This window comes from Bacillus sp. FJAT-29937 (genome assembly GCF_001509555.1).
Classification (GTDB): domain Bacteria; phylum Bacillota; class Bacilli; order Bacillales; family Cytobacillaceae; genus Cytobacillus.
This window is the reverse complement of sequence record NZ_LMAS01000009.1, coordinates 84114-134317: the sequence shown is the minus strand read 5'-3', so window position 1 is coordinate 134317 and position 50204 is coordinate 84114. Positions and strand designations below refer to the sequence as shown.

The window sequence follows — 50204 nt, the reverse complement described above, 5'->3', positions numbered from 1 at the left end:
GAAGAATATACACGCCAAAATAGAGAAAGGTGAATTTGAGTACGCTCAAATTCACCTTTCTCATTATTTGAAGCTAGTTATGTCCCAGCCTCTTCTTTTATTTAGCATCCGTATCCCGCTAGTGTTCTTTTGCACCAGGGTCGGTCCACTGGAATTATTTCAACGTACGTTTTAAGAATGCTTTCGTACGTTCTTGTGTTGGCTGATTAAAGATTTGCTCTGGCGTTCCTTCCTCCGCAATAACCCCTTTATCCATAAAGACGATGCGGTCTGAAACTTCCCGGGCAAACTCCATTTCATGCGTAACAATTAACATTGTAAGACCTGTTTCAGCTAATTCCTTCATAACTTTAAGAACTTCTCCAACCATCTCAGGATCAAGGGCTGAAGTCGGTTCATCAAATAACATTACATCCGGCTCCATGGAAAGGGCTCTGGCGATCGCCACACGCTGTTTTTGCCCGCCTGATAGCTGCTTAGATTTCGCATTTACATATTGGTCCATCCCAACAACCTTTAAATATTTCATGGCGATTTTTTCCGCTTCTTCTTTTGAGCGCTTTAACACCTTCACCTGGCCGACAACACAATTGCTGAGAACCGTGTGATTATTAAATAGATTAAACTGCTGAAAAACCATTCCTAGCTTCGTGCGATAAGCATGAATATCATGTTTGTCATCTAAAATATTTTCTCCATGATAAATAATTTGGCCGCCACTTGGCTTTTCTAGAAGGTTTATACAACGAAGAAGTGTTGATTTACCGGAACCGGAGGAACCGATAATACAAACAACTTCTCCTTTATTTACGGAAAAATCGATATCTTTTAATACTTCATGAGATCCAAAGGATTTGCTTAAATGCTGTACTTCAATTACTTTTTCCAAAAGTGCTCCTCCTTCGTTATTGTCTAGCTCCAGCGGCTAGCCCCGACGTACAGGACGTACTAGTGTCGACAGTGCGACAGGACGTCGCGTTTTTGTCGACCTCGAGGTCATAAGCCAATTCTCCCAGAAAGGTAAAGTACACCTTTCCGGGAGAATTGGCTTATGCTTGTCGGGGCTGGGCGAGCCGCTTCCGCTTTTCGTTTTAATTCGCTTTTGTTTCAATCATGCTGTAATTTTCCGGTCCATCCAATTTTCTTTCCCAGTAGCGTAGAATTAGTGTTACCGTAAAAGTCATGACGAAATACAGAACACACGCAACAAAGAATGGTTCGAAATATTTGAAGCTGATTCCAGCCACTGTTTTTGTTTGGAAATACAATTCCGTTACGCCAATTACGTTCAGTACGGACGTATCTTTAATATTAATGATAAATTGATTGCCGGTTGCCGGTAAAATATTGCGAATAACTTGCGGCAGTACGACATTGAGCATTGTTTGCACATGATTCATCCCAACCGCTTGAGCCGCTTCAAACTGCCCTCGATCGATCGAAATAACACCACCGCGCACAATTTCCGCCATATACGCCCCCGTATTGATCGAGACAATTACGATAGCAGCAACGGTTACATTCATATCGAGCCCAAATGCTAAAGCAGAACCATAAAAAATAACCATGGCCTGTACAATCATCGGTGTTCCTCGGAAAAATTCAATATAAGCAGAAAGAATAGCATTAATCACTTTTAAGAAGATTCGTTTACCTTTTTTCTCCGGCACAGGAATTGTACGAATGACACCTGCCAATAAACCGATAATACCGCCAATAACCGTACCAATAATGGAAACAAAGAGTGTCATCCCTGCCCCACGAAGGAACATCGGCCAGTTGTTTTGTATCATTGTTAAAATCCACTCTAAGCTCATATATTTCCTCCCCCTTAAATCTAAATACCGGCTGCAATGGGATGCAGCCGGTATTCACTTCTACTTATTCTGCTGCTGGTTGTTTTTTAACCGCAGTATCCATAATATTTTGGCGCTCTTCTTCAGAGATGCCTGCGAGAATTTCATTGATTTTCGCTGTTAAGTCGCTGCCTTTTTTCAGACCAACTGCTACGGCTGTATCTGCCTCATCTGCCTCAAATCCATCTGTAAATTCTACCATTGCAAAGTTTGCATTCGCTGAAGAAGCACTGATTCCTTCCGGACGTTCTGATACATATCCATCAATAATGCCTGATTCTAAAGCTACACGCATCGCAGGGAAATTGTCCATAGCCGGTTTTTTCTGTACGCCTTCAATTTGATCAATGACTGCGTAGTGAGACGTATTTAACTGACCAGTAATCTTTGCCCCTTTGAAATCATTAATAGATGTTGCCCCTTCGAAAGGCCCGCCTTTTTTCACAACCATAATAAAATGTGATGTGTAATAGTTTTCAGAGAAATCAATTGTCTGTTTACGTTCTTCTGTCGGTGACATTCCAGCAACAATAGCATCTAACTTGCCTGATTGTAATGCTGGTACAAGTCCGTCCCATTCTGTTTTCACAATGACTAATTCTTTACCTAAGCCTTCAGCAATCTTTTTGGCAATTTCAACATCATATCCGCCTGCATACTCAGCATTGCCATCGATTTTCACTCCACCGTTGGAATCATCCATTTGTGTCCAGTTGAATGGTGCATAGCCTGCTTCCATCCCTACCTTAAATGTTTCCTTAGAATCACTTCCTGTGCTGCCTGATTCTCTTGTTTTTTCAGCATCGCCGCTCGTACCGCATCCTGCTAAAAGCAAAATCATAGATAAAGACATAACTAAAAATAATGATAATTTTTTCCTCATGATTATACTCTCCTTCACTATAATAGTTTAGTATATTTTTCCTCTTAACTACGTATGATCTCAATAATGGCAATATTTCATTTATTTTGGAAATTCACAAAATAAAAGAGACCTAAGATACACTTAGGTCTCGTTACATACATATGCCCTTAAGTCCTCTTCTTTCCCTTAATGAGATAGCACCCCTCAATAAACTGGGAAGTTTATTGAGACAGTCCTGCAGCTCTTAACTGCAGACCCAACCAGTAATATTGAGAATATTACAGGCTTCGGCGACATTTCCTTCTCTCTAGCATCATTGCTTCTCAAGCTCCACTAAAGACTGTTAAACATCGCGCCTCTACCCCACTCTAGTAAAAGTGAGGCCTTATTAAATTGTTACATGTAGTCTACAATAATCGATAAAATATGTCAAGTTGCCTAGATTCATTGGAAAGAAACACCTAATCAATCTTCTAAATCATAATAATCCTGGGAGTGATACGCCCTAAACCCGCATGATTCATATAGTCGCAGTGCATGTGCGTTTTTCGCCTCTACCTCTAGGAATATAGGGAAGCCTCCCTCATGTTCCTTAATGACAATATTTGTTAAGGTTTTTCGCCCAATTCCTTTTCCCTGAAACTCTGGAAGAACCGCAAATCCGAATATCCAAGCTTCACCATCAAGATGAGAAACCCGAATTTTTCCTACCGCCTCACCGTTAAATAAAATGATTAAATATTGATCATCAGCAAATCTTTCATTATTGTAGGCTCTCGCTTCCTCTTCATCAAACCCGAAGCATTGGACCTCCAATTGAACTTCTAATTCAAAATCGACTGCAGCAGATAGTCTAACAGTCACATCCTCGGATCTATCCAACTCTGTTTCTTCCCACTTCATTTGATATTCTGAAAAAGAATATTTGCAGGAAATTGTCGCCAGAAAGCCTTTTGCAGATTTTGAATTAGCAGGCGCATTTAAAAGAACTTTCTTATAGCCTTTTTCACTTACTTCATGAAGGGCTTCCCGAAAAAGCCTAGTAAAGATTCCTTTTCGGCGGAAATCCGGATGAACCATTCCACATATTTCAACCTTATTTCCAAAGCCATATAGACCGATAAAACCTACTAATTTTCCATCCTCGTAATAGAAAAAGTCCTCTTTATCTTTTCCTGCCCGAGTTTTCAGCATATCCCAATTCAGCTTTAGTTCAAATGATTCTGAAGCTTCACATGCTTGTTGAAGTTCCTTAATGTCTGTTAATTGTTTACTAGTTAACAAAGGGGTTCCTCCCAAAATAAATATATGATTTAGCCATTTCAACTCAGTTAGTAAATATCGTTGGCTTCAGATTACTCCGTACTCCAAGGACAAGTTCTACTGAAACCAACGACAATTTATTTTCACTTTGAAACATGCACTGTAAAGTCTGCTAGCAATCTTGCACCGAAACCTGTTGCGGTTTTCGGATAATATCCGTTTTCTTCACTTTCCATGACGCCTGCCATATCCACATGAAGCCATTTGCATGATTCAGGCACAAAACGGCGGAGGAATAAACCTGCAGTTATGGACCCGGCCTCTCCTTTATAAGAAATATTGCTAAAATCGGCATAATCGCTTCTTAAATAGCTGTCATATTCATCGAGTAATGGCATCGGCCAAACGAAGTCGCCATTTTCTTTGCCAAGCACCTTCATTTCGTTAGAGAGCTGTTCATCCCCAAAGACCCCTGCTATTTTCGTTCCAAGTGCGTTCACAATCGCCCCAGTTAAAGTTGCGATATTCACAACATGATCAGCTCCCCATTCACCCGCACGAATAAGGCCGTCAGCTAAGATGAGGCGTCCTTCTGCATCCGTATTCCCTACTTGAACTGTATGACCGTTCTTATAACGGATAATTTCTCCTGGAAGCACGGACGTATTATCTGGTGAGTTTTCAACGATTGGAATTAATGCCACTACATTGACCTTTGCGTTTGATGCAGCCAATAGCTTCATGGCTCCTGCAACAGCAGCGGCGCCACCCATATCCATTCGCATATCGCTTAAATCCCGGCCGCTCTTCAGGCTAATTCCTCCTGTATCAAACGTGACTCCCTTACCAACAAGAGCGACGAGCGGCTTTGATTCATCTCCCTTATAAACGAGCTCCACAAAGGAAGGCTTATATTTACTTCCGCGTCCAACGGTTAAAACACCGTTCATTTCCATTTCCTCAAGCTTTTCTTTATGGAATACATTTATTTGAACGTCCGTTCCAGCAAACTCATCTTGCAGGATGATAGGAAATGTTTCTGGGTTTAACACATTGGGAACCTCATTCATTAAATCACGGGAAAAGTTTGCTGCAGCGGCACGAATTTTTCCCATTTCACTATATGGCTCTAGTTCTGCTGATCCGGCTACTACTAATTCAGTCTGGAATTGATCTTCCTTAGACTTGTAAATAACAAATTTATATGAGCCTAAATGCCAGCCTTCCACAAAAGCAGTGACTAGCTCATCCAACTGCAAGCTTGGCAATGCCTCTTTCATTGAATCTGCTTGAATAACTGCCTTTAAAACTTTGCGGTTGCTTAGTTCACGTGCAACAGCCCCTGCAACCATCCGGATCTTTTCAAAATTCCGCTTCTCTTTCTCAATTTCTTTTATAACAACTGTTAACTCTTCCCCAAGAAACAAAGCTGTGAATGCTGCCTTACTATTTTCAACATATTGCTTAATTTGGTTATTTTCTTGAATGCGCGCATCATTGGAAAATAAAATACTTGCTTGTAATGTCATGTTACTTTCTCCCCTTTTTTAATATCTCATTATTTATTTCGTTATTCGAAAGGAAAATTCCTTTGTCCTACTACTCTCTTTTTCAAAGATTCTATGAAAAAGACTCCGCACGATTCTTAGCTTCTTCAACTCCCTTTAACTCTGGATGCACTTGGCGAATGACAGAAGGTCTCGCAAGAATAAGGACAACTCCAATTAGTAAAGCCGAAGACAAAATCAAAATCCATTGTGCTGGAAAAATATCATACAGAAATCCGTAAATGACCATTCCGAGCGGCATAAGCGCCATCGCCATTGTTTCAAGAATGGAAAAAACCCTTCCCTTAAAATCATCATCAATCAATTTTTGCATCATTACTTGCAGTGGGGTATTGACGAGAATAACTAATAAGCCAAATCCAAACATAATGATCATGTAATAAGAAAATACGATATTATAGGAAAATGAAACGAGCAAAGGAAATCCTACTCCCGCCATCGTCATTCCCATCCCAATAATTCCTCTCTTGGATAGGAGAAATGGATACTTCACTTCTTTTCTTACTGATAAATAAATGGACAAGAGCAGCATTCCAAATGCAAAAGCACCTTCTGTTAAGCCAAAATGAATGGATGACATTTTCAATTTTTCAATGAGGATGAAGGAATAGCCTACCTCAAACGCTCCGAATAAGAAATTGACGAGCAGCCCGATCCAGATCATTGACATGATTATTGGCTGCAATTTTAAATATTGGATCCCTGCTCTCATACTTTGCCGCATCGATTCCTTTTCCTCAACTTGGACATCCTTCTTACGATTGGCGAAGAGATTGAAATTCATCGTTGATTCAAGAATAACAGCAATGGAGGAAGCGATCATATACAAAATTAAAAATACTGGCATGGAGACTGTACCGTATAATAATCCGCCAACTGCCGGACTTCCAATCGAAGCGAAAGAAACGGACATCTGGTTGAGCGACATGGCTCTTTGTATTCTTTCTTTGTCAACAAGGCCTGTAATGGATGATGTGAACGTGACTCCGGAAAAGGTTGATGTGATGGACAAGATGCAGGTTGTTGCGTAAATGGCGCCGAGTGATAAACCTGAGGATAAGATGACTAGGAGCAATCCCCCAATGGAAAGTGTTGTACCAATTTGTGCAAGAATGACGATTTTCTTCCTTGAATACCTATCGGCAGCATATCCTGCGAAAGGTGCTATAAGGGTACGCGGCAGTATACTGCAAATTAGGTTTGTTGCAAAACTCGTCGCAGAACCCGTCATTTGTAAAATATAAAAGCTAATGGCAAATGAATATACTTGTGCTCCGAAAGTGGAAATCAGTTTGCTGACGGTAAATGTCCAAAGATGGTACGTTGCTTTTTTGATCTTATAAACTTCTTCCATGTGAATCCTCCACTCTGAAAAGTTTAATTTAATTAAACAAATCTTACCATATCCTCCCATTCCCATTCAAGCAAAAGTTTAATATAATTAAACAAATCGGTAAAAATAGGAGCGTGCCTAATCAACATGTTAGGGGAACGAATTCGGAAATTAAGAAAACAGAAGAAAATGACTCTCGAGGAGCTTGCTGGAGCAGCTCTTACGAAAGGGATGCTCAGTCTGATTGAAAATAATAAGGCAAATCCCTCGATTGAAAGCTTGCACTATATCGCCGAACAGCTAGGTGTTGAAGTATCCGATTTATTGGAGGAATTTAGTTTTTCTGAATTAAGGGAGGTTCTAGAGAAGGCAGAGGAACTATATAGTGAAGTTGGATTAAGGGACTCAGAAAATACAATTATACATTCGGAAAAACTTAATGAAATTATTGCTATTATTGAACCGTATGTCGCAAACCTAACTAACGGCTATGTGTCAGCGAGGTTATTAGACATTTACAGCCGCTGTCTGCACAAAGAAAAGATTAGCGGCTGGGAGAAATTCTCTGAACAGGCGTCAGTTATTTACGATCAAATGAACCTCACATCAAGGCGGGCAGATATTGGCATCTTCCGTGCAATCGTGAAATTCATTGAACTAAACTATGAGCAATCATTAGCCATATTCTTAAGTGAGCGGGCGAAAATCGAAGCCCACCATGCCTATATAGATCCAAAAACCCGGCTTGATCTAGATTATCATGAAGCGGTTTTATATTTTTCAGCAGGTCATTCAGAGGAAGCAGCACAAGTTCTGGAGAACGCCTTCGCCTATTCAAAAAAGCATCGAATTTTCTATCTCATCGACGATTTGTATAGACTGGCAGCAGGATATGCCATGATTACAAAAAATGAAGAAAGAAAATTGTACTACTCTAAGAAGCTTAAGCAATACGGAGAGTTTGCAGATGACATGTTTTCTATTCTGTTTTATGAATTTTTGATGATTGACACTCTCATATCGGAAAAGCAGCAATACGAAGAAGCTATCGAGAAAATCAATCAATGCTTATCAGATCCTAACCTTTCAAATTCATTTAAACATTACTTCTTCCTTGAAGAAGGGAAAGCCCTATATAAACTTAGCCGTAATGAAGAAGCACTTCAAAGCTTTGAAAAAATAGAGATTCCATCTTATATCCATCATCCTTTTGATTTGTCTCTCTTTTATGTGATGGATTCCTACAAAGCTCTATGCCATTTGAATCTAGAAAACTGGGATGATGCCTTTCAATTAGCGAAAAAAGCGGTGAAGAATTTTGACCAGCTCCCTTCTAATTCACTTAAAGAGTTTGCGAATGAAACTTTTGACCTCATCAATGAAAATTCTAAACAATAAATGACCTGACGAAAGCCTTGTAGTCGAATAACTACAAGGCTTTGTTCCTTTGTATTGTATGATGAGAAACAAAAATCACTAAGACTTTTTGACATCTACTAGTGTCTAATGTATAGAAAATAAAAAAGGGGGGAGCTCCTTGGAAGTCATGTCATTAATTAAAAAGGCAAAAAAAGGGGATGATGAAGCATTTTACGAATTGATGCAAATCCATAAAATCCGCTTATTAAAAATTGCCTATTCCTATCTCCGTAATGAAGAGGATGCACTGGAGGCATTACAGGAAGTCACCTTTAGAGCCTACCGCTCCATACATAAAGTAAAGGAACCTGATTATTTCTCCACATGGCTCATTCGGATCATGTTGAACTACTGCCACGATCAAGCCCGGAGGAAAAAAAGAATCGCTGACACTGAATTATTAGATAATCTGGCAGAAACAGTTGATCATTCTCAAACATTAGAAATTCAGGAAGCCTTGCTGAAAATAGATTCGCGCTGCCGAGAAGTAATTATTCTCAAATATTATCACGATCTCAGGATTAAGGATATTGCGGAAATATTAGAGAGCCCAGAAAGCACGATCAAAACATGGTTGTATAAAGGATTAAAAGCGCTGCGAAATCATATGGAGGATAGGAGTGGGCTGAATGTTTGAAAAGGAAGAAAAAGAATTAGAGAGATCAAGAGATTTTTATAATGAGATTGTTTTTTCCGATGATCGGGCTGATTCAGCCATCTTAGAAGGAATGAAACGCGGAAAAGAACTAAAGCTAAGAAAGAAAAAATTACGCCCGTTAAAAATACTTTTAACAGCAAGCATACTCTTTATTTCCTTTTTCACGACATTAAATGTTTCCGAAACAATGGCTACTTATATGAAAATCATTCCCGGAATGGAAAAGGTAATAGAATTTGTCCGAAATGACAAAGGGTTATTGTCAGCAGCAGAAAATGATTACATCCAAAAAGTGAATGCTTCTGTCGAACACGCTGGCATACAACTAACATTAGATTCTGTCGTTCATGATGAAAAAGGTTTAATTTTGTTTTTTAACTACAGCGGTGAAAATGAAGATCTTTTTGTCATGCCAGATAATTTTAAACTTTTAAATCAGAAAGGCGAGGAGATTTCCACTCAAATCAGTGGAGGATATTTGACAGTGGATAAAAATTCCTTATCGGAATTTAGACTCTCTCTTAATGAGGAAGAGCTGCTTCCGAAGAATCTTATTTTATCATCCCAATTTTTCATTGATCAGCAACTTCAAAAAGAACTATGGGAAATTCCGTTTCAGCTAGATGAAAATAAGTTTGTTGAAAAGAAAGTGTTTAAGCTGAATGAAACAGTCGAGATCGAAGGGCAAGAAGTAACAATTAATGATGTCGTCATTTATCCTTCGCAAACGGATGTACATGTTTCATTAAATCCAGAAAATAGTAAACAAATTTTCGGTTTTAATGATCTTCGGTTAGTAGACGAAACGGGAGAAAGTTGGGATTCAACTTTAAGAGGAAACTATCCGACTGATTCGGATGAATTGATTGTACATTTGCAAAGTAACTATTTCTCCAATCCGAAAAAGTTAAATTTACAATTCAGTTCTCTACGGGCACTTAATAAAGATGAACTGTGGCTCGAAATCGATCCAGCAAACAAAAAATTCCTTAAGGCACCTAAAGACAGGAGATTCACAGAAATTGTAGCGGTGGGAAATAGAATTCAAATGAAATTAGACACCAAAACTGGCTTCAATAATAATTTAATATTCTCACATGCTATTGATCAGAATGGTAACATTATTGGTGAAAAGGAAGGAATTTCTGTATCGCCTGATAAAGATTTTAATATATATCAAATTCCATATCCTTTTGAAAATGCTCCACCTGGACCAATTAAATTAAAACTTCTAGACTATCCGGCAACCATTGAAAAAGAAGTGAATATAAAAGTCAAATAACAAAAAAGGGCTCCCCAGAGTCAGGGTAACTGACTTTGGGGGCCCCTCTCGTTTTTACAATAGAGTACAAAAGCCTGATATTCAAAAAATGGCCTCGGAATTTTAACTAAATTCTAATTAAGGTAAACCTAACGTAAAATCGATTTTGTCAGCGTATTGAGGAATATCAATTAGAGGATTTCTATTCTTTTGAATAGTGAAGATCTCTTTGTTGCGATGTTTTTCATAAATGGATATTTTATATTCACGATGCCATTTTAGCAGCATCTCAATGTCCTTACTGCTATATCGGCTAATTTCTCCTGGATATCTTAACAAAAAATACAATGTCGCCCTGGCCGCCTCACCTTTTCCGCTTTCAGGTTCAAACTTACCCTCTTCATATTTCCCGCACTGTGCTCTGATTGCTTCCTTCTCCATTTGAGGGGAATAGTCCACAAAATCAAAATAAGGGTGATTGGACCTTAATGAGTTGCAATCTATTTCGCAAGTAAAAAGATGATGTAAATCTCCTTTCATTGGATCATCCTTACCAAACCATGACTGAGGAACGACGTGTTCACAATTATACATATTTTCTCTTTCAATGGACGCCATCGTCAGCTGTAAATAATCGGTTTTCGAGCTACTTTTTTGTAACTTGGCATAAGCTTCTGTTCTTTTTCTTTCTGCTTCATAATCAGCTCTTATGACTTGTTCAGGATCCCTTTCTTTTCCGGAATAGATGCTCTTCAACTTCCCGTCCATTTGGAGGTCAATTCTTGAATAGAGATAATTTCGGGTTTTAGCGTTATAAGGAAGCTGATTTTCATGTGTAAGTGTAACTAACTGATTAAGTTTCCTATATAACTCTTTTTTGTCCACTTCTTTAAAATCAATTTGATGATAGTAATCTTTTATTGCCTTTTGATCCAGTTCTTCATCATAATACTCTTTACCATTTTTAAACCTCTTTTTGTTAAACTCCAGCTCCAACAATGTAGCACTAAAATCTACATTTTTATGAGATTCTTTATTTTTCAAGTTCAATAATTTTTCCTCCTTTTAATTCCTGAATAAATACACCAGGATCATCCAATCGTATGGCCACCCTCGTATATGTTTTTTCCACTCCAAAAAAAAGAGTCGCTTGCCTTGGGTTCTTTAATTCTAGAATCATATGGGGATGAACCTCTTCAAAATCCCGTGCAATAAAATCCAGCGTGGTTTTACTATTTATCTTTTGTTCTAATACATGTTGGTCCGTTGTAATAGCCGCAATATCTTCGAGTGACAGTACCATTTTCTTAGCTAAGCCAAGGGATAAGTAAATTTTATTGTCTGTTAACTTGACTGGATTTAGGCGGACAGCCTGAATTTCACCAAGAAAAAATATAATAGAATAAATATTTAAGATAAGGAGAACAATCGATAAAACGATGGACTTATCGTGAAGCCACCAATGAAGCCCCAGTGTTTCAATCACAATCGCATGAATCAACATAATGTGAAATGCCAATAAGCTAGATTTTGAGTGAAGAGTGAAAAATCCCTTTCCTTTTGGCGGACTTTTCCTCCATGACGCAAAAGCATAATAAAAAATCAGAAATTCAGAGGAAAAAGCTTTGACAATCGGATGATTCCCCACCTTTTCCCTAACCGTAGCTGGAAAGGAAAATAATAGTGTTTCATCACTGCTCCGCACTTTTTGAATGATGGCAGGCATATATCTAACTAGCATGATAAGTAAGGACAATTCTATTAGAATCAATAGTCCCTCAACACCAAAACCAATATAGGAGATCCAGATAAATGGTTCAAAATATTTCATGGGGATTAAGAATTTTGCTAGTATTAGCCCACCTGCCATCAAAATAATAAAACGCTTAATGAAAGAACCCTTTTTCTTATTTATGGCTAATACTAATAATGGTGAAATAATTGCTAAATCAAGCAGAGACCCAAGAACAACCCATTTCGTTTCATCAGTTAGAACCATTGGTGAAATGGGCGTTCGATACAATATGAAATTCGAAATAAGTATCAATATCAATAACAGCATCCAGACATAGCTTTTCCTAAGAATCTGCTTAACTAGCATAATATCACCTTTTTTATTTTAATTGTAACTTACGCAAGACGATTCCAACACCTATTTTTTGGCATTTTTCTAAATCCCCTGAGACCCTCACTAATATAATGGTACTTAAACTATTGTTGATCATTCCACATTATTTAAAAACTTAATGATACATTCATTCACTTCCTCCGCCTTCTCAATAGAAAGGGCATGCCCAGCATTTTGAATAACCTTATATTCAATATGAGGGATCAACTGCTGGGCATTTTTTAACATTTCCTGATAATTATAGATAACTTCCTTATCCCCAACCATAATCAATGACGGCATACTAATTTTCTTAAAATCATCATTGCTAAAAACAGAGGGAACAATCGTTTTTGTCATTTTATAATGTTTTAAACCTAAGTAAAACTGCTCAAATAATCCTGGCTCCACTTGATTCTCTTTAGCAACAAACCAGCTGCAGAATGAATTAATGACAAAAGATCGTTTAGGTATAATCATGATACTGAATAGCCTTAAAAAGAATTGTTTATAAAAAGGAATAAATGAAGCTGCTGGAGCTAACAGGATGAGCTTATTCACTTTTTCAGGATAAAGAATCGAAAAATTAATGGCCTGCCAGCCGCCAGCTGAGTGCCCGCAAATTGCTGCTTGCTCTATTCCTAATTCGTGAAAAACATCTAAAAGCCATTCGGCACAGTCTTTCTTTTCCTTATAAGGCTTTACTGCTACACTTAAATTAAAATCCGCCAATATGTCGACCGCATATGTTCGGTAATATTGGCTTAGCTCATGAATATTGGGATACCACATAGTCGCTCCAAAGCCAAAGCCGTGCAAAAGAATTAAAGGAGGAGCATCCTTAGGGCCTGTTGCAATAATATGTGTTTCACCGAAACGTGTTGAAACGTAAAAACTCTCGTAATCTATTTTCCATAATGAAAGATTGGCATCATACGCTTGTTTAAACTTTTCGGCACCCACCATACTTTTAAACGCCAAGGAATAATTGGTCAACTTAAAACTCCTCCTATTAATAAATTTAGATGATTTCTGTTTCCAAATAAACTTTACTTATAATGATTGAACAATTTCAATTTCTTAAATACATTATATTAAATTCAAATTCAGTCCTCTACCGCAATAAGCTTGAAAGTTTCTACATCTCAAGTCGTAAAAAAGTGCCTGCTCCCCAGCGTAAGGAAACAGTTACCTAAATGTTGTTTTTTATCGGTACTTTATTAGTCTTCGGGATTTATGCTAACACTTCTGCCAATCCCTCTTGCTAGCCCAAGTTTCATTCCGATAAATCCTTCATATAATGCAATAAAATTATTTTTTCAAAAGGATGATTAAATAAAATGGCATCCATTTTCGGACAAATTCAGGTACAAAAAGTCACCGGGGGCATTGTGAATTTCGGTAATACGAAGTCTATTTCACCTATATCTGCTGTAAAAGATCCATCCGGGAGTGGATCTAATAATGCTGGAGGGTGGATCAATACATCCACTGGCATTTCATTCACAAACTTTATAGACCCTGATGTCAGCGATCAACAATTGGATAAGGAGCCTGGGGATGAGGGCTTGGTTGAGTAATTTATATTTTGAGATTTACTTATAGTTTAAATGAAGAAGGACACAGATAGACTGTGTTCTTCTTCATTGAGTATTTTTTCTATTTTAAGCAATGGATACTTTTAAAGTTTTCATATAGAGAAGAAGTGGAAATTTACCTACACTATTTATTTAATTCCTTTACCTCTTCTAAAGTTAAACCAGTAGCCTCACAAATTGCTTCTATACTTAAATTCATTTTTAAAAGGTTTTTGGCAATCTCAATCGCTTTTTCCTTTACACCTTCTTCCTTTCCTTCCTCAAAGCCTCCCTTTCGAAAATATCTTGCAAATGAAGTGTCCTCCAGTGAAAGCCCCATGTTCTTTCCCTCCGTTTCGATTAATGGTTTTAGTAGCTTTTCGGCTTTTTCATGATATTCCCACCACATTTAAGGTACCCACTTCCTTTTTCTTACATATCATGCAAAAAAGATGTATGAAGAGGGTGCTTCAGATGGGAAATTCAAAGTATTTGGACTTTTTGTCTAAATTTGGTATTGGGGGGGCACACCCCGGGGGGATTCATTTAACGAAGGAAATATTCATGCTAGAGGATCTGAACAACACTTCACAACTATTAGATGTTGGATGTGGTACGGGCCAAACAGCTGCCTACCTTGCTTCTAAATACGGTGCAAACGTAACGGGAATGGATATTAATCCAATCATGGTGAGAAAGGCAAAAAAAAGAATGAAAAAACACGAACTGCCAGTAGAAATTATTCAAGGTTCAATAGAAAAATGTCCATTGGAGAGTCATCAATTTGATTTTATTATTTCCGAATCAGTTCTTGCTTTTGTCAATAAGCCTAGGGCTCTTAAGGAAATATTTCGTTTATTAAAAAATGATGGACGGTTCATTGCAAATGAGCTAACCATTAACCATCCGCTCGAAAAAGATGAAATTGAGGAGATTAAACAATTTTATGGATTGGATCACGTTCTTACGGAGAAGGATTGGATTGCTTTTATGAAATACACAGGTTTTAAGAACATAAAAATAATCAATAATAAATATTCGATCCCTCAAGACAATCCAGCGGTTGAATTTCAGTACTCAAATTATATTGAGCCTGAACTTTACTCGGTCCTCCTTCAGCATTTTAATATATTGACAAAGTATCATGGTACTTTAGACTACAGAATCATTACATGCACAAAGTAAGTGCGCTGTAACTTAGAAAGGCTTGCAGTACATTTTGTACCGCAAGCCTTTTTATCGTGTTGAAATTTAGATAAAGAACGGGAAAAATGGTCCAAATCTTCTTATTCCAAAGAATGGGAAGCCAAATAGACCAAAGGGGCCAAAGAAAGGAAATAAACGACTTTCATCATCATCCATATGAACATTCATGGTCATATGGTGGGATTGATGTGCTCTAGGCATGATCAGATACATTTTGTCATGATCATAGCTGTGAAGTAACCCCTGAAAAACAGAGCCATCGTTTAATTCAATTTGAATAAATTGATACAAATGCTTTTTACACTTTTCATGATGATGATGATGCTGATGCGTATCTCTTAGTGGATAAACAGGATAATGCAAGACAATCGCCTCCTCTTTTTCAATACAGTAATAAACTATTCCTTCATGAGGCTTTATGTTACCAATTTTGACCATATTGGAGGAGGCGCTACTGTGATAAGTTTTATAACGAACTATTTGAAAATAAACAAAGAGGTGGTTCCCACGTCTATACAGACAGAGAACCACCTAAGCTTTTATATCTGTTTTAACAGGTATTCACACACATTACTTGAATAAAGCCTAGCCGCTACATATGGAGGCTCGACTCCCCTAGCGCCTTCAAGTGGAAGTCCGAGCCACAAAACCTTCCCGTCAATGATCAAAAACGGAAAGGGAAAGCTTTCGTCTAGCCAGATATCGGAATTGCTCCAATTTTGATTCGAAATAACGGTTAATTTTACCTGTTTTCTTCTATTTAATAACTGCTTAGTCCATTCCTCAGATAACATACTACCCTCAGACAAGGAGATGGTAATCGATGCCTTTGCTGATCTCAAGTCTTGAAAGACAGCTTCTATTTTTCGCGCATGCATCCAGCTTAATGTTGGGTGTTGATTGCGAATCCAAGAGCCAATATCTTTCGTTGTAACCGTTTTTTTGTTCCTAACTTGATGGTCAACAAGTTGCCGCAGCGTTTTTCTTGGATAAACATGATTTTCGATAAAATTTCTGTTGCTGACATGAAGAAATTTCCCTTTCGTTCTTGTAATGGCCACATTAATCAAACGTTCACTTTCCTTGCCTGTTAAAAGCATTCCAGCCCGTTCTTGCGGGGCGCTATCAACCGTATCAAAGATCATCACATCCCGTTCACTCCCCTGGAAACGGTGGACAGTAGCCGCGATGATATCCGCTTGGCTGCGCTCTTCCTCATATACCTCTTGTAACAGCTGCTCCATTAGATTTGCCTGAGCACGGTATGGGGTCACATACCCGATTGATTTTGCTCCACCTAAGTACGCTTCGTGTATCAATTGAAAAGACAGCAGCAGCTGCCAAAGATTGAACCTGGAATTGGTTGCTTTATCACTGATACAATGCAATCCAGTGAAACTTGTATCGATAAGCACAGCCGCTCGTTCTTTAAAAGGAGCAAGACTTGTGATCCGATTTCTGCTTTTATAAACACTTTCGTGATCGCCAACGAGTGAATGATAGATATAACGATTCGTAAAAGCTGAAATATCCGGGTGCATCCTCCGCTGTTCTTTTAATAAAAATAGCTGCGGATGAAGCTTCTCTTCATTCAACCAATCCACCACTTCCGCCTTATGGAACACATCCTCTTTCAGCCATGTGGCCACAAGCGGATCCCGGCTTGCGGCAATCGGGGGCAATTGCTTGAAGTCGCCGCAAATAATGACACGCTTTCCCAAGGCTGCGGCAAAAGCTGCCTGTGGAACATAGGCCATACTTGCTTCATCGAGGATGACGAGGTCATATTCCGGTTCATAAATAGCGCTGTCACTAGCCGCCTTTGCCAGCGTCGTGCCGACAATGAACGCTTCTTTGACTAATTCAACTTCTTTCCTCCGGACCTTTTCCAGCATCCTGGCAATCTTCGTTTCTAGTTCCAACAGCTGATCCGAATCTCTTTTACTGAAAGAATGAGCCAGGTCTTGCTTTAAGTGGCGCCTTTCTTCAATTAGTTTCTCTCTATCCTGGGCAAGGAGCGGGTCCTGCTTTTCAATCAGCAGATTTGTCGTAATTTCGTTGTGGGCTGTTAGAGTTTCGCCGCTGTTCCCGCCATAGCGGAGCACATCCCCTTCATGAAATCTTTTTTTCCTTTTTATAAAATCAGTCAGTTCCGCCATTAAGACATCAACAGCCTGATTGCTATGCGACAAAATCAACACTTTTTTCTTCTGAAAATATTTATTAGCAGCTGTCCTGGCCAAGGTGTATGTTTTTCCGGTACCCGGTGGCCCCCAGACGAACGTGGCCGGATTGTATTTAGACCGCAAAACCAACTCATGGACGTTACTCTTGATCTTTTCCTTTGGATGTTTCGTCTCCATGGAAGGATTCATCAACCTCTTCACTCTCAGTCGCTTCTGTTTACTTTTTTTAATTTCATCCAAGCGCTCGATTAACTGTTCTAGCAATTCCCATGGGTCATGCAGCAGATACGCATCTGGGATGAGGTCGCCAAAGTTTTGTTCCAGCGCTAGAATAATTCCTCTACCCTCAGAAGAAAGCACCTTTCCACTGCTTTTCATCGTTCCCCATTCCAATTTGATCGAGGAACCAACTGGAATTTTTAATGAGATGGCTGTATCAAAATAATAGCTATACGGACCGTCATTTGATAACAGCCTTCCGTTTTTGACAGAATAGCGGCTTCCGCCGAATTTTTTTAAGTGATTAATCTCTTGTTGTAAGGCTTGCTGCCATTCTTTGATATATGTATTGGTTGTTGTCATTTGTTTCCCCTTTTAATTTGCTGCTCATAGATAATTTCCGATTAAATCGTACTGGTTATTATACATTAAAATGATTGCCACGTTTGTTAAACCCCATGCGTATATCCGATTGAAATCATTGGAAAAAAGCAGCCGGCACTTAAACGAAGACCAAGCCATCGGGATATAAGAGCGAGATTAGTAAATACTATGAAGGTTAAATAATCAATTCGAGGAGGAATTGTATGCAACAGAATGAACAAGCTAATAAGAATTTGAGTTCTAATATGCAATCAGGATTTACTGGAACGGATCCGCAGAAAGTGAAACAGGAAATTAGGAAAGATGTTAATGCAGGGCAAGGGGCGATGACTTCGCGGGAAGCTGGGGCGATGCGGGATTGACAAGCATTAGATTGAGTGGCTTTTGAAAAAGATGCCTGTTCCCCGATAAGGTAACACTTTAACTTACCGGGGATCAACATCTCCTGCAGGCATTTTTATCCACAAGGCCTTTGATTATTTTCTTTTGTATACCTGTCCTCTACTATCTATACCATCTACATATACAATAAGTCTATCGTCTATGATTTTATAAAGGATCCTATACTTTCCAATTCTAACCCGATACACATTTACATAACCAGTTAATTTTATAGTGTCACTATGGGAATAAGGATTTTCAGCAAGTGACAACAAAATATTTCTTATTCTTTTCTTAGTTGTCTGATCTTGTTTCTCAATAAACTTTTTGGACTGCTTAGAAAACTCCAATTTATACATTATTATTCGTTCCCGAATACTTCTTCAAAAGAATATGTTTCCCCATTAATGAATTCCTTTTCAGCCTGCTCTATTATCTTCTTTTCTTCTTCAGTTGGTTTTTCTTCGGGAATTAACGTAATTCTAATTAGCTTTTCCAGTTCCGATAATTTTTCGGATGGAGCTGCATTTATTAGATCATGCAATTGCTTTCTTTTTTCCTCTAACATTGCCATCATATACACTCCCTTTTTTATTGTTAATGTTAATATATCGAATTAATTTCATAATTTTAACCCATACAGCATCAAGGGTTCATAAGTAAGTTACCACACCCAATCTAAGACTGGAGGAATACTCCCTGTGACTTTTTTACGAAAACAAGCTGCATAAAATTCAAAAAATATTATAGTAAAATTCTGCGGGGCTGTGTTTTTAAAAATCAAGTATTATGAAATTAATTCACTTATTATCACCTGGAAATAAAACCGCAATAATAACGATAGTGTTATTCATTTCTTTAAAATAAATCTGAAACTTCTTAACAACGATTCTTGAAATTCCTTTATATTTTCCAAAGTATTTACTTAAATTCCTTATCTTTAAGTGATTTTAATAGGTCTGAGGTCGTCATTCCGAGACCTTTACTGTATTGTTCCTCACTTTCTTTGAACATCCATTCAAGTTGCGGATTTTTCTTTACATCAGCATATATTGATTGTTCATCTTCCTCTTGAAGAACAAGAGTAAATCTTCCTTTACCCGGAATAGAAAATTGCATGACTGAATTTTCGCGATCCATATCATCAATAAACTTCATGAGTTCCTCTGAGGATAAAACTTTATTCATCATCATCACCGCCGATTAAGGTGTATTTACTCACATCATATCATTAGAAATTTAGGAAATAAACTGGGATTGCTTGTAACATGAAAATATGAAGCTGACATAGTAGGATTTGTGCCGCAGTGTGATTAAAGAAGGAAAAATTTAAACATAGGTAAGTAAATCTGAAACTCCTTAACATCCTCAATCAATTGGATGGATTATTCGACGTCCCAAAAGCCCACCAATAAGAAAAATGGGTACCATTAAAATGCTAATGGGAATACTTTTATATATTAATTGTCCGTCTATGAAGCCCCATTCAAACAATAGAGCATAGGTTAGAAGCGTATATGGAATGACAATGAAAACTGCCGTTAGGACACCAGGCGTATAACTTCGGAAAATAATGGTTTGGCTAATATGAGAAAACGTCTGTAAAAAAAAAACATTTAATGCGGCAGTAAATAGAAGAAAGTTCTCCCCGCTTGGAAGAAGATAGGCAGTCCTGAAAGTAATAATGGATAAAATAAGGAAAATCCATGCGGTCGTTACGGAAAACTGGCTTGATTTCGCACCCAATATTTTTCTGCCGATCATTACAATTCTAGTAAGGATAGTCTTTGGAACCCTGTTCTTATGCTTGTCCATAAAGCCCTCAATGGTTATGATTTCCTCCAAATCATGAATCATAAACATGATAGGAAACAACCAAATCACTGTTTCAATATAGAAGAATTCTTGGAATACCTCTATCATCTTTCTCCTCCTGTTTATCATCACGATAAGGTTAAGAATAAAAATAAAGCTGGATTTGAAGTGTAAACAATTTCATAGGCATTACTTCAGTTTAATAATATGATCAATGGGAATTAAATAGAAGAAGTAAACATTCAAGGAATACTTTACTCCTAAATTTCGCCAATTTTTACAAATATCAGAGAAAGAATATTTCATTATTGAAAATAGATCTATAAAATGCATCCTTTCAATTCTATTTCAATTTGACATTTTTAGTTTATTGTTTGCCAATAACGCAGTTCTTTTGAAAGTGCTCAATATGAATTATGTTAAATTATAATGATTACGATATAATAAGAAATAAAGGAGTTGATGAAAGTGGCTGTGAGAAGAGAAGAGATTCTTAAATTGATTGAAACTGTACCAGATGAGAAGTTACACGAACTTGAGAAGATGATCAAAATTTTAACAATGCCTGAAGAGGAAGCTACAGAAGACGAAATAAAAGCAATTGAAGTGGCTCGTAAAGAGTATGAAAATGGAGAAACCTATTCATTTACGATAGACCAGTTACGTAAGGAGTTTTTAGAAAATGAATAAATATACGCTTGAATTGTCTAAATCCTCTTTAAGGTTTCTTCAAAAATGCGATAGAGTAACAAAAGAGAGAATTATTAATGTCATACATGCCTTAGTTGAAAATCCATACTCATATTTTGGAAGCATTAAACTAATTGGCTACGAGAATGTCTACAGAATTAGGGTGGGAAAATACAGGATTATCTATCAGATCCAGGATGAGAAACTAATAATAAATATTCAAGACATAAATAGTCGTGGCGATGTTTATAAACGTTTATAAGAGCTCTGAATAAATCTCCTAAATCATTATTTAATTTTTCTAGTATTAATTAATATTGCACCGCTGTTTTAATAAGATTTTTCAGTTGTTGCAAGTGCTTCTTTTTGCCTCTACACCCATCATAAAAATTGTTTCTAGTTCACTCACACTCCCTATTTGGGAATAAATATAGCCATCCATTTTTATTATTCCATCTCAAAATGATAATGATTAATAGCGTCTTAAACTTCTACATTATTTTTCTGCAAATTAACTTCTTCAGTTTTGTTGGCTCCCACTGCTTCAATAATTACAAAAGAAACTTGAGCCTAACCTTTTTCTTTCGATAATTCAAGCACAGTACTGAATCTTGGTAGCTAAAAAAACCTTCCTTACGCCTTGGGAGCTGACACTGGTTCCGTTAATTGCTCAAAAAAGCTGTTTTTTAGAGGTGAACGGACTCTGATTCCGCTAATGCTTGAAAATAAGGCTGATTTCTCATGTTTTTCATTTAATAAGGGATTCTCTGTCCTTTTCATTCGCAAAAAGTGTGGATTTTATAGAAATAAAGGATTCTCAGTCCGCAAATAAATGGATGCAGCTGGCCACCCGTAAACATGTAATTCTATGGTAGTAACACGATTTTTTATGGAGTCGTTCATTTTTTTCTGATACCTTCACAAAAAAAGAGTGCGATTTTTTTGTGTAAGATCGCACTCTTTACAACGAAACAATATTGCGCAGTAAAATTCTTTATGGCAATGCCTATTACTCTTCAATATTTAATAGATTTTGGAATCAGATTAGCTTTTATTAATTCAGTCCTTGGTTAAGAAATTTTTCTTGCCTTAGTCTTGCCTGCACCCTTTCTCTTCCTGAAGAAGAGAATATAGGCTAACACTAATGGAACAATCATTAAAGCGGTTCCAATAATATAAACGGGAATGACCGTACCTATGAGTATCAGGGACGCAGCCAAAGGCAGGAGAAGTTTATTCCAGAAAAAGACGGCATTATAGACACCTAGCGCCTCGTAAATGCTGGATTCATTTTTAGGATCAACAACACGAACGAGAGAAAGCCCCTGAGGGTTGGAACCAGTTGCCATCCCATAGTTCATTAATGACTTTTCGAACCATTCTGGATTATTAATTTTCTTATACCAGAAATGGGTAAAAATGAATGTAACAACACATATAATAAGAGTTAAGATTAATAAAGGGACTAAAAATTCGCTAATAATACTTAACTGAATAGAAGCACAAGCTGTTAATATGATGATTTCCAAAGAAAAATTACTTATTTCATTAATGGTCGGTTTATCAACATACCCATCAAATTTCACCTTTTTCATGATTGGCCACAAAATAAGTGAACCGACAATTCCGTATATCATCGTTGGAATATTACTAAGGAATGGAACCACGGAAGAAATACCTGTTAAAATTAGCTCACCAAATTTAAAACTGACAGCAAGGATACCTAGCTGGAAAGCGATTGAAGTTACGTTGCTAGGACTAACAGTCAGTCTGCCTATCGGTTTACGGTCGTTTTCAGGAAGAGTACCGCGGAAGAAGCTCTTATCTTTATTCTTAATATCCTTTGTAAAAGCACCCCATCCACGACGAACACCATAGTTAGCTGCAATGATACCTGGTATGATAGCTAGAAGTACACCTAATGTAGCCATAACCATCCCGATACTTTGCGCACCAAGCTCTCCAGTTGGATCAATAACACTTGAAACAATAGGAACACTTCCATGTGAGCCGAATAATGCAGCAACCCCCATTAAACCCCAGCCTTCAGGTAGATTCGGCCAGAAGCCGATGAGCAGAGCCCCGATAAGAACACCAAAAACTAATTGGAATCCATACATAATCATGTTACCAAAAGCAAAATCCATATGCTGGATAACCTTCTTACCTGTAACGGTAATGCCTAAAGGCACACAGGTCATCAAAATATACATTGCATAAATAGGAATAGATGAAAATGATTCAGGGATTGTAATCCAACCTAGCACCTGTTGCCCGAGAATCAGCCCTAAAAATCCGGCGATTACACTAGATGGAATTAGAAACTTTTGAAAAAAGGGGACAGACTCACGGATAGCCACTCCAGCAATCAAAAGCAAACCGAATACCATCAAAGTATTAAATACTTCTTCAATCATAAACAATCACCCTTTACAATGGATTGAATTTTTAAAAAAATTTAAGTTTACTCTTGGTAGTACGGTTTCATGTTTTTTTCGTATAATGCAACTACTTCATTAAGCCTCGGATTATGCAAACAACCTAGACTTTATTCGAATCGTTTCAAGTGGTGTATGACAATTGAGGTTCTCGAATCCATCCTCTGTGACTAGATAGCAATTTCCAATATTAGCACCCGACTTCAATGGATCAAGCCATTGAGCATGCAATACAAAAACCATTCCAGGCTCAATAATATCTGTATTGTGAGACGTGATGTTGAATTTGGGATTACCTGACATGCCCACGGAATGTCCTAAATTTGGGTTATGAGGACCAGCTACTGGCGGATACACGTGCTGAAGCTTCCTTCCATACCTTTCATAATCCTTATTTTGAACATACTGTAATGGAATTTCTCTAGCTGATAAATCATCAAGTGGGGCCCAGTTATAGGACATCGTAGCTGTTGTATCGTCCTTGAGGTATCCGTGCTCAAGGTACACTGAAAATGCAGCCTTATGGAGATCACAGAAAGGTACACCAGGACGGATTATACTCTCCGCTCGACGCACAGCTTCAGTACATACCTCAAGAGTTTCCTCTTGTTTTACAGTGATATCGCCAACTGCGATCATCCTAGCAGCCTGGGCCGTATAGCCATGATATGGCAAAGCAGACATATACATGTTGATGAGATCGCCAGCAGCCACCTTATGTCCATATGGTTTTCCACAGTGGGTACCAAACCTATTAATCCCTATTTGATACCCATCCCCGCTTTCACCGCCACGAGCCATCTGCGCAAACGTGAAAGCCGCATAAATTTCAAAATCCGTTACCCCAGGCTTAGTTACATGACACGCAGCCTGGAATCCAATGTCCATTAGCTGGGCAGAAGCTCGTATCAGATCCTGTTCGTTTTTTGACCTGATTGTCTGCATATCTATAATAATCTGAGTCTCATCCACAATTTTTAACTTTGGTAGTTTTATTCTAATCCCTTCCCAATACTGGGTGGACGAACGATCTCCCATCACCCCAACGCTTGCCGAGCTATAGCCTAAATCTGTTAAAATCTTAGACATAGCTTCAACCAGTTGAACTTCAGACGTACTCGAACGCCCTGAGAATTCCTGACCGAGTGCTCCAACTTGCCAGAGTTTCTCAATCCCTATTGGTTCACCGGGTGGCGGAAGAATAACAGATTGGGTAAAGAAGGAGACTAACTGAAGTCCTTTACTACTGTCCGTGGGAATAATTAGCACACCCTCGCGTGCCCAATCGCACGCATATCTTAAATACATATTTGTAGTCTTAAAAGACTTAGCGCCGTCTGCATGAATAAGAAGAACGTCGTGCCCGCGATCTGCTGCTGATTGGCGCATACGCTCAATTCTGCCATGAAATTCTTCCGGTGGTATCGCCTTCGGTGGAACAAATTCGAAATTGGGCTCAAAATCTATTAACAACTTTTCGTAATTTATGGATGACATTATCCGTGACAACTCCTTCATTTTAAAATTAAGCTTTTTTCATTGGCGACTACAAATCATGATCGACAGTACAAGTACCATAGTTAATAAAGCAACAATATACACATTTATCCCTACAAGTTAAATTTAAGCCGCCTTTCCTATATTTCCTCTTAAGATAGATAAGTCCTAATTTTCAGTAAATATTTCGGAGGGTTAACCCTTTTTAAAAAATAAATGAAGTTCTTCATGGTCTAATTATAGTTCGTACTTAGCTACAAAAAAACAATCCGTTTTGAATAGATAATGATACCTGAATTGAATACCTAAAATATGGGACAAAAAAGAACCAAACAAGTCCAGTCTCGTTTGGTTCCTTATTCCAGGTCTAACTTTTTAATAAAGTTGACAAAAGCGCGTACAGTATTCAATTCAAGAGTTTCATTTTTATAGTACATCCATGTTTGTCTTAAAATCCGCTTTCCCCTTTTATCTTTGATGTCTATTTTATTCACATGTTCATCATTATCTAATATTCGTCTTGGTACGATTGCATATCCCAAGCCATTGATGATCATTTCCCTGCAAGTATCTACATTATCTACTTTTATCCCAATAAGGGGCGGCTCGGAATAGTTCTCTATCCACCAGTTGTCCAGTATTGTTTTTAAGCTGTGTTCCGTGTGATAATCTATTCGCGGCAGTTCAGGGAGATTTTTTAAACTAATATTGCCAACAGATGCTAGACAAATGGGCTCTTCAAATAATAAATGGCTTTCGTCGGTCCAGTTAAAATTTCCACGAACAAATCCAACATGTACTTCCCGATTATAAACCAAATCATAGATTTCCCGGGAGTGTCCGGTGATTACTTGAAACTCCACATTTGGATTTTTCTCTTTAAACATTTTCAAAATCCCTGGAAGCTTTTGTTTCGTAGAGTAATTGGATAAACCTATTCTTAAAGTCCCAGCAACTTGTGTATCCATATTTTGAACTTTCTCTTTAATTCTGCGAAGGTTAAAAAGAACATAATCTGCTGACTTTGCCAAAAATTCCCCTTGAGGAGTAAACTGAACACCCCTTCTTCCCCCTTTCACAATGGGAACACCGAATTCTATTTCCATTTTACGAAGTCGTTTCGTTATGGAAGGTTGAGAAGTGAATAATTCCTGAGCTGTTCTTGTAATATTTTTATGTTTATAAAGCACCTGCAGTATTAGCCAATCTTGGTCCTCCATTGCCCTAATCCCCTAAAGTATGTCATATATTAATAAAACTATAGCATAACGAACCTAACGCGCAAGACAGAAAGAAGCATCTTGTGAAAAAGGGAGCACTTTAAAATGCCCCCTAATTAATGGGAAAAGGATACCTGTCCTCCAGTGTTGTAAAGCATTACCGTGGCGGGGGTCTGGCACTTTTCCTCAAGAAAGATTCGCCGGCAATCCCCCATTAATTAATGGATTAACGCACTGGAATCAGGCATTTTTTATGGAGAGTAGGCAATATTAATAATAGTGTAGAACGAAAAAGGCAAATAAAAATTAGGGATTACTGCTTTACCGTGTTATACTTAGTCTACCATTTGACTTTTTACTGTTTCGTGTTTGTTGCTGTAAAAATCCTATTCATTTTTTGAATAGGATTTTTTTGTTTTTGCTTAAAAAATAAAAAAACAGACCCAACATAAAGGTCTGTCTTTAGCAATTATTAAGCTTTTTGAACATTTGTAGCTTGTGGGCCACGTTGTCCTTGTTCAATTTCAAAAGTTACACTTTGACCTTCGTCTAAAGATTTGAAACCTTCGCCTTGGATTGCTGAGAAATGTACGAATACGTCTTCTCCCGCTTCACGCTCGATGAAACCGAATCCTTTTTCTGCATTAAACCACTTAACTTTACCTTGTTCCATAATTATTTCCTCCTAGTGCGGAATATCCCACACAATTTGTTACTATCCTTGCTCAAATAACCTTAGACGAAAAACAAAATCTATTCTTAATCTGATATAGAACAAAAATAATTCTCTCTAACAGTAACAGATGTATCATGAAATAGCAAATGTATGTACACATTTCTGTCTTTCTGCTTACGAAAGCGGACACTGGTTCCGTTAATTACCCTAAAATGCTGTTTATATAGAGATGAACGGACTCTGATTCCGCTAATGCTTGAAAATAAGGCTAATTTCTTATATTTTTCATTAATAACAGATTCTCTGTCCTATTCATTCCCAAAACGGGCGGATTTAATAGAAATAAGGGATCCCCTGTCCTCCAAAAAAATAGACAGAGCCTGCTGTCACCAATTCAAACTTGAAATTTCCAAAAAGATGCATGCCCCCAGTTTTTAAAGTTAAACTGCACTAAAAAATTAGAGGCAGGCTTCTTCTTTGATGCCTATTTAAACTAAAGAAACTCAAATACACGAAAAACCCCATAAGGATCACACTCCTTATGGGGCTCCATCCTTTTTTAATAACTCACCGGAACAATCCCAGTATCATTTTGATACCCAGCTAACGGATAAGCAGGAATCTCTTCTCCCCAGCGGTTTGGATTAACCTTTTGCACTTCGCCTGTGGCTAAGCCGTAAATTAAGGCTTTTAATCCAAGGTAATTTTGTTTGACTAAGTGCCCATTTGATTTTTGACCTAGATTTCCATCTCTTGTATTTCCTTTCGTTTCAAAAAAGATGGCTGGGTTGCTGTGATTTGTTGGATTAATATTGTCGTAGTTTAGGCCCATCATCATCGCAGAAACAACTCCGCCTTTGATGTCAATTTCGTATCGCTTATCGCCACTGCCGACTTGGTAACGGTCAATATGCATATGGCCGTAATTCTTTAATGCATCGTATACATAGACGTTCATTTGGCGTGTAAGATCATTGTATAAGCCGTCTTTAATACCTGGTAAAGTCGGTCCATTTGGTGCTAATGATACACCAAGTGACATGGATGTTGATTCATTTGTTCCGTATACTGTTTTGAATCCTTGATGGTGAAGATCCACAGCGAAATCTGGTTTCACATCTGCCCAGTATTTGTAGAAGACAAGTGATTCTTTTGCTTGAAACCCGTTTTCTGCCCAATCACGATTTAAATCAATTGTCATGGCACGGCCTGTGTTTCCTACTCTAGGCTGTCCATTTTCATCATGAAGCAAAGTTGTTCGTGTATTCATAATGCTTCCATCCGGATTATACATTGGGATGGCATAAATCGTTGTTTCATTTAGGATCTTTTCGATATCTTGGGACCCACTGCTGCCAAACGTTTTCAATAGTTCCAATACAGCATCCGTTGTTAATTTTTCATCACCGTGAATTTGCGCTTGTACCCAAATTTTAATTGGGCCTGAACCCACTTTAGCTGCGTAGAAGCTTCGGTTCTGTTCACTTTTTCCGTATTCATCTAACGTGAATACTTCTACTTTCCCTTTACTCGTGTGTTCGATTTTCTTCAGTTCTTTAATCATGTCATCGTATGTAATCATACTATCCATGCTCGTGTTTCCATTTGTCGATGGACCACCAGGAATGGTGTCAGCTGCATATGCTTGAGATGTTAGTAGAGCTGACATAAAGAACGTTACTACAACAAAAGTCTTCCATAATCTTTTCAACACAAGCCCTCCCAAACTATCATAATTTTCAATACATTTCTAGTATAGTTGGAAGAGTATTTAAACGGAATGGTATTATCGGATTATTCCGACTAATCATAGGATAGGGATTTAGTCGGTTTTATTGAAGGGTAATGTGGGAAGAAAGGATTGCCACCATAAAAAATTCGGTCAGACCGCCAGCGTAAAATTTTATTACTGAGCACTCCATATGGAGGATACCTCCCAATTAAACTAAAAGCGGTTGAAGTGACAAATTCCCTCTTGTCGCCTCAACCGCTTTTTCAGTGTCGGTTTAAATAAAGAAAACTTAAGTTTATCGTGTGTTGTTATGTTGCATGTAATTCAAGCTGTTGTAAATACTCTACCCCGATCGTGGTAATTTTTGTCCCGGATCTTCCCCGGCCTTTCGTAATGAAGCCTTTGGTTTCGAGGTAATCTAATCGTCTGCGAACCTGCTGCGGCGATAAAAAAGAACCGGTTTCCTCACTAACCATCGAAATATGCTGCCGGCTTGCCGGCTTACCGTTATCATTACAGTGTTTAATCGTTTCGAGGATAAATTTATACTCATATATTTCTAATAAATTGTTAGGAATTGGATAGCTCGTTACGATCTCTTGTTTTCGATTTTTTTGAAGGCGGTTGTAAGGAATGTCTTTCAGTTCAATCTTATTTCCATCACAGATGGTAAGCATATAGTCAATCGTGCTTTTTAATTCACGGATATTCCCTAACCATTCGTGTTTTTGCAGCTGTTCTGGGAGATTTTCATCAGCCTTAACCCATTTTCCGCTCTTCGTAATAAAATGTTTGACCAATAACGGAATATCGGTTTTTCGATCTCGAAGCGGCGGAATTAAAAGCGTAAGAACGTTCAAGCGGTAAAATAAATCAGAACGAAATGAACCTTCTTCCGATTTTAGTTGAATGTCCTTATTTGTAGCCGCAATGACCCGGACATTTATGGGAATAACTTTTCTCCCGCCGATTCGGCGCAATTCTTGCTCCTGAAGGACCCGTAATAAATGGGATTGAACGGCGAGACTAATATCACCTACTTCATCCAAGAAAATTGTTCCATTATCCGCTAATTCGAACAACCCCTTTTTTCCGCCTTTTTGCGCACCAGTAAATGCCCCTTCCTCGTAGCCAAACAATTCACTTTCAAGTAAGTTTTCGGTTAAAGCACTACAATTGATGGCGATAAATGGTCCGTTTTTTCGCATGGAATGAAGATGGATCGAGTGGGCGAATAATTCTTTTCCCGTCCCTGTTTCCCCTTGAATTAAAACCGGATGCTCGGAGAGGGCCAGTTTTCTGGCAATTTGTTTCGTTTCTTTGAGGAGCGGGTGGTCCCCAACGATGTCATCAAAGTCGTATTTTGCGTAAAACCCTTTGTTTTTCAATTCTCTTTGCGCCATTTTTTCAACTTCAAACGCTTGATGAATACTTTTAAAAGTTGCCACGATTGTATTTTCCGTTTCCATTTGATGACGGAAAATGACAAGATCCACACCGTAAATCGTAAAAAATTTACTTTCTTCATTACTATGTAAGATAAAGTCGATAAGATCTTGTTGGACGATCACTTCCTCCAATTGCTTATTGATGGCTTCATCAACAGGAAGATGAAACAAGGCCCCTAAGCGCCGATTAAAAACGGTGACTCGATGCTGTCTATTAATTGCTATAATGCCATCATCGACAGTGTTGACGACGTTTTGAATATGCTGCTTCATTTGTTTTGCATTTTGTTCCGCCAATGATAGCTCCCGTTGTAAATCAATGATGTTACGAATATATCTTTCTGAAATTAATGACGAGATTTTTTCCCCTAAACAAAAGTATTCTACTACTTTTAAAATCGTGGCCATATCAAACAGCCGAACTCCAATATCAATTACTTTATTAATAGAGGGCGGACAAAGATGGGTTTCACCAGGAGATATAGCGATATCAATATTTTTATAAAAAATCTGGTCCTTCTTATATGGGATGAACCGCAAATGACCAATACCCAGCTGATAAAGCGATTCGATCACTTCAATCGTTGCGGTATCATCATCATTTACAACGAGAACATCAGAATTTACCGGTATTTTTAATAGCTGGTCGATGAATCTGTGATGAATTGTCCGTTTTCCGACCATCATTTCTTTGCCGGTAATCTGACACACCTCATGAGCTTCTAGCCTTGTCACCTCTGATGAGAACAAAAAGTAATCATCGGTCAGCTGGGCGGGAAGTCCTTCATCAGTGGCGTAAATTTCAATTTGGACGTAATCCCCCAATAACTGTTGCAGCTGTTCTTGCAAAACTAGTTTTGTTTGGCTGCTGCCCGTAATTAAGGTTAGTGACTGTTTGATGGTGGAACCTCCTTTTTCTTGATATTGGTTCTTTTATTCTACCAAAAGGAACCAAAAAGAACCAATATAAAGCTCTTAATGATTTAATTTTCAGAATTTGCGCATTCTGCGAATTGGCACAATAATTGCATATAAATTAAGTGTCATTCATTTAAATTCTAAAAAGGAGATGGGTTAATGAGTCAATTGAGCAAGAACGTGGAACCGGAAACCGCGCCTAAAAAGAAGCCGGTGCAAATCAATGCCTTTGCGTTACTATTCGGAGTAGTTGTTGTGGCAATGATTTTAACATGGGTTTTGCCAGCCGGGGAGTACAGCCGAGTAGAGGTAGATGGTAGAACCGTCGTTGAGCCAGGTTCATTTCAATGGACGGAATCTTCACCAGTAAATCCATTCGATATGGTGAAAGCCATTCATAAAGGGATGGTGGAAGCCGGCGGTATTATTTTCTTTGTTTTAATCATTGGGGGATTTTTTGGTGTATTCAAAGCGACTGGGACCATTGATGTCTTAATTGCCACAATGGCGAAAAAACTAGCTAAACGGGAAAAGCTGTTAATCCCAATAATGATGCTGTTTTTTGCTGCTGGAGGTTCTTTAATGGGGATGGCTGAAGAGGGGCTAGCTTATATACCTTTATTAATTCCGCTTGCCATTGCCCTTGGCTTTGACACGATCACTGGGATGGCCATTGTGCTCCTTGGTGCAGCTGCTGGTTTTACAACGGCTGTTATGAATCCGTTTACAGTTGGTATTGCCCAGGGGATCGCGGAACTTCCATTATTCTCAGGGATTGGATTACGCTTAATTTTGTTTGTGATTGTTTATCTTGTTTCTGTGATTTTTGTTTATCGGTACGCAATGAAGGTAAAACGAAACCCTGAATTAGGTTTTTATGGCAATTACGACAAAACAGCTGCCGACGAGCTGCTGAAATCAAATGTGCAATTGACAACCAAGCATAAATTAATTCTTGGGGCATTTCTATCAGCCTACGTCGTTCTAGCATACGGAGTAATCAAATATGAGTGGTACCTTTCTGAGATTGCGGCTTTATTTATTATTTTAACGATCGTTATTGGCATCATTGGCAGACTTTCTGTTGATGATCTTGTAAAAAACTTTATGAGCGGGTCCGCTGCTTTAATAACCGGTGCATTAATTATCGGGGTATCACGGGCAACGTTAGTTGTCTTAAACCAAGGGAATATCGTCGATCCGATGCTGTACGGTATATCGGAAGCGATTAGTCATGTTCCTGGAACGATCAGTGTTATGGGTATGTATAGTTTCCAAACGGTGATTCACTTTATTTTAGCATCTGGAAGCGGACATGCGATGTTAACAATGCCTATTATGACACCGCTCGCTGATTTACTTGATATTACAAGACAGACCGCTGTTCTATCCTTCTCATTTGCTGATGGAATCGGAAATATTATTTTCCCAACTGCCGGTACTTTAATGGCTGGGTTGGCGATCGCTGGGATTCCATGGACGAAATGGGCAAAGTGGGTTTTACCTTTAGTGATTATCCAATTTGTCATTGGCTTAATTGCAGTAGTTGTCGCACATTTAATCAATTATGGTCCGTTTTAAAAAGAGCACATCTAGAGTGTAACGTAGGAGGGGAATATAGTGCTTACTTTAATTAAAAATGGGGAAGTGTATGCACCTTATTATTTAGGCAAAAAAGATATATTGCTAGTTGATAGTAAAATCGGTTATGTAAGAGAACTTATTGAACAACCTGATAATTTTGTTCCGGTCACGGTTATTGATGCTTCAGACAAAATCGTTGTCCCTGGATTTATCGATGCCCATGTTCATATCATCGGAGGCGGTGGCGAAGGTGGCTTCAAAACCCGGACGCCGGAGTTGGTGTTAACTGATTTAACCACTGCAGGCATTACGACGGTCGTCGGCCTTCTTGGTACGGATGGGACGACGAGACGAATGGAAAGCCTGCTTGCGAAAGCGAACGGCTTAGAAGAAGAAGGTGTGACATGCTTTATTCATTCAGGTTCGTATCAGTTGCCAGTAAGAACGATTACGAACAAAATCGAGGAAGATCTCATTTTTATTGACAAAATTATCGGGGTGGGCGAAATTGCCATTGCCGATCATCGGTCATCAGAACCAACGGCGGATGAAATTGCAAGAATTGCCACCGCAGCCCGAAATGGCGGCATTTTAGCTGGCAAGGCCGGCCTTGTTGAAATTCATCTCGGCGATGGGCCAGATAAGCTCTCTTTGCTTGAGGAAGTCATTGAAAATACGAATATACCTATTTCCCACTTCCACCCAACCCATATAAACCGGAATGAAGATTTATTCCTGGCTGGGATTGAGTATGCCAAAAACGGCGGTTACGTTGATTTTACGACGAGTTCCGTTCCGCAGTTTTTTGAAGAAGGAGAAGTGAAGTGCAGCGAAGGGTTGAAGCGGATGCTTGATGCCGGTGTGCCGCTAGAGAATATTACTTTTTCGTCTGATGGCCAAGGCAGTCTGCCTACTTTTAACGAAAATGGAGAATTAATTGGTCTTCAGGTTGGAAAAGTTTCCTCCTTATATATGGAGGCGCGAGATGCTGTCATCAATGATGGAATTTCATTAGAAACGGCCCTGCAGGTTATTACATTAAACCCTGCGAATGTGCTTAAGCTTTCGAACAAGGGTCGCATTCAAGAAGGAACAGATGCTGACATTGTTTTACTAGATAAAGAGACTCTCGATATTGACACTGTCATCGCCAAAGGGAAATTGATGGTTGAAAACAAAGTGCCAATTGTTAAAGGTACATTTGAATAAAAAATTGGAGGGATTGAAGTTGAGGAAATTATCCATTATTTGTGTTCTTGTGTTAACAGCGTTTGCCTTAACGATATCATCATTTAATGTAGAAGCAGCTCAGAATAATAAAAATGTAACTAAGAATACTGGTTCGCTCGTCATTGTTGGTGGTGCCCTGGATTCAGATAATGAGGCGGTTTACATGAAATACTTAACTTTAGCCCAACAATATAAAGAGAAGTCTCTAAAAGATTTAGAGATTGCGATTATACCTGCGTCTAGCGCTGAACCGATTGGAAGTGCTAATGCTTATAAAGAGGATTTCGTTCACTACGGTGTTTCTGCTGAGAATATTTATACCGCACCCATCGCAGTAATTGATGATCCTTCGACAAAGGACGTGGATGAATCTGAGTGGAAGGATAACGGAAATAGTGCCGATATAGCCAAAAAAATAGAAGAAGCTGACGCGGTTTGGTTTGTCGGCGGTGATCAATTACGACATGTTAAAACGTTAATGACACCAGATGGAGAAGATACAGTCGTATTAAAAGCCATTCGAAAAATATATAAAAACGGCGCGGTTCTTGGCGGTTCAAGTGCAGGTGCTGCGATTATGAGCAATCCGATGATTGCAAATGGAACGAGTGTCAGCGCCTTAACTGAAGGGGTACATCTTCTTAAAAACACTGATCAGGAAGTTGATAACGATCAACTGTTTCTAACTGCAGGTTTCGGATTTTTCCCACATGGAATCGTTGACCAGCATTTTCTAGAGCGCGGTCGTTTTGGACGTTTGCTCGTGGCAACCGAATATAATAAAACACGTTATGGCTTTGGAATTGATGAAAATTCCGCCATGGTATACTATGGCGCGGATGACAGTATTGAAGTTGTTGGTGAGAGCGGCTTATTAATCGTCGATTTGCAGGATGCGAAAACGCCTAAGGGTAAGCGCTTTGCGATGAACAATGTAACGATGCACTACTTGGAAAAAGGCGATCGGTTCAACGTATCTGCTGGTACGTTCAAACTTAATGAAAAGCACGAAACGACAAAAGGAATCGAATACTATAGCAAAAATTCAATGGCAACCGATATCTTCGGTCCACAAGTATTAAAAAAGGTGATAACTGAAAATCTCGTCGATAACGAGGCCAAGAAAGCTGAAGCCATTTGGTTTGACATGGAAGACGACAAAAAAGGAATTGGCTTCAAATTTACCTTTAGAAAAACAAATGAAACGGAAGGGTTCTGGGGCAGAATTGACCAAGTCGGATCGTACGCCGCTTTAAACGTTAAAATGGACGTTGAACCGATTACGATCAAAATCCAAATAGATAAATAAAATACCATTGCAACAGAGACTCTAATCTATACATGGATTAGAGTCTTTTATTTTGAAAACATACTAAAAAGTTGTCCATTATGGGAGGCGTTAGCTTCTTAGAACGTTGTTTTTTAAAGGCCGCATTGAAAATGGTCGCCGCGAACGATTCATACCTTATTGCATAAATAGGCCCTAATCGAATAATCCAAATATTTCGATAATCCACCTTACCTAAAACTAGCCGAACTTTCATTCTACGGAAACACAAGAGGAATCGCGAGTATTACGACCTGTTCTATTTCATCCTAGATCTGTTAATTTTGGATACCTGAATTGTTTTTATTCCCGCTAAGATTATTCTTTGACTACTTAGAGGGATTGGGGGGATTCTTTCGGGGATCTTTAAACAAACAATAACCATCAAAAGTTTATTAAACAACATTTGATGGTTATCTGTCTTTTATTCTATGAAAAATCGGAACATCAATTTAATCTTGACCCACCAAGCAATCCGTTTTCATATCACTTTCCTTCTTCAACACTTCACATATTCTTTTTAGCCCCTCTTCCAAAACAGATCTTGGACACGCCAGGTTAAGGCGAATATAACCGTCTGAATTGTCGACAAACATATTTCCTCCTTCTAGAAGCACCCCCGCGTTGTTGGCAAAGTATAATGGCAAGTTTTCTTCGTCGGGCAGATAGGCTTGAATATTCACCCATGCCAGATAGGTGGACTCAGGAATTCGAAATATAGCTTCAGGCAAATGTTGTTCTAAATATTGTTTGGTAAAAGCAAAATTGTCATCTAGATAGTTTTTTAATTGTTTGAGCCATTCATGACCGTGCTCATAGGCTGCCACCAGTCCAAAACTTTTCATTTCCTCAGCAACCTTCAAAATTGAATGTAAACCACACGCTACCCTACTGTACGAAAAATTCTAACATGCATAGGCATACACGAGCTTTCTTCAACCCAAATGACAATTTTAAACTTTGTCATTTTGAAGAAAGCAAACTAAAATAGTTAATTAGGGAGTCTAACTAAATTAGCTTAATCTTAGAGAAGATGTGTTTCGTTAAATATTTGCAAAAAAATGAAATGGGAGTACAACATGAATAAATTTAAAGGTCTTTATTTTGGCTGGTATATTGTGATTGCTGCTTCTGTCATTGTGCTGCTTACAACTGGCTTGCGCATGGGTATCGGACCATTTGTCAATCCAATTATGGATGAATTAAAGTTATCACGTACGGAATTTTCGCTCATTGTTTCAGCTGGAATGATTGTTTATGGGATTGGAATGCTGTTAGCTGGCATTCTATTAAAAACTTTTCATACACGATTTGTATTATTGGTAGGGTTAGCCATTGTATGTATTTCGATTGTATGGACGGTTAACTCTAACGGGATGCTTTCGTTTCTACTATCATTTGGTGTGTTCCTGTCGATCGGGCTTTCTTTTTTAAGCAGTATTACGTTATCGCCCATTGTTAGTAAATGGTTTGTCCGTCAGAGAGGGAAGGCGCTTTTTTATTTAACGACCGGAGCAATGGCGGGGATTGCCGTAATGACGCCCGCTGAAACATGGCTGATTGGTCTTGTCGGCTGGCAGAACACCCTCTTACTTTTTGGTGGAATATTTATCATTCTTGTTCTCCCATCAGCCATGTTAATAATGAGGGAAGATGTTCCGGCTGAGGCTGACGGTATGGGAGCCGCTGGTAAGAAAATTAGCCGGGAGGACCCGGCCATCACCTTTAAGGATGCATTAATGACAAAGACATATTGGAAAATTGTTTTTAGTTTATTTGCTTGTGGATTTGGGATGAATCTATTAGGTTCCCATGGGGTGCCGATGCTGATTGATCATCATTTTCCTCCCATGACCGCTTCATTTGGGATAGGGATGATCGGGATTGTTGCCATTATTGGCACATTGTTTTTAGCGCAGCTTGCGGATCGTTTTCCACGGAAAAATCTTTTATTTATCATCTATTTTGTTCGCGGACTTGGGTTTTTCGCTCTCGTTTTATCGATGACTGCCTGGCAGCTCTTTCTCGTTTCCTTTATTGGAGGGTTGGTGTGGGCCGGTTCCGTTGCGATGTCCACAGCGATTTTAGGTGACTTATACGGAGTGCGGTTGCTCGGAATGTTAAACGGATTCGCTTATTTTGTGGGGCATCAAGTCGGAGCTGCCATCGGATCATTCATGGGAGGCTGGGCGTACGAAATGTTCTACACTCATTTCATATCATTTGGTGCTGCAGGGATCCTTGCCATTCTAGCTAGTTTTGCATCCATCACATTGCCTAAAAGTCTATCATTCTCCCGAAACATAAAGAGTGAGGAGAAGCGTAAAATAACGGTAGGGCAATGAGTTGTTGGTATAGAAGATCTCATCTTATATAGTTAGCAGATCTATTAAGTCATCATGTTTAATAATAAGGAAGCTGCGGGTATTCGTCTGTGAATCACTCGCAGTCCTCTCAGAACCCAAAGTATATTGGCGTGTAGTAAAGAGTCCATATTACACAAAACCCTCGACAACTCCTATTGGGTCGACCGAGGGCTTAAAAGTCTACTAAAACGGGATGAAATCTTGAATTATGAATTTTCATTGAACGGTTCTACGACGTGTAAGAATTATTAAAGTTGGCTTTTTTTATAAAATATCAATTTATTTGAACAGTGGGTTTGGAACCATCGATAGGATGTACACTCAATTCCTCTTCTATTATTACGGGATATTTTTTTGCAAACGCTTTGGCAACGAAATAGTAAAAAACAGAAGCTAATGCAGTGGAAACAAAGAAGCTGTACTCTAGGAAAAAGAAGAATCCAATTGCCGTAGCAACTACATAAACGATCAAGGCTGCAGGGTTATATCCTTTGAAATACTTGTACTTTCCATTGGATTTAAATAGATCATCAAGACTTATCTGTCTCTTTCTAAATATATAATAATCTACTCCAATGATTGCGAGTGCTGGTCCTGCTGTAGTACTAAATAGGGATAAAATCAAGTCTAACTTATCCATGTAATTCCAAGGTTGAATGATACAGGCAATAATCGCAACACCGACAGTAGCTACCTTAAAACTAAGTTTTTTTGGCATCAGGCTACAAGCAACATAGGCGGAAGGCAGTAAATTAGCAGCTGTATTGGTAGACGCTTGTGCGACAACAATAAATATTTGGATGACTATTGCTAGAATAATTGATCTTTCTTGAATTAGTTCTGATAAAACAATTAAAGGATCCATACGTCCGGAAAGAACTATTGTAATATTTCCTAAAATGGTGAAAAACACAAGGAATGGAACAATGCCGATTAGGGTAGCGGTGGAATATAGTTTATTGTTTTTTATCCAATTTTTAGAACTGCCTCCAACTTTACAGTCTTTCGTGATGTCGTTTATTCCCATTGCCACACTTGAGAAAAGCCCCACAACTACTGCGAATCCAAAGATCCAGGACTTACTTGTTCCTGCTGTTCTTCCCATACTTAATGTATCGGTTAAAGACACATTATATGAAGTCAGAACGACGTACATCATATATACACCGACAATAGCTAATAAAGGGGCAATTATGGTACTAAATCTTTCGATACCCTTAACTCCTTTTATAGTAATTGCAACCAGTGCTATTACATTTATAGCTAGACATACAAAAATATTATCGAATCCTATTAATATTTTAGAAATCTCATTAATCGCCATAGCACCGATATAGGCATTTAGGGCAAAGAATATCAAACTGGGTAGAGTGCGGACAACACCTACAACTTTCCCACCTTTATAACCAAAAGAAGCAACTATAGATGCTGCAAAACTTATGCCGTACTTTAAACCAATATCTTGGGTAACAAAGCAGCAAAGAGCTAATATAATTGAGCCAATCGTGTAAATCCAAAGCAACTCGCCAATTGTAAAATAATTAGTCATTGGTGAAAATGCTGCGAAACCAGTAATTTGCACAGCAATACCAAACCAAATAACACCCAGACCTCTTGTAGTTATACTTCTGTCTTTTAAATCTACAGGAGCCAATGCTGGGCTGTATAAATCATGTTCAGAAGAACCAATATTATTAGTCATAAACACCATCCTATCATAATATTTCGAATTTTTAGTTAATTAGAGCACTACAAAATCTCTTAATTCCTATTGAATTGATACTTGGGAAGCGTTAGAAAAAGTAATTTTCTAACGCCACCTCTTTTAAATTAGAAAGTCAACCTCTTCAGCGTTTTCTCCAATATAAATTTTAGGGTAGTTAGGCTCTAATCTTGCTATGACTTTCCCATTCCGTATTGAATAAGAAGGTTTAACCTGTTTACGAATAACATCAAATTCATTATTGGCAGGTAGAATATTTAAATTCCCAGGTTTACCTACTTCCAACCCATATATATCAGTAATATTAAGTGTCTTTGCTCCATTTATGGTTACTAAATCAAATGAATTAATTAATTCTTGATAACCAGTCAAATGGCATACGTGAACCCCCATATGAAGAATTTCTAGCATATTCGCTACACCAAGTGGGTAAAAGGGATCCATGATATCATCATTTCCAAAGCTTACATTTAATCCAGCGTCAAGAAGCTCCTTAACACGAGTAACCCCTCTACGTTTTGGATATGTGTCATACCGCCCCTGAAGATGAATATTAATTGAGGGATTTGCCACGAAATTAATATTTGCTCTTTTCAATAATCCAAAAAGTTTAAATGCATAAGCGTTATTATATGAAGCCATTGCAGTTGTATGGCTGGCAGTAACCAATTCTCCCATATCATATCTTGCAGCCTGTGCAGCAACTACTTCTATTCCTCGAGATTGATCATCATCAGTTTCGTCACAATGTACATCTACGAGCGCGCTGTATTTTTCCGCTAACTTAAAAATTTCTTTAATTGAATCAACTGCATCTTCTCTAGTATCTTCAAAATGTGGAATGGCACCAATACCATCTGCCCCCATTACTAAAGCCTCTTCAAGTAATTCCAACCCATTTTTAAAATTTAAGATGCCATGTTGTGGAAAAGCAATTAACTGAACATCTATAAATGGAGCGAATTCCTCTTTTACCTCTAACATTGCTTTTAATGATGTTAATCCAGGTTCATCAGTATTAACATGTGTCCTCACATGTTGTGTTCCATTTGCAATGTTCCACTTTAAAATTTTTGAAGCTCTAGATTTTACGTCTTCAAAGGTTATGTTCTTTTTCCGCTCGTTCCATATATCAATTGCCTCGAATAAAGTTCCGGTTGAATTATATACTGGGTCACCGTAAGTGCCAACATAGTCTAGATGTGTATGAGAGTCAACGTACGGAGGCAATACTAATCCTCCTCCCCCATCTATTATCTCTTCTCCTTCAATAGGGTCTATATTTCTTTCTATTTTCTCAATCTTCCCATCCTGTATTGCAATGTCCCATAAGCCATCTTTCTTTCTAATAGTTACATTCTTAATTAACACTTTAACCAATCCTCCTAGCAAATTATCAGTTAGCATATGATTGTGGAAAAAACTGATTTTATTATATTTCTCTTTTACTAGTTTTTACTAACCGGCTCTAATTGCCTTACCTTTTCCGCTATTTCAAAACATAATCCAAACGCATTGCCCGGTATGAAATTCCCATCACCCTTTTGACCGACAAACTCGCCATCATCCACCATTAATTTTCCTCTAAGGAAAACCTTATCGACCTTTCCCTCTTGCTCAAATCCCTCATAGATATTAAAGTCAACTCCCTGTAAACTAGTTTCATTAGAGATAATAGACTTATGATCAGGATCATAGATAACAATATCTGCATCCATTCCTACCCCGATATGGCCCTTTCGGTGTGATAATCCATTGATTTTGGCAGGTGTTGTAGCGTAGAGGTCTACTAGACGCTGTCTGGAAATTCGCCCTTTATTTACCCCATAGGTCCAAAGAATGCCTAGTCGATTTTCTACACCTGGTGATCCATTCGGTATATTTGTAAAATCATCAATACCCATATGCTTTTGTGATTCCCAGTTAAATCCACAATGATCGGAGCTCACTGCATTTAACCACCCATTATTAATTGCTTCCCACAAAGCATTCCTATCATCTTCAGTTCTTAGTGCTGGTGAACATACATACTTAGCTCCTTCAAAATTAGGTTTTGCTAAATCCTCTTTATCAAGCATCAGATAGTGTGTACAGGTTTCTCCATAAACTGGAATGCCTTTATTATGGGATGATCTAATCGTCTCCATAACCTCTTTAGCAGTAACATGAACAATATAAATAGGGGCCTCTGCTAGTGCTGCTAGATTAATAGCTCTTTGTGTAGCCTCAATTTCGACTAAAGTTGGTCTTGAAACTGCATGATAATATGGTTCCGTTTGTCCATTAGCAATACACTCTTTTTGAAGTGTATCAATAACATCTGCATTTTCTGCATGAACCATAACAGTAACTCCAGCATCCTTTGATGCTTTTAAAGCCTTGAATAAGGCCTTATCATCGCTATGGAAAGGAAGTCCCTTATATGCCATAAATAACTTAATTGTGGAAATTCCCTTACTTGGTAAACTTGGTATCTCTCTAAAAAGCTCATCTGTAGGTTCACACACAACTCCATGGAAAGAGTAGTCTACCATTGCTAAATCTGATACTTCTTTTTTATCATAATCAGTAATAGTTTCTGCGATTCCTTTGCCGGCCTCTTGATTAACAAATTCTATAACGGTAGTTGTACCCCCTACAATGGCGGCATTTGAGGTTTCGAACCCTCTTACTCTTTCACCTTTAAAATCAAAGGAATAATGCACATGTTGGTCAACTCCACCTGGTAATACATACTTGCCTGTAGCATCAATTACTTGACTGACAGAAAAATTTAATTCTTTGCCAATCGCAACAATCTTCTCTCCATCGATTAGTATGTCCCCGATAAATTCATCTACAGCAGTAACAATAGTTCCGTTCTTAATTAGTAAGCTCATGCTATCTCCTCCTGTTTATTAAAAACTCACCCTTTTTAGAATATATCAACAAATGATGCTAAACAAAATTTATCCTATCTTCTTTACAAGTTAAAGACAAAACAACATTTAGTAGAAGATTGCCTCCTATTTTAATATCTTCAATACTTGTATATTCTTCTGGGCTATGGCTTTTACCGCCTACGCTTGGTATAAAAATCATTCCTACATCTGCTAATTCAGTTAGCATTACAGCATCATGAACAGCACCGCTATTCATTTTCATATAGCTATATCCTTGTTCTATGGCAGCCTGCTCGATAGTTTCAATAATTTTTGGTGATAATTTGACTACTTCAGATTCTCCTACCAGTTTAATTTCGCTAGATAGGGAATATTTGGATGAAATTTCTTCAACCTTATTCCTTAGTTCATTAGCAATGAAATTGATTCCCTGTGGTTCTACATCTCTAATATCTACAAGGAATTCAACACTTTCAGGAATAACATTGCCCATATTAGGTCGACAATCTATCTTTCCGACCGTTGCAACAGTCGTAGGTAGTGCCATTTCATTCGCCGCCTTTTGAATATGGGAAATAATATGGGAAGCTCCGACCATTGGATCGGCTCTTAGCTCCATTGGAGTTGTTCCCGCATGGTTTGAGATACCATTTAAAGAAACTTTATATGTTTTCATTCCTGCTATTGCCTGTACAATTCCTATGGATTTGTTTTTCGATTCTAATACTGCGCCTTGTTCTATATGCAATTCAATCATAGTATCGACTTCATTCTTTTTAAGCACGTCCTTTTTGATGTTTTCAACTTCTAGTCCAAAATCTTTTGCAACTTCATAAAGATCTTTTCCATCCACATTTTTTATTAGCTTTAAATCCTCTAGTTCATATTTTCCGGTCAGTACCTTGCTGCCTAATAAGGTAATCCCAAAATTAGAGCCTTCCTCTTCTGTGAAAATGATTAATTCGACGGGATGTGATAATTGAACATTTTCTTCCTTTAATACTCTTATAACCTCTAAGCCTACTAAAACCCCTGTTAAGCCATCATATTTACCGCCATTTTTTACAGTATCAATATGGGAACCTATCATAATTGAGGGTTTATCTTTGTCTCCATACTTAGCCCTAATATTTCCTATTGCATCTACTTTTATTGAAAGGCCAAGCTGCTCCATTTGTGTAAGGAGATATTCCCTTGCTCTCTTATCTTCGGCGCTGTAGGAAAAGCGGGTACAACCTTTTTCAGGCGTATTTGTATAACTAACTATAATTTCAAAATCCTTTAAAACTCTATCGATATTTACATCCATCTTTTCACCTTCCTATAAATCAATAGAACTATGTAAGTCTTGAAAAGTAGTGTTATAATACTTCAAAGACTATTTTATATATTGCAAATATTGTGCCAACTATTGCCGTATTTATAAAACGCTATTTAAAGCGATATTTGCTTGGATGTTCTGTCACATTGATGATTATTATCATCATTTAGTGATGATAATAATCATCAAATGTCGTCCAACCAACTTTTTGAAGGTGGGAGATAAGATGCAATTAAATAATCAGGCCATTGAAGAATTAACATCAATTCTAGATGTAAGCTTTGATGGGATTACCATTGCAAATGGTGAGGGGATATTTATAAGAGTTAGTAAATCCTGTGAGGAACTATTTGGAGTAAAGGTATCGGAAATATTAGGGGAAAGCTCCTTATACTTAGAGGATAAGAAAATTTTTGATAAATCGGTTACAAGCGAAGTGTTGAAAAGAAAAGATAGAGTAACTTTGGTTCAAAGAACCTCGGCTGATAAAATCGTTTTAGTAACAGGGATTCCTATTTTCGATAAGGATAAAAATATTGAAAAGATCATAAACATTTCAAAGGATATCACTGAAACAAATAAATTAAAATCGGATCTTAAGAATTTACAAACAGAGTTAGAATGGTTCAAGCAAGAATTAAGTAAAAGGAACGGAATCGATAACCGGCAAATCACTTATAAAAGTGCAACCATGAAACAAATTATGGATACAGTTCATCATGTTGTAAATTTTGATGCAACGATTCTATTGTTAGGAGAAACAGGTGTAGGCAAAGGATTTATGGCTAAAACGATCCATGCTCTCAGTAATCGTAGAGATTTCCCTTTTATAAATATTAATTGTGGTGCAATACCTGAACATTTATTGGAATCAGAGCTATTCGGCTACGAAAAAGGAGCCTTTACAGGTGCTTCAAAGGAAGGAAAAAGGGGATTATTCGAATTAGCAGGTAAAGGAATCATTTTTCTAGATGAAATTGGCGATCTTCCATTAAGCCTTCAAGTCAAGCTGCTTCATGTTTTAGATGATAAGGCAGTTCGAAGGATTGGTGGTTCAACTTCATATGAGGTAAAGGCAAGGGTAATTGCTGCAACTAATAAGAAATTAAAAGATGAAGTTAGTAAGGGAAGATTTAGGGAGGATTTATTTTATCGATTGAATGTCATTCCTATAAATATTCCAGCGTTAAGGGAAAGAAAAGAGGACTTGCCGTTTCTCATGAACATGTTTTTAGAAAATATAAATGATAAATATGAAAACAAGAAGTACTTTACAGAAAATGCAATAAAGCTACTCCTTGAATACGATTTTCCAGGAAACATACGTGAACTACAAAATATGATTGAACGGTTAGTTATTAATACTATTGGGGATAAAATTGGGAGTTCTAATATACATAATTTAATTGAGCCATCTTCTGTCAGTTTAAGCAGTAAAATAGGACCTTTGAAAGAAACAGTAGAAGCTGTAGAAAGAAATTTATTAATTTCGGCTTTTAGAGAATATAAAACGACAAGAAAAGTCGCAGAGGTATTAATGATTGACCAATCCACTGTTGTAAAAAAGGCTAAAAAATTTAAGATTCCTCTCAAATAGCTTAAGTGCAATAAGCGTTTAAAACAAGGAAGCGACGAGATATTCGTCTGCAAATCACTAGCAGCCCTTTCGGAACCTCGTTGACCATCTTTGAATTAAAATTTGCATTAATAAAGAAAAGGAAAATACTCACGGTGCACCCTGATATGCACCGTAAGTATTTTTTCGTGGGGCAGAATTCAAGAAGCCTATTCGATGAAGCATGCCGCCAAGATCGAGCTGACAAAGGAAAGAACGCCCCCCTACCACATTAATAAAACCCAACCGAACAAGGAAATTCCTTCTACAATTGATCAGGAAAGACCAACTCAATTCCTGTTTTTTTCTCGTTGCTAGTATTTGTAACGGAATTCCGATGAGTGCAGGACTTATACCCATCATAATAAAGAAGAACGATTCTAAGTAGTTCATCACGATTCCCCTTACTTAATTACAATTATCATGGAATTAATTTCAATATTAAAATCCATTAGCCCAAGATTAGTAAAAGCCCGGCTGCTGCGGGTGTTGAAATCATCGAAATTTTTAAAACTGATTTTGGGGCAAGGTTGGTGAATTTCGCGCCAATATAGGCACCAGTCATCGAACCGACTAATATTTGTATAAGAAGAATCACATCAACAAAGCCGCTCGTACCAAATCCAAGGCCGCCGCCAATTGCGATTGGAAGTATGACCAGCATCGCGGTTCCGACGGAGTGACGGACAGATAATCCTAAAAAGATCATTAAGCCTAGCTGGATAAATGGTGCAGCTCCGATACCGAAGGACCCTGACATCAGACCGGAAAGCAGCCCCAGAATAATGGCTCGAATCCAAAATCCGTAATTATTTTCTGAAGCAGCTGAGGCCTCCCGCACGGCTGAAGGCTGTTTTAATAGAAATAATCGGAAAACGAACAGTATTGAACTAAAAATCAGCATGCCCCCGGTGAACCAATGCAATTGCGCAGTAGGGATAATCGCGGCAACCATCGAGCCAAAAAAAGCGCCAATGGCACCAAATGCCCCGACAACGATTCCCGCCGTTACCGCGATATTGCCTCCTCGGTAATGACTGACCACACCAGACAGACAGGTAAATGCCATTGCCGCTAAAGATGTACCCAACGCTGTATGTATTGGGATATGAAACATCAATGTTAAAATCGCAATAATAAATCCAGCCCCGCCAGCCCCGACAAATCCTAACAGCATTCCTAAGACCAGCATCGTAATTATAATAGCCAAATGAAAACCCCACTTCCGCCTATTTCTTCTTTTGTCCTCTATCCTAATAAAAACCCTTTTCATAATATATATTATTTGAATGAATTTCATATTTCCAATCCCTTGTCTCCCAAACGTTTCAAGAAACCATTGCTTTCCGTAGAAAACGCGTTCTATGATAGATTCATAGCTACCATTACTGGCATTTTCCTACTTAAACACGCATTGTTGCCTTTTCATAGTAAGCGTTTGGGATCCATTCCTTCCTAAACACGCACCATGGCCCTTTCATAGTATGCGTTTGTTACTCTTTCCTCCAAAAACACGCACTATGACCCTTTCATAATAAGCGTTTGGGACCCATTCCTCCTTAAACACGCACTATGACCCTTTCATAATAAGCGTTTGGGACCCATTCCTCCTTAAACACGCACTATGACCCTTTCTTAGTGAGCGTTTGGAACCCATTCCAACTTAAACACGCACTATGATCCTTTCTTAGTAAGCGTTCGAGACCTATTCCCTAAAAAACGAGTTCCATGAAAGGTTCATAACGATCGTTCCCCTCACTTTCGATCAATAATACCCAACCAAACAAGGTAATTCCTTCTGTTCCTTCTTCCATTCACGGAAATTTAGAATTCGATTATCAATCACTACCTCTTCATCCGGAGCTATTTCACGACAACTCAATGCCTTACTCCCCAATGTACTCCATAAATGTGTCTCCGCTTCTTCCGGGCTACTAGCATAAATAAAGACCCATTTCCCTTCCTTCACCTTCAGTGCATACATATTAAACTCGCAAAAACCAAGATGATTGTTTTCAATCATGTTTGTCAATTTCTCAGGATCAGGATGTACTTCAAATAAAACCGAATCCTCATCTTCCAATGAAATTTTCCCCTCATGAATTAAGCAAAGAATGTAATGAGCAAGGACATGCTCCTCATAGCGAATGGCATCGTAATAAAGAGCTTCAATCGTTGGCATCATCCATTCTCCATATAAATTGGTTGTAATTTACAAAAACAGCTTCTCACGCAATCCTCCACCGGCTTTCCGCCGCGAATAGAATTGAATTTCCCCCCATTTTTAACCGCGATTTCCCTAGTTTCATCGTTATATTTCACAAGTCGGTGCTTATTGATCAAACGCTCCAATATACTTTGAATGGCCTCTTGCGAATACCCTGTATCAAAAGCCATTTGTCTTTTTGTTATCGTGTAGATCCCGATCTGCTTCGTATTTTTATTCGTCAACAAATAAAGAAACACATACTTATCCTCTGGCGTCATTTCCTCCACAACCTTCGGATCATCCCAAAATTGAGTGTAAACCACGCGATACTTTGCCATTAATTCCATTCCTTTCTTGTGACTCTTTTTAAATCCATTCACTTTTTATATATGGATGAAGTCGTAAAAAGGACAGGTTCTATAAAAAAACAAATCAGAACCGGGGGCCTGATTTGTTTCTCGTTTTAAATGTATGTTGGTCAGTATGTTAATTAATATTTTTGAATAAGACCATACTACGAAAAAAAGAACTTCCGGATAATTGGATGTTCTATTTGTTCTCGTTATTTTTCAACATTAAACTTTAGCAGAGCCTTATGATAAAATGTTTTGAAATACTAATATACGAGGAGAAATACTATGAAACAACAAACCATTATTCCCAAATCAATTGATGAATATATTTTACAATATCCTCAAGAGATTCAAGAAATACTAAAAACAATAAGAAAGGTTATAAAGGAATCAGCGCCAAATGCTGAGGAAAAAATAAGTTATGCGATGCCTACTTTTGCTTCAAATGGAAATTTGGTACATTTTGCAGCATACAAAAACCATATAGGGTTTTATCCAACTCCAAGCGGAATAAATACTTTTAAACAGGAATTATCGGAATATAAGACATCAAAAGGCGCAGTGCAATTCCCTTTAGAAAAACCAATCCCTTATGGATTAATTAGTAAAATCGTAAAATATAGAGTTGATGAAAACAAAACTAAAGCTGAAGGAAAAATAAAAAAGAAGAAATAATTTCATTGCTATTATTTAGTAGGAGAGTCGCTTTCCTACTAGACATGTATTTATGATATTCCACAAATCGGGTGCATTTCTTCAATAACTCTAATTATAAAAAACATACTCCATTAATAGAATTTATTAATTGCAAAATACATGAATCGTTTTTGTAGGAAATTAGACATTTTTAAAAGGTGGGATGATATAAATGAAGGAATGGTATCAGAGGAAGAAAAGCAAAACCAGAAAAAGCAGAAAGAGCAGCGAACATTATAACGTATGGGATTTCTTTGTTGACGCGCTGATGTGGCTTCCGGAATTGATCGTATTCCCTTTAAGATTAATTTTCTGGTTGATAAGGGGCTTAATAAGATCCATTGGGGATATTTTTTAAAGTCTTAATATTATTCGCTCTTATCCTTTTCAAGTAATTCAATAATCCTGTCAAGGAGCGAATAGATATCCTCTTTCTATCATTAACTGCCCCTATTGAAAAATAAACGGAGAATTTCCGCTTAAGTTGGGAAATACACATATTTCCCTAATAATAAGGGTAGGTTTTCCGGTTATATGATCCAAATCGTTGGATTTTGGCTTATTTTGAGAGGTTAGCCGGAAAACCTCCGCTTATATCTGGGTTTTCGCCACAACTATATACATTAGTCGGAAATTCTCCGTCTATAAAACTTCTCACCTTTCAATACCGTAAGTAAAAGCATGGCGAACCATGCTTTTTCAAAAGTTAACCTATTTCCCCACCTTTTGTGCTTCAAAAGATAACCTGTTACCTTATTAGGAAATTTTTCCCCTTATATTTCCAACCACCTAATCCCCCCTTCTTCTCAGCGGTCCCTATTCACAATATAATTCAATAAATGCTTCAGAAAAGTGGTATTGTGCGGTACCTCTTTCAACACTTCCATGGCAAGACAATAATGTTCCCACATTTCTTTTCTAGCCCCGACAACGCCTAGGATGGACACAAAAGTTGAATTGTTGTTTTCTGCGTCTTGGCCAATGGGTTTTCCGAGTTTGACCAGGTCCCCCTCCACATCAAGGAGGTCATCCTTAATTTGAAATGCAATACCGGCATGATAGGCGAATTTTTTCAAGGCTTCTATTTCCAGCTGATTTGCTTGGGCGAGCATGGCAGGCATGATGAGGGACGCTTCGAATGCCATCCCGGTTTTATAAAAGCTCATTCTATTTAATTGTTCTAGTGTTAATCGTTTCCCTTTTGAATCTAAGTCCATCGCCTGTCCCTTGCACATATCCTCTATCGTTTGGGCCGAATATTGAATCAGGGCAAGCACCGTTTTTGAATCGAATTGGTCAAGAGACGCCTGCTCCCGGATAGCCTTCTGAGTCAGAAATAGACCGGTTAATTCTGCTATAGCCATGTTATGCACCTGATGCAGCGTTGGTCTCCCCCTTCGGATGGACGCATTATCCTGGGATGGCAGATCATCGAAGATTAGGGATGCGGTATGCATATATTCCAATGACCTTAAAAGAGGAACGATGGCTGAACTATTTAAGCCATATTCGTTAACGCCCATGACCCAAGTCACGATTGGCCTCAATCGCTTTCCGTCGCCTTCCAAACTGTAATTTGCAGCGTCAATGATTGGATCTTGCATATAAGAATCTTCATCGTTTTTAGGGATATGTAAGAGGTTGTTGATCTCGCTGCGAACAGTATCGATTGTATCTAAAAACTCCTCCCGCTCTTTCTTTTCATTTTTCAAATGCGTAATCATCTGATCTCTAATTAGTTTATCGAAGAAATCCACATCATCCGCTTTACGAACCATTTTTTGAATGGTCCGATTGAACTTTGGATTTCCAGAAGCAAATAACTCCATCACTTCGTTGTACTTTTTTGTACCTATTCGTACTTTAAATCGTTTCAGGCTATTGATTGCGCGATCCAGCATCACTTCACGAGTCTTCGTATCTGAGTGATACACGTTATGGATCAAATGGGAGATGACCGTCCAGTATAGTTCAAAGGGATTGATAAGATCCGAACGTTTATCATGATATTTCAAATAATAGGTATAGGGTGTTACGGCCCCGTCCTTCATATCATCAAACATATCTGCAAAATCATCAGCCAGCTGGTTGTAAATGCCATAGAAGAAAGTTCGGTTGTCAAATTCCTCATCCTCTGAAGCACTAAGGACGGAACGGACTATCAATCGCGAAGATGAGGAT

General features: G+C 38.1%; 46 protein-coding genes and 1 riboswitch (1 of these 47 only partly in view). Of the genes, 14 read left to right on the top strand and 32 right to left on the bottom strand.

Translation table 11 applies throughout. The features are described from left to right. Nucleotides 1–154: 154 nt before the first annotated feature. The 6 genes from AR328_RS18280 to AR328_RS18255 form a co-directional block, all read right to left on the bottom strand. Nucleotides 155–889 (bottom strand): amino acid ABC transporter ATP-binding protein, encoded by a 735-nt coding sequence (locus AR328_RS18280; protein WP_066299384.1) that lies wholly within the window; start codon nucleotides 887–889, stop codon nucleotides 155–157. Nucleotides 890–1091: 202 nt separating this feature from the next. Then, nucleotides 1092–1817 (bottom strand): amino acid ABC transporter permease, encoded by a 726-nt coding sequence (locus AR328_RS18275; RefSeq protein ID WP_066299382.1) that lies wholly within the window; start codon nucleotides 1815–1817, stop codon nucleotides 1092–1094. Between the two features lie 64 nt (nucleotides 1818–1881). Then, nucleotides 1882–2739, bottom strand: a complete 858-nt coding sequence (locus tag AR328_RS18270; RefSeq protein WP_066299380.1) for a transporter substrate-binding domain-containing protein — start codon at nucleotides 2737–2739, stop codon at nucleotides 1882–1884. A gap of 169 nt (nucleotides 2740–2908) precedes the next feature. Further along, nucleotides 2909–3090, bottom strand: a riboswitch (Lysine riboswitch). A gap of 96 nt (nucleotides 3091–3186) precedes the next feature. Continuing rightward, nucleotides 3187–4005: a GNAT family N-acetyltransferase gene (locus AR328_RS18265; protein WP_066299377.1), complete on the bottom strand. Its 819-nt coding sequence runs from the start codon at nucleotides 4003–4005 to the stop codon at nucleotides 3187–3189. A gap of 122 nt (nucleotides 4006–4127) precedes the next feature. Continuing rightward, the gene (locus tag AR328_RS18260; protein ID WP_066299374.1) at nucleotides 4128–5513 is read right to left on the bottom strand and encodes a leucyl aminopeptidase family protein; all 1386 of its coding nucleotides are present in this window, start codon (nucleotides 5511–5513) and stop codon (nucleotides 4128–4130) included. 91 nt (nucleotides 5514–5604) lie between these two features. Then, entirely contained in the window at nucleotides 5605–6906 is a 1302-nt protein-coding gene (locus AR328_RS18255; RefSeq protein WP_066299371.1) for an MFS transporter, read from the bottom strand. Nucleotides 6907–7032: 126 nt separating this feature from the next. Between AR328_RS18255 and AR328_RS18250 the strand changes: the two genes are divergently transcribed. The 3 genes from AR328_RS18250 (at nucleotide 7033) to AR328_RS18240 (ending at nucleotide 10244) form a co-directional block, all read left to right on the top strand. Then, complete coding sequence (locus AR328_RS18250; RefSeq protein WP_066299369.1) at nucleotides 7033–8283, top strand: helix-turn-helix domain-containing protein; 1251 nt, start codon at nucleotides 7033–7035, stop codon at nucleotides 8281–8283. 148 nt (nucleotides 8284–8431) lie between these two features. Further along, complete coding sequence (locus AR328_RS18245; protein WP_066299425.1) at nucleotides 8432–8941, top strand: sigma-70 family RNA polymerase sigma factor; 510 nt, start codon at nucleotides 8432–8434, stop codon at nucleotides 8939–8941. Next, the gene (locus tag AR328_RS18240; RefSeq protein WP_066299367.1) at nucleotides 8934–10244 is read left to right on the top strand and encodes a DUF4179 domain-containing protein; all 1311 of its coding nucleotides are present in this window, start codon (nucleotides 8934–8936) and stop codon (nucleotides 10242–10244) included. The genes AR328_RS18245 and AR328_RS18240 overlap by 8 nt, the downstream gene beginning before the upstream one ends. A 117-nt stretch (nucleotides 10245–10361) precedes the next feature. On the opposite strand, the gene AR328_RS18235 is transcribed toward AR328_RS18240, so the two are convergent. The 3 genes from AR328_RS18235 to AR328_RS18225 all read right to left on the bottom strand — a co-directional run bounded on the left by AR328_RS18235 (nucleotide 10362) and on the right by AR328_RS18225 (nucleotide 13326). Beyond that, entirely contained in the window at nucleotides 10362–11273 is a 912-nt protein-coding gene (locus tag AR328_RS18235) for an endonuclease I family protein (RefSeq protein WP_066299365.1), read from the bottom strand. Beyond that, nucleotides 11257–12324, bottom strand: coding sequence for a beta-carotene 15,15'-monooxygenase (locus AR328_RS18230; protein WP_066299363.1), 1068 nt, complete (start codon nucleotides 12322–12324; stop codon nucleotides 11257–11259). The genes AR328_RS18235 and AR328_RS18230 overlap by 17 nt, the downstream gene beginning before the upstream one ends. 120 nt (nucleotides 12325–12444) lie before the next feature. Then, a complete protein-coding gene (locus tag AR328_RS18225) occupies nucleotides 12445–13326 on the bottom strand; it encodes an alpha/beta fold hydrolase (RefSeq protein WP_082677306.1) in 882 nt (293 codons plus the stop codon). Nucleotides 13327–13670: 344 nt separating this feature from the next. Between AR328_RS18225 and AR328_RS18220 the strand changes: the two genes are divergently transcribed. Further along, nucleotides 13671–13910, top strand: a complete 240-nt coding sequence (locus AR328_RS18220; RefSeq protein WP_066299361.1) for a spore germination protein — start codon at nucleotides 13671–13673, stop codon at nucleotides 13908–13910. A gap of 142 nt (nucleotides 13911–14052) precedes the next feature. On the opposite strand, the gene AR328_RS18215 is transcribed toward AR328_RS18220, so the two are convergent. Continuing rightward, on the bottom strand, nucleotides 14053–14247 hold the full coding sequence (locus tag AR328_RS18215) for a hypothetical protein (RefSeq protein WP_082677311.1): 195 nt from the start codon (nucleotides 14245–14247) through the stop codon (nucleotides 14053–14055). 134 nt (nucleotides 14248–14381) lie between these two features. Between AR328_RS18215 and AR328_RS18210 the strand changes: the two genes are divergently transcribed. Next, on the top strand, nucleotides 14382–15092 hold the full coding sequence (locus tag AR328_RS18210) for a class I SAM-dependent methyltransferase (protein ID WP_082677305.1): 711 nt from the start codon (nucleotides 14382–14384) through the stop codon (nucleotides 15090–15092). Between the two features lie 66 nt (nucleotides 15093–15158). Here the strand turns inward: AR328_RS18210 and AR328_RS18205 are convergent, their stop codons facing one another. Both AR328_RS18205 and AR328_RS18200 read right to left on the bottom strand, forming a co-directional pair. Further along, on the bottom strand, nucleotides 15159–15476 hold the full coding sequence (locus AR328_RS18205; RefSeq protein ID WP_066299357.1) for a hypothetical protein: 318 nt from the start codon (nucleotides 15474–15476) through the stop codon (nucleotides 15159–15161). Nucleotides 15477–15652: 176 nt separating this feature from the next. After that, nucleotides 15653–17881: an AAA domain-containing protein gene (locus AR328_RS18200; RefSeq protein ID WP_066299354.1), complete on the bottom strand. Its 2229-nt coding sequence runs from the start codon at nucleotides 17879–17881 to the stop codon at nucleotides 15653–15655. A 224-nt stretch (nucleotides 17882–18105) separates the two neighbouring features. On the opposite strand from AR328_RS18200, the gene AR328_RS22915 reads away from it, so the two are divergent. Further along, nucleotides 18106–18264 carry a hypothetical protein gene (locus AR328_RS22915; protein WP_197414491.1) on the top strand — a complete coding sequence of 53 codons (159 nt, stop codon included), beginning with the start codon at nucleotides 18106–18108 and terminating at the stop codon, nucleotides 18262–18264. 114 nt (nucleotides 18265–18378) lie between these two features. On the opposite strand, the gene AR328_RS23570 is transcribed toward AR328_RS22915, so the two are convergent. From AR328_RS23570 to AR328_RS18180, 4 genes are all read right to left on the bottom strand, one after another. Beyond that, complete coding sequence (locus AR328_RS23570; protein WP_066299349.1) at nucleotides 18379–18642, bottom strand: type II toxin-antitoxin system RelE family toxin; 264 nt, start codon at nucleotides 18640–18642, stop codon at nucleotides 18379–18381. A 2-nt stretch (nucleotides 18643–18644) separates the two neighbouring features. Next, nucleotides 18645–18857 (bottom strand): hypothetical protein, encoded by a 213-nt coding sequence (locus AR328_RS18190; RefSeq protein ID WP_066299346.1) that lies wholly within the window; start codon nucleotides 18855–18857, stop codon nucleotides 18645–18647. Between the two features lie 347 nt (nucleotides 18858–19204). Beyond that, nucleotides 19205–19471 (bottom strand): hypothetical protein, encoded by a 267-nt coding sequence (locus tag AR328_RS18185; RefSeq protein ID WP_066299343.1) that lies wholly within the window; start codon nucleotides 19469–19471, stop codon nucleotides 19205–19207. Nucleotides 19472–19651: 180 nt separating this feature from the next. Then, the gene (locus AR328_RS18180) at nucleotides 19652–20206 is read right to left on the bottom strand and encodes an HXXEE domain-containing protein (RefSeq protein WP_066299340.1); all 555 of its coding nucleotides are present in this window, start codon (nucleotides 20204–20206) and stop codon (nucleotides 19652–19654) included. Between the two features lie 360 nt (nucleotides 20207–20566). On the opposite strand from AR328_RS18180, the gene AR328_RS18175 reads away from it, so the two are divergent. Together AR328_RS18175 and AR328_RS18170 are read left to right on the top strand one after the other, a co-directional pair. Further along, nucleotides 20567–20788, top strand: a complete 222-nt coding sequence (locus AR328_RS18175; RefSeq protein ID WP_066299329.1) for a hypothetical protein — start codon at nucleotides 20567–20569, stop codon at nucleotides 20786–20788. Beyond that, entirely contained in the window at nucleotides 20781–21050 is a 270-nt protein-coding gene (locus AR328_RS18170; protein WP_066299322.1) for a type II toxin-antitoxin system RelE family toxin, read from the top strand. Before AR328_RS18175 ends, AR328_RS18170 begins: the two co-directional genes overlap by 8 nt. 808 nt (nucleotides 21051–21858) lie before the next feature. Here the strand turns inward: AR328_RS18170 and AR328_RS18165 are convergent. From AR328_RS18165 to AR328_RS18140, 6 genes are all read right to left on the bottom strand, one after another. Next, complete coding sequence (locus AR328_RS18165; protein WP_066299315.1) at nucleotides 21859–23205, bottom strand: sodium/glutamate symporter; 1347 nt, start codon at nucleotides 23203–23205, stop codon at nucleotides 21859–21861. Between the two features lie 111 nt (nucleotides 23206–23316). Next, nucleotides 23317–24495: a M24 family metallopeptidase gene (locus AR328_RS18160; RefSeq protein WP_197414490.1), complete on the bottom strand. Its 1179-nt coding sequence runs from the start codon at nucleotides 24493–24495 to the stop codon at nucleotides 23317–23319. 584 nt (nucleotides 24496–25079) lie between these two features. Continuing rightward, nucleotides 25080–25943: a LysR family transcriptional regulator gene (locus AR328_RS18155; RefSeq protein WP_066299311.1), complete on the bottom strand. Its 864-nt coding sequence runs from the start codon at nucleotides 25941–25943 to the stop codon at nucleotides 25080–25082. Nucleotides 25944–26415: 472 nt separating this feature from the next. Next, complete coding sequence (locus AR328_RS18150; RefSeq protein WP_066299304.1) at nucleotides 26416–26616, bottom strand: cold-shock protein; 201 nt, start codon at nucleotides 26614–26616, stop codon at nucleotides 26416–26418. Nucleotides 26617–27178: 562 nt separating this feature from the next. Beyond that, complete coding sequence (locus tag AR328_RS18145) at nucleotides 27179–28330, bottom strand: M14 family zinc carboxypeptidase (protein ID WP_231734997.1); 1152 nt, start codon at nucleotides 28328–28330, stop codon at nucleotides 27179–27181. A gap of 329 nt (nucleotides 28331–28659) precedes the next feature. Beyond that, the gene (locus AR328_RS18140; protein ID WP_066299297.1) at nucleotides 28660–30699 is read right to left on the bottom strand and encodes a sigma 54-interacting transcriptional regulator; all 2040 of its coding nucleotides are present in this window, start codon (nucleotides 30697–30699) and stop codon (nucleotides 28660–28662) included. Nucleotides 30700–30876: 177 nt separating this feature from the next. On the opposite strand from AR328_RS18140, the gene AR328_RS18135 reads away from it, so the two are divergent. Genes AR328_RS18135 through AR328_RS18125 form a run of 3 tightly spaced genes read left to right on the top strand, consistent with a single transcriptional unit; the run spans nucleotide 30877 to nucleotide 34840 of the window. After that, on the top strand, nucleotides 30877–32298 hold the full coding sequence (locus tag AR328_RS18135; RefSeq protein WP_066299292.1) for a YfcC family protein: 1422 nt from the start codon (nucleotides 30877–30879) through the stop codon (nucleotides 32296–32298). Nucleotides 32299–32337: 39 nt separating this feature from the next. After that, on the top strand, nucleotides 32338–33510 hold the full coding sequence (gene iadA / locus AR328_RS18130; protein ID WP_066299288.1) for a beta-aspartyl-peptidase: 1173 nt from the start codon (nucleotides 32338–32340) through the stop codon (nucleotides 33508–33510). A 19-nt stretch (nucleotides 33511–33529) separates the two neighbouring features. Next, complete coding sequence (locus tag AR328_RS18125; protein WP_066299285.1) at nucleotides 33530–34840, top strand: cyanophycinase; 1311 nt, start codon at nucleotides 33530–33532, stop codon at nucleotides 34838–34840. Nucleotides 34841–35310: 470 nt separating this feature from the next. Here the strand turns inward: AR328_RS18125 and AR328_RS18120 are convergent, their stop codons facing one another. Further along, nucleotides 35311–35703, bottom strand: a complete 393-nt coding sequence (locus AR328_RS18120) for a hypothetical protein (RefSeq protein ID WP_066299282.1) — start codon at nucleotides 35701–35703, stop codon at nucleotides 35311–35313. Nucleotides 35704–35937: 234 nt separating this feature from the next. Here AR328_RS18120 and AR328_RS18115 point away from each other — a divergent pair, with 234 nt between their 5' ends. Next, entirely contained in the window at nucleotides 35938–37203 is a 1266-nt protein-coding gene (locus AR328_RS18115; protein WP_066299279.1) for an MFS transporter, read from the top strand. Between the two features lie 295 nt (nucleotides 37204–37498). Here AR328_RS18115 and AR328_RS18110 read toward each other — a convergent pair whose 3' ends face one another. The 4 genes from AR328_RS18110 to AR328_RS18095 all read right to left on the bottom strand — a co-directional run bounded on the left by AR328_RS18110 (nucleotide 37499) and on the right by AR328_RS18095 (nucleotide 43138). Beyond that, nucleotides 37499–38926 (bottom strand): cytosine permease, encoded by a 1428-nt coding sequence (locus tag AR328_RS18110; protein WP_066299277.1) that lies wholly within the window; start codon nucleotides 38924–38926, stop codon nucleotides 37499–37501. Nucleotides 38927–39049: 123 nt separating this feature from the next. Further along, the gene (gene codA / locus AR328_RS18105) at nucleotides 39050–40318 is read right to left on the bottom strand and encodes a cytosine deaminase (protein ID WP_066299274.1); all 1269 of its coding nucleotides are present in this window, start codon (nucleotides 40316–40318) and stop codon (nucleotides 39050–39052) included. Between the two features lie 77 nt (nucleotides 40319–40395). Further along, a complete protein-coding gene (gene hydA / locus AR328_RS18100; protein ID WP_066299272.1) occupies nucleotides 40396–41826 on the bottom strand; it encodes a dihydropyrimidinase in 1431 nt (476 codons plus the stop codon). 58 nt (nucleotides 41827–41884) lie between these two features. Then, nucleotides 41885–43138 carry a M20 family metallo-hydrolase gene (locus AR328_RS18095; RefSeq protein WP_066299269.1) on the bottom strand — a complete coding sequence of 418 codons (1254 nt, stop codon included), beginning with the start codon at nucleotides 43136–43138 and terminating at the stop codon, nucleotides 41885–41887. Nucleotides 43139–43376: 238 nt separating this feature from the next. On the opposite strand from AR328_RS18095, the gene AR328_RS18090 reads away from it, so the two are divergent. Next, nucleotides 43377–44747, top strand: coding sequence for a sigma-54 interaction domain-containing protein (locus AR328_RS18090; RefSeq protein WP_066299267.1), 1371 nt, complete (start codon nucleotides 43377–43379; stop codon nucleotides 44745–44747). A 129-nt stretch (nucleotides 44748–44876) separates the two neighbouring features. On the opposite strand, the gene AR328_RS22910 is transcribed toward AR328_RS18090, so the two are convergent. From AR328_RS22910 to AR328_RS18070, 4 genes are all read right to left on the bottom strand, one after another. Next, nucleotides 44877–45158 (bottom strand): hypothetical protein, encoded by a 282-nt coding sequence (locus AR328_RS22910; RefSeq protein WP_066299263.1) that lies wholly within the window; start codon nucleotides 45156–45158, stop codon nucleotides 44877–44879. A gap of 58 nt (nucleotides 45159–45216) precedes the next feature. Beyond that, complete coding sequence (locus AR328_RS18080; RefSeq protein ID WP_066299409.1) at nucleotides 45217–45975, bottom strand: sulfite exporter TauE/SafE family protein; 759 nt, start codon at nucleotides 45973–45975, stop codon at nucleotides 45217–45219. 555 nt (nucleotides 45976–46530) lie between these two features. Next, nucleotides 46531–46947, bottom strand: coding sequence for a hypothetical protein (locus AR328_RS18075; protein WP_066299260.1), 417 nt, complete (start codon nucleotides 46945–46947; stop codon nucleotides 46531–46533). Next, nucleotides 46947–47312 carry a replication protein gene (locus AR328_RS18070; RefSeq protein WP_066299257.1) on the bottom strand — a complete coding sequence of 122 codons (366 nt, stop codon included), beginning with the start codon at nucleotides 47310–47312 and terminating at the stop codon, nucleotides 46947–46949. The genes AR328_RS18075 and AR328_RS18070 overlap by 1 nt, the downstream gene beginning before the upstream one ends. A 300-nt stretch (nucleotides 47313–47612) precedes the next feature. On the opposite strand from AR328_RS18070, the gene AR328_RS18065 reads away from it, so the two are divergent. Beyond that, the gene (locus tag AR328_RS18065; protein ID WP_066299256.1) at nucleotides 47613–48002 is read left to right on the top strand and encodes an iron chaperone; all 390 of its coding nucleotides are present in this window, start codon (nucleotides 47613–47615) and stop codon (nucleotides 48000–48002) included. An 827-nt stretch (nucleotides 48003–48829) separates the two neighbouring features. Here the strand turns inward: AR328_RS18065 and AR328_RS18055 are convergent. Continuing rightward, a protein-coding gene (locus AR328_RS18055; protein WP_066299246.1) for a polyprenyl synthetase family protein crosses the window boundary here: on the bottom strand, nucleotides 48830–50204 show its 3' portion. The gene runs 998 nt beyond the window's last position; the window shows 1375 of its 2373 coding nt (coding positions 999–2373); its start codon lies off the right edge, out of view; its stop codon occupies nucleotides 48830–48832.

What these genes read in the sequence shown, in the direction of transcription:
- AR328_RS18275 (WP_066299382.1), bottom strand. Translation starts at nt 1,817, where the DNA reads ATGAGCTTAGAGTGGATTTTAACAATGATACAAAACAACTGGCCGATG.
- AR328_RS18270 (WP_066299380.1), bottom strand. Translation starts at nt 2,739, where the DNA reads ATGAGGAAAAAATTATCATTATTTTTAGTTATGTCTTTATCTATGATT.
- AR328_RS18260 (WP_066299374.1), bottom strand. Translation starts at nt 5,513, where the DNA reads ATGACATTACAAGCAAGTATTTTATTTTCCAATGATGCGCGCATTCAA.
- AR328_RS18255 (WP_066299371.1), bottom strand. Translation starts at nt 6,906, where the DNA reads ATGGAAGAAGTTTATAAGATCAAAAAAGCAACGTACCATCTTTGGACA.
- AR328_RS18250 (WP_066299369.1), top strand. Translation starts at nt 7,033, where the DNA reads ATGTTAGGGGAACGAATTCGGAAATTAAGAAAACAGAAGAAAATGACT.
- AR328_RS18245 (WP_066299425.1), top strand. Translation starts at nt 8,432, where the DNA reads ATGTCATTAATTAAAAAGGCAAAAAAAGGGGATGATGAAGCATTTTAC.
- AR328_RS18240 (WP_066299367.1), top strand. Translation starts at nt 8,934, where the DNA reads ATGTTTGAAAAGGAAGAAAAAGAATTAGAGAGATCAAGAGATTTTTAT.
- AR328_RS18230 (WP_066299363.1), bottom strand. Translation starts at nt 12,324, where the DNA reads ATGCTAGTTAAGCAGATTCTTAGGAAAAGCTATGTCTGGATGCTGTTA.
- AR328_RS18220 (WP_066299361.1), top strand. Translation starts at nt 13,671, where the DNA reads ATGGCATCCATTTTCGGACAAATTCAGGTACAAAAAGTCACCGGGGGC.
- AR328_RS18215 (WP_082677311.1), bottom strand. Translation starts at nt 14,247, where the DNA reads ATGGGGCTTTCACTGGAGGACACTTCATTTGCAAGATATTTTCGAAAG.
- AR328_RS18210 (WP_082677305.1), top strand. Translation starts at nt 14,382, where the DNA reads ATGGGAAATTCAAAGTATTTGGACTTTTTGTCTAAATTTGGTATTGGG.
- AR328_RS18200 (WP_066299354.1), bottom strand. Translation starts at nt 17,881, where the DNA reads ATGACAACAACCAATACATATATCAAAGAATGGCAGCAAGCCTTACAA.
- AR328_RS22915 (WP_197414491.1), top strand. Translation starts at nt 18,106, where the DNA reads ATGCAACAGAATGAACAAGCTAATAAGAATTTGAGTTCTAATATGCAA.
- AR328_RS23570 (WP_066299349.1), bottom strand. Translation starts at nt 18,642, where the DNA reads ATGTATAAATTGGAGTTTTCTAAGCAGTCCAAAAAGTTTATTGAGAAA.
- AR328_RS18190 (WP_066299346.1), bottom strand. Translation starts at nt 18,857, where the DNA reads ATGGCAATGTTAGAGGAAAAAAGAAAGCAATTGCATGATCTAATAAAT.
- AR328_RS18185 (WP_066299343.1), bottom strand. Translation starts at nt 19,471, where the DNA reads ATGAATAAAGTTTTATCCTCAGAGGAACTCATGAAGTTTATTGATGAT.
- AR328_RS18180 (WP_066299340.1), bottom strand. Translation starts at nt 20,206, where the DNA reads ATGATAGAGGTATTCCAAGAATTCTTCTATATTGAAACAGTGATTTGG.
- AR328_RS18170 (WP_066299322.1), top strand. Translation starts at nt 20,781, where the DNA reads ATGAATAAATATACGCTTGAATTGTCTAAATCCTCTTTAAGGTTTCTT.
- AR328_RS18165 (WP_066299315.1), bottom strand. Translation starts at nt 23,205, where the DNA reads ATGATTGAAGAAGTATTTAATACTTTGATGGTATTCGGTTTGCTTTTG.
- AR328_RS18155 (WP_066299311.1), bottom strand. Translation starts at nt 25,943, where the DNA reads ATGGAGGACCAAGATTGGCTAATACTGCAGGTGCTTTATAAACATAAA.
- AR328_RS18150 (WP_066299304.1), bottom strand. Translation starts at nt 26,616, where the DNA reads ATGGAACAAGGTAAAGTTAAGTGGTTTAATGCAGAAAAAGGATTCGGT.
- AR328_RS18135 (WP_066299292.1), top strand. Translation starts at nt 30,877, where the DNA reads ATGAGTCAATTGAGCAAGAACGTGGAACCGGAAACCGCGCCTAAAAAG.
- AR328_RS18120 (WP_066299282.1), bottom strand. Translation starts at nt 35,703, where the DNA reads ATGAAAAGTTTTGGACTGGTGGCAGCCTATGAGCACGGTCATGAATGG.
- AR328_RS18115 (WP_066299279.1), top strand. Translation starts at nt 35,938, where the DNA reads ATGAATAAATTTAAAGGTCTTTATTTTGGCTGGTATATTGTGATTGCT.
- AR328_RS18110 (WP_066299277.1), bottom strand. Translation starts at nt 38,926, where the DNA reads ATGACTAATAATATTGGTTCTTCTGAACATGATTTATACAGCCCAGCA.
- hydA (WP_066299272.1), bottom strand. Translation starts at nt 41,826, where the DNA reads ATGAGCTTACTAATTAAGAACGGAACTATTGTTACTGCTGTAGATGAA.
- AR328_RS18095 (WP_066299269.1), bottom strand. Translation starts at nt 43,138, where the DNA reads ATGGATGTAAATATCGATAGAGTTTTAAAGGATTTTGAAATTATAGTT.
- AR328_RS18090 (WP_066299267.1), top strand. Translation starts at nt 43,377, where the DNA reads ATGCAATTAAATAATCAGGCCATTGAAGAATTAACATCAATTCTAGAT.
- AR328_RS22910 (WP_066299263.1), bottom strand. Translation starts at nt 45,158, where the DNA reads ATGAACTACTTAGAATCGTTCTTCTTTATTATGATGGGTATAAGTCCT.
- AR328_RS18075 (WP_066299260.1), bottom strand. Translation starts at nt 46,947, where the DNA reads ATGCCAACGATTGAAGCTCTTTATTACGATGCCATTCGCTATGAGGAG.
- AR328_RS18070 (WP_066299257.1), bottom strand. Translation starts at nt 47,312, where the DNA reads ATGGCAAAGTATCGCGTGGTTTACACTCAATTTTGGGATGATCCGAAG.
- AR328_RS18065 (WP_066299256.1), top strand. Translation starts at nt 47,613, where the DNA reads ATGAAACAACAAACCATTATTCCCAAATCAATTGATGAATATATTTTA.